Origin of the sequence: Aeromonas sp. DNP9, from assembly GCF_001728955.1 — a bacterium.
In the GTDB taxonomy this organism is placed as follows: domain Bacteria; phylum Pseudomonadota; class Gammaproteobacteria; order Enterobacterales; family Aeromonadaceae; genus Aeromonas; species Aeromonas veronii.
The window spans coordinates 57,431-110,171 of the sequence record NZ_LYSQ01000022.1 but is presented as its reverse complement, the minus strand read 5'-3'; the positions used below and the strand labels follow the sequence as shown (position 1 = coordinate 110,171).

Sequence of the window (52,741 nt, the reverse complement as noted above, 5' to 3'; positions counted from 1 at the left end):
GTGCCAACACAAAGGGCCCGCCATGATGGCGGGCCCTTTTTATTTCGTTGCCGACAATCGACTCAGCCGTGCTTGACGCGGGTCTCCCCCGCCACCGACACCACAGAGCGCTTGCCCTTGCGGCTGATGACGATAAGCGCCAGCACGATAAGGGCAATGCCGCTCCCCTCCACCGGCCCCGGATTTTCGCCCAGCAGCCACCAGGAGAGCAGCACGCCGCTCACCGGCACCGCCAGGGTGCTGAGGCTGGCGATCCCGGCAGGCAGCTTTTTCAGTACGAACAACCAGAGGCTCCAGGCCAGCGCCGTGGCGAAGATGGCGCTATAGGCGAGCGCACCAAACACATAAGGCTGCCAGTCGATGGGTCGCTCCGGCACCAGCGCCGCCACCACGGCCATCACCATGGTGGCGTAGATCATCTGCCAGGTGGTGAGGGACATCAGATCCACTGAAGGATGGCGGGCATACATCCGCTTGGCGATGATGGCGCTGATCCCCCAGCAGATGCCGGAAGCAATCCCCAGCAGCGCACTCTTCATCGAATCGAGGTGCAGCTGCCAGGGCTCGATCACCAGCAGCAGCCCGCAGGCGGCCACCCCGACCGCCAGATAGTGGAGCTTGCGCATCCGCTCGCCGAGAAAGAGCGCTGCGAAGATCACCACCCAGAACGGCATGGTGTAGCTCAGAATAGCCACCTTGCCCGCCCCGCCGCTGATCAGCGCCCACTGAGCCAACCCCACCATGCCGCAGGTCTGGAACAGGGCGATGGCGAGGGTATAGCGAAACGGGGTGGGTTTAAGATAACGGCGCCCGCGCAGGGCCAATACCAGCAGCAGAACCAGAGATCCGCACAGGCAGCGCAGGGCGGTGAACTCGAAGGCCCCCGCGTAAAGCATCACCTGCTTCATCACGATCCAGCTGTAACTCCAGATGGCGGTGAGCAGGAGCAATCCCACCAGCGCCGCCATATTGATCTTTCCGCTCATTTGTTTGCTACTCACCTCTTGTCACTCATTGCGCCTGGTCTGCTCTCGGCGTCTTGCCCGCGCTTGAAGGCGGCCATCTTACGCCGCTCATCGTCCGCTGACCATGACTGCCCCAAAATGAACAAGGGGGCCGACGGCCCCCGCAATCACACTCAACCCGAGCTGGAACGCCTAGCGGCTGATAAGGGTTCCCGTCTTGCCGGCAATGCCGTCGGCGGCCTTCTCCAGCAAGGTGATCAGGGATTTGCGCCCCGGCATGGAGGTAGCGAACGAGAGCGCCGCCTCCACCTTGGGCAGCATGGAACCCTTGGCAAACTGCCCCTGTGCAATAAAGCTGTTGGCATCGGCGACGCTCAGCTGATCGAGCCACTGCACATCGGGCTTGCCGAAGTTGATGGCGACTTTCTCTACTGCGGTAAGGATGATCAGCATGTCGGCGTCAATGAGCTCCGCCAGCTTGGCACTGGCCCAATCCTTGTCGATCACCGCGCTGGCTCCGCGCAGGTGATTGCCCTCGCGCAGCACCGGGATGCCGCCGCCACCGACGGTGATCACCACCTGACCGGCGGCCAGCATCGCTGAGACGGTCTCTTTCTCGATGATATCGACGGGTTTGGGAGATGCCACCACCCGGCGATAGCCACGGCCGGCATCCTCTTTAAGCCGCTCGCCCCTGGCCATCAATGCTTCGGCCTCCTCCTTGCTGAAGAAACCGCCGATGGGTTTGCTTGGGTCGAGGAAGGCGGGATCGTTTTTATCCACCTCAACCTGGGTCACCAGGGTAGCGACCGGCTTGTGAATACCACGCGCCAGCAAGGCCTCGCGCAGAGCGTTTTGCAGGTCATAACCGATATAACCCTGACTCAGGGCCACGCAGACCGACATGGGCAGATGGGGCGCTTTAGGGTCGTGGCGGGCCGCCACCTCGAACGCCTGCTGGATCATCCCTACCTGCGGGCCGTTGCCGTGGGTCACCACCACTTCATGCCCCTGAGCGATCAGGTCGGCAATGGTGCCTGCCGTGCTCTGCACCGCCTTCATCTGCTCGGGCAGGTTGTTGCCCAGCGCGTTGCCACCAAGGGCCAGTACGATTCTCTGTTTCATCTTGTTATCTCCAGTGATGGGACAAGCCGGCGCGATACCGGCCCACCTTTCGTTGTTCACATAAGCTTGCTGCTCTGCGTGTTTCGAACGGATTGTCAGCCTGCAGCCGCGGGGCAAGGCGAGTGCAGCTCCGGCGCCAAGGCCGGATCAAAGGGCGCTCTGGCCAAAAACCGGCCATGACCACGCCGCCCCAGAAACTCGCCGTCGCGGGCGACTATCTCGCCGCGGCTCAGGGTCATTCTGATCTGGCCAGGGCAGCGCATTCCCTCGTAGGGGCTGTAGTCGCCGTTGTCATGCAGCAGTGGGTGAGAAATCAGGGTGTCACCACGGGGATCCATCAGCACCAGATCAGCGTCAGACCCCGCTTGCAGGTTGCCCTTGCGCGGCCAGAGGCCAAACAGGCGCGCCGGGTTGGCGCTGGTGAGTGCCACGAAGCGCGACGGCGAGATGCGCCCGCCCAATACCCCGTGGGCAAACAGCAGCAGCATCCGGTTTTCGACCCCGGGCAAGCCGTTGGGGCAGCGGCTGAAATCGCCGCCCGAGAGGGTCATGCGCTGGGCGTGGGAGAAGTTGCAGTGATCAGTCGCGACGGTGTCGATATCGCCAGCTGCGATGCCGACCCACAGCTTGTCCTGCTCGCGGCGCGAGCGCAGCGGCGGACTCAGCAGGTAGTCGACCCCGTTCTCCTTGTAATAACACTGTTCATCGAGCAGCAGATATTGCGGGCAGGTCTCCACCCAGACCGGTTGGCCCTGACGGCGCGCCAATTTCAGATACTCCAGCCCCAGTCCGTTTGAAAGGTGGACGATATAGAGTGGTGCATTGCCAGCGAGCCCCGCCAGATTGATCATCCGGGCCACCGCCTCGGCTTCGCACTCCAGTGGGCGGCTTTGCGGGTGATACCAGGGCTCGTGATGGCCTGCGGCCAATAGGGCAGCCCGGCGCGCCGCGATGGCGGCATCGTTCTCGGGATGGACGGTGGCGAGCGCCCCCACCTCCTTGAGGCGGGCCAGCGCGCGCAACACATCGTGATCTCCGAGCTTGTACTGGTAGGTGAGATAGAGCTTGAAGCTGCTGATCCCCTCCTCCTGCACCATGGCGGCCATCTCGTGGAGGATGGCGTCATCCACATGCTGGACAACGCCGTGAAAGCTGTAGTCGATCACCGCCTGATCGGCGGCATAGTCGTGATAGCGGGCCAGCTGGTGATGCAGGTTACACCCAGCCGGGCCAAATCCCATGTGATCGACGATGGTGGTGGTGCCACCACAGGCGGCAGCACGGGTACCACTGAAAAAGTCATCGCAACTGCGGGCAATGCCGACATCGATGTTGAAGTGGGTATGGACGTCGATGCCACCCGGCATCACATAACAGCCGCTGGCATCGATCACCTCGGTCTCGCCATCGGGCTGGATAGCGGCGGCGCGCGCGCGGATCACCCCGTTCTCGATCAGCAGATCCTGACGATATTCCCCCTGCGCATCGACCAGCACACCGTTTTTGATCAGCCGTTTCATTTCCACCACCTCGAACATCACTTCAAACAGCAAAGCCCCGCCTCAATGGAGACGGGGCACTTGCAACAGCCGGGCGATGATGAGAGTCACCGCCCGGCAGCCCCCTTACTTGTCCAGCTCGGCCAGATAGAGCATGGGGATCACGGCGTACATGGCGGCGCACTTGACCAGATGCTCTTTCCAGGTCTTCTCGTTCGGTGCGTGGGCCTCCGGCTCTTTACCCGGGCCAAAACCGATGACCGGAATACCGTGGCGACCCATGATGGAGACCCCGTTGGTAGAGAAGGTCCATTTGTCTACCACCGGCTCCTTGTTGAACAGCTCGCGATAAGCCTTGGAGAGGGTTTTGACGGTGATGTGATCCTCCTCCACCTTCCAGGTCGGGAAGTAGCACTCGGTCGGATAAACCAGACCGGTGTAGGCCGGACGATCGTACTGGTACATGGAGACCTCGGCACCGGCAGCTTGCACCGCAGGCAGCGCGCGGATCTCGTCGAGCGCCCCTTGCCAGGTTTCACCCCAGGTGAGGCGGCGGTCGATGGAGACGGCGCAGCTGTCTGCCACGGCGCAGCGGCTTGGCGAAGTGAAGAAGATCTCGGAGACGGTCAGGGTACCCTTGCCGAGGAAGTCGTCGTTGCCGAGGTTATGGCTCAGCTCCTGCAATTCGCCTAGGATCGGGCCCATCTTGAAGATGGCGTTGTCACCGCGCTCCGGTGCGGAGCCGTGGCAACTGACCCCCTGCACATCGATGCGGATCTCCATGCGGCCACGCTGGCCACGGTAGATCTGGCAGTCGGTGGGTTCGGTACTGACCACAAACTCGGGGCGGATCTTGCTCTGCTCGATGATGTACTGCCAGCAGAGGCCATCGCAGTCCTCCTCCTGTACGGTACCGGTCACCAGCAGGGTGTACTGATCTTCCAGTCCCAGATCCTTGATGATCTTGCCCGCATAGACCATGGAGGCCATGCCCCCTTCTTGGTCAGATGCGCCGCGGCCACCGATGATCTCGTGATCTTCCATCCCCTCATAGGGGTCGAACTTCCAGTTGGCCATGTTGCCGACGCCCACGGTATCGATGTGGGCATCCATGGCGATCAGGTGCGGGCCGTGGCCGATATAGCCCAGCACGTTACCCATGGGGTCAATCTCAACCTTGTCAAAGCCAACCTTCTCCATCTCCTGCTTGATGCGCAGCACAACGCGCTCTTCATCGCAGCTCTCGCTCGGGATGGCGATCATGTCGCGCAGGAACTGACTCATCTCGGCCTTGTACTGGTAGGCCTTCTCCGACACCATTTCAAACGGAATTTGCTTGCTCATTGTGATTCTCCATAACAACTGAGAGTGCGCGACCTGTTCATCGGCAGCGCCCTGTGCCCGTTACCGCGCCCCGTTGGCGAGGCGCGATCAGTTCTTCAATTCATCTCTCTGCTCTCGCAGGGAGTTACTCGCAGCCGGGGTTAATCGCAGGCAGGATGTTTGCCTTCCCACACCACTTCCCGGTAGTGGGTCACATCGGTGTCCCCTTCGGTGTTGATGATGAGCACGACCGAGTTGCTATCCAGCCCCAGACGTTCCATCAGTGCCGCGCGATCCGGGTGGTGACGCACCGCCGCCAGCACGCCGGTACCGACCGAGCCGGACTCACCGGAGATGATGCGGGGATCATTGCCAAGAGGGTTGCCGAGCACCCGCATACCCAGTGCCGACACCTTGTCATGGCAGGAGATGAACTGGGTGGTGCAACTTCTGAGCAGCGGCCAGCCGAGCGGATTGGGTTCGCCACAGGCGAGACCGGCCATGATGGTGCGCATGTCGCCCCCCACGTTGACCATCTCCCCCGCCACGCCGGAGCGGTAGATGCAGTCGGCCTGATCTGGCTCGACGACTATGCTGTGCAGGTTTTTCGCCCCGAAGCAGTCCACCAGATAGCCGAGCACCCCGCCCGCCAGCGCCCCTACCCCGGCCTGCAGCAGCACGTGGGTCGGCTGCTTGATGCCCATATCCTGCATCTGCTCGACCGCTTCGTCGGCCAGGGTGGAGTAACCCTGCATGATCCAGGTCGGGATCTTGGTGTACCCCTCCCAGGCTGTGTCCTGCACTATGTGCCAACCGCGCTCTTCGGCCATCTTCATGGTCAGGCGCACGGTGTCGTCGTAGTTCATGTCGGTGACGATGCACTCGGCACCGAGGTTGAGGATGTGGTCAACCCGCTCCTGAGCCGAGCCCTTGGGCATGTAGACCACCGCATGCTGGCCCACCTGCTTGGCGGCCCAGGCAACGCCGCGACCGTGATTGCCATCTGTGGTGGTGGCGAAAGTCATCGGCTCCTTGATGGTGCGTTTGATGAGATCGAAGGAGAAATCCTCGATGGCCACCCCATATTTTTCACAGAGCAGGTTGGCGATGGCATAAACGCCACCCAGCATCTTGAAGGCATTGAGGCCAAAGCGCTTTGACTCGTCCTTGACCAATATATTTTTCACCCCGATATAGGCGGCCAGAGCTTTCAGGTCGCACAATGGGGTCGGTTCATAACCGGCCAGTTTTTTATGAAAAGCGCGAGCCTTTTGTGCTTCGGCGCGAGAAAACAGCGGAGATGGCTCGGCGGTAAAAAAGCGGTTATCGGCAATATCCATCATCAAAGAAAATTGGGACATGCTTACCTCACTAGGCGTTACCTGACAAAGAGCTGCCTCGCCGGGAGATCCGTTATTCAGATACCACGGAGAGAAAACTCAAAATAATGGGTTCGACAGTGTGGGCAGGATGAATATTCACCCTGCCCTGCCGTTATTTATTTCACCCGCTTTTGCGCCTCTTTAATCAGATTTTCCAGGGTTTCTGCCGGGGCGGAGAATTTACGGGCCATGATCATGGCGGCGATAATATAGGGCTTCCAGCTCGCCTCTTTGTAAGTGGCGATACGGTATTTCTCGAATACCCCTTCGGTTACTTCCCCTTCCTTGCAGGAGACACCGGAAATATCGGCGGGCAGGCAGTGCATATAGAGCGCTTCGCCCCCCTTGGTCAGCTTCATCATCTCCTCAGTGCAGTGCCAATCCTTGTGCTTGGCGTTCTGCTCAAGGCAATGTTTCTCCAGATCTTTCAGGCCGGCGTGGTCATTGGCACGCAGCAACTCGGTGCGCTGCTCCATCACCTTGTAGGGGGCCCAGGACTTGGGATAGACGATATCCGCATCCTTGAACGCTTCTTCCATGGAGGTGACCTGACGGAAGCTGCCGCCGGAGGCCTTGGCATTCTCCTTGGCCACTTCGATCACGTCAGGGATCAGGTCATAGCCTTCCGGGTGGGCCAGGGTCACGTCCATACCGAAACGGGTCATCAGGCCGATGATGCCCTGCGGCACGGAGAGCGGCTTGCCGTAGCTCGGGGAGTAAGCCCAGGTCATCGCAATCTTCTTGCCCTTGAGGCTCTCCAGACTGCCGAAGTGCTCCTGCAACCAAGCCAGATCAGCCATGGACTGGGTCGGGTGATCAATGTCGCACTGCAGGTTGACCAGCGCCGGACGCTGGGGCAGCACCCCCTTCTCGAACCCTTCATCCAGTGCGGCGCCCACTTCGCGCATATAGGCGTTACCAGCGCCCAGATACATGTCATCGCGGATACCGATAGCATCGGCACAGAAGGAGATCATGTTGGCGGTTTCACGGACGGTTTCACCGTGAGCGATCTGTGATTTGCCCTCATCCAGATCCTGCTGGGCCAGACCGAGCAGGTTCAGCGCAGAGGCATAAGAGAAGCGGGTTCGGGTGGAGTTATCGCGGAAAACCGAGATACCGAGCCCGCTGTTAAACAGTTTGGTAGCAATATTTTCGGCACGCAGGGTCTTGAGGGATTCGGCCAGTTTCAATACCAGCTCCAGCTCCTGAGGCGTTTGCTCCCAGGTCAGCAGAAAATCTTTTTCATGCAGGTTGGATTTGAGTGCTCTGATCTCTTTGATTAATTCGTTAACTGCTTTCATCGTTCGCCCCAATCATTGGATGAGATATGGATAGCTCCCCTTTCACTCACGATGTCACCAGCATCCCGGTTGTGGGTGAGCTCATCGGTTAGCGTCGATATGAGGCAATCAATAAGCGTGCCAAACTACAAAAATGTAGGAAGATATTAATAAATGGCGAAAGTGTGTGATGCAGAGCACAAAAGCGGCGGCTATTTCAGCGATTTATTCCATAAAAAGGTGAGCGGATCAGCCAAGCCATAAAATAGCCGAGTGATAATAATCAGAGGCAATATCCCTGCGTTGGTGAGAATTATCATCAAAGGTCAGTTTCAGGGGCTTAAATGATATAACCGGTCTGGCGGTTATCATTATGATAATGCCCCTTTTGCGTTCAACTGTCCGCGATGGCCAACGGCCAGCACTGCCAGTGCGCAGCCAGGATCAACACCTCCTGTTCCAGCCAAGCTCCATTCGTTACCAGTTCATCGAGCCAGGGAACGCCTGCTGGCGTGCCATGACCATCGGCCTGATCAGCCTGCTGCATCACACGCCAGGGCACCTTGCCACTGTCCGTTGCAAAGGTGCGAACAGGGCGGGCATAGTGTTCCAGATAAGGTTTCAACTCACAGGGAAGCCAGAGCATGGCCGGTCGATTTAGTTCACGCGCCAGCTCGATGGCAATATCGATACCCCGTTGATCGAGATCGCCAAAATGGGCCCACTGCACGCCCGCAGGCAACAGCGGGATCAGCCGTTTGGCCAGGGAGGTATTGCGACCGGGGGCAAAGAGCAGCAGCTGCCCGGGTTGCAGCGGGTAGTCGACAAAGGCCCCCTTGTTCTCCACCGTAATAACGCGATCCCCTTGCCAGCCGATGGCCGCCAGCGTTGCCAATGCCCGCTCCGGCAACGCCAACTCCCCCAGCAGCGCCATCATTACCGTCATATCGTGCTGCTGACCCTGCCGATCGACCAGCGAGAGCGGTTCGAGGGTGCGTATGCGGATCACCTCATCTTGCGTGAGCGACAAGTTCGCAAGCTTTGGCGCTGCAAGGGATGCTGATCGCGGATGCTTGCTGTCTCCATGCCAGAGTGCATGAAAGCAGGCCTGATTTAGCCGTGCAGGTAAACTCACGCCCAGACGTTGCAGCAGCTCACCCTTGTCCGGTTCGGGGGGGACTACCTGCGCCAGCTGTCCAGCCAGATAAGTCCGCCCAGCCTCGGTCAATATATGACGGGCACTGCGCCCAACTGACTCGACTCCGCCCACCGCCTGCAACAGCTCCTTCAACTCGCGACCATGCCTGCTCTCAAGGGAGCAGCCCTTTCCGGTCTGGCTATCGAGCAACCGTGCACACAAATCCTGTACCCGCACCTCATCAAACAGCGACATTCTCACCTCTCCATGTGGCTTCATATGACGAAGTAGAGATGATTTTCCCTGCCATTACCGTGACCGGCTTCGCAAGCAGTTCTTATCAGCCCCGCCATGCATGGCTCGTTACTGGTAAACCCGCCACAAAGGGCGCAAGCTGGTTTGATATAGAGATACGCTGCGCTCTTCGCGGCACGACAACGCGACACCGGCTTTCACAAGGGCTTGCCATGACCGACGCCACCGACCCCTCGCCATCCTCTTCCTGGCATCTTTCGGATATCCGCGAGCTGGCGCACCTGCTGACCCTGGCGCTTCCCGCCGCGGTAGAGATCACCGAAGCAGTGCATCAGGCGGTACTGAGCGGTATGGGGCTCAAGGGACGGGATGAGGGAAAAACAGCCGGGATCACCGGGCTGGTCTACAAGGGGGTACATGGCACCGCCAACAACCTAAGCAGCGGCATTAACCATCTGCTCAGCCGCCTGCCAGCCACACCGCCACCCCACCAGATCCCCGAAACCCCGAAACGCGCGGCCCTGATCGCCACGCTCAACGGCGTGTTGGGGGACAAGCTGGTCGAACACCATAATGCTCTCGCTACCCCCATGACCCTGCGCTATCAGGGCAAGCCCCTCGATTGGCAAGCGATGCCAAAGGATCTACCCCGCGAGGGACGGGTACTGTTGATGGTCCATGGTCTCTGCATGAACGATCTGCAGTGGCAGACCGAGCATCAAGGCAAACCGGTCAATCACGGGGAGCAGCTTGCCGCCGCGCTTGGCTATCAGCCTCTTTACCTGCGCTACAACTCGGGCTTACCCATTGCACAAAACGGACAGACGCTGGCCCTGCTGCTGGAGCAACTGCTCGCCCACTGGCCGGGAGAGCTCAAAGAGATAACGATAATGGGCTACAGCATGGGGGGGCTGGTTGCCCGTAGCGCCTGCCACCATGCCGGCGTGGCCGGGCTCACCTGGCCTGTGCACCTTGCCAGTATGATCTTTATTGGCACGCCACACCACGGCGCGCCGCTCGAACACGCCGGACACTGGCTGGAGCAGTTGCTGCCCGCCACAGCCTACAGCGAACCCTTCGTCAGGCTAGCACGGCTGCGCAGTGCAGGAATCAGGGATCTACGCCACGGCAAGGTGGTCAATGAAGTGGCCCAACCCGACCCCGCCGCGCCCTTGCGCGATCCCCGCGTCCCACTCCCCTTGCCCAGTGGCGTCAACTGCTATGCCATCGCCGCGACCACTGCCGCCAAGCGCAGCCTGCTGGCTGATCGGCTGATTGGCGATGGACTGGTGCCGCTACGCAGCGCCCTCGGTCAGCACAACGAAGCGCGCCATCAGCTGGCCTTTATTCCCGCCCATACCCTGATTGTCTATCGCACCAGCCATATGGCCCTGCTCGCCAGCCCGCAGGTTGGCCAGCAACTACTGCGCTGGCTCAGCCCCTTGCTGCCATAGCGAGCTGGCTATTAAAGCGACGGAGTGCTGGTTTACAGGGTGGCCATGTGGCACTCTGGGACGTCGAAGGAAGAGACCCACACTGACACCTCGTGTGTCACCACTGCAAAGGAGCGCCAACGATGGCTAAAGCAAGCAAGAAAGAGATCAAGAAGAAGATCGCCGCACGCCTTGAGAAGATTGCCAAGCATGAAGGCAAGATCAAGAAGCTGAAGAAGGCCCTGAAGTAGGCACCATCGCATAAGAGAAACCGCCAACTGGCGGTTTTTTCATCCCCCTTTCGCCCCTTTACCATCGTTTTGATACCAATGGCCTTGATGTAAACGCCTCAAGCGCACCTCAGCAGAACAACTCGGCTGAAACCACGCACGTTCTCATCGCTGATATTTGGTCTAACAGCGCCAATCGGGCGCCGCATGCGGTGCTCGTAACAACTAGCCTTGGAGGCAGTGTTTGATATGAGCCAGCAGTGGAGCGCCATATGTACTCTTACACCCTCACCTTCAAGGAAGATGTCGATCGCCTGACCGCCCCCGAGCAGGCGATCACCTTGCAGAGCCCCGCTCAGGCGGGGGATTTTATTATCCTCTCCGACGGCAGCCGCCATCAGGTGATGTTGGTCACCCACCGCGCCCACTACAGCAGCCTCTATCTCGATAAAGGGGTCAGGGTGCCGCAAAGCTAGCGCAGCTCATCTCTCTATTTTCGAAAGCAAAAGAGCGGTACCTGGCCGCTCTTAGATCTCTCTTTATGTGGATTTGCTGTCACAGCACCTTGATCACCGGTTGGTGCACTATCTCGACGTCGTCTTTATAGACCACCAGCTCACCCGGTGGCACGCCTCGCTCACCCAATACGGTGACAACGCACTCGTAGCGATAGGGGCCGCTCGTGAAGAGATAAGTATGATTGCCCCCCGTCCCCTCCACCCTGACAGTGCCATTTTTCAGCACCAGATCCGGCTTGTCGGCGAGCGTCTTGCCCCTGGCCCAGGAGGCGTAGCGATAGTGGCCATCGTCCAACTCGTCGATGCGGATGGTAAATTTCTCGGTCTGCCACATCAGCTCGGGGCTCTTGTACTCCCGCACACTGGGATGCAGATCTCTCTTCTGCCTGGCGATAAGCTCGGCTTTCAATTTGGCGGCCTGCGCCGTCTGATGATTGATACCGATCACCTTACCATCAAAATCCATCCAGACCTCGCCACTGCCCAGCATGATGCCGCGCCAGCCCATGGTCTGCCAATCCTGCCCGACCTGGGAGGTAGCGATGCTTTTTAATATGGCGTCATCAAACACCTCGTCAAAACGGGTCAGCATCTCCGCCGGGGTTTTGATGGCGGGAATGGGATACTCCTGCTTGAAGGGGTACTTCATCTGGTTGGCAAGGGCCTGATGATCCCGGGCTTCTGCCGCATCGACCAACAGCTGCACAAAGGGGCGATATTCGGCCGGCAGCGGCTCTTCGTCGGCTGATACGGGGAGTGCGACCCACAATGTTCCCAGCAACAGCAGAACCTTCAGCCCATAACATCCCCGCACCTCATTGCTATTGCGGCTAAACAGTGCCCTGACATTCCATCTTGCCACTTTCATTCTGCCTGCTCTCCACATAACTAAAACGGCCAGCCACTATCCGCAGACATTAGCTGGCGGACTTCAGAGATTTTTTAACGCGTTTGAGTGCCATCTGCCGCTTGAGCGGTGACAGGTAATCAATGAACAAGTTGCCATCCAGATGATCAATTTCATGCTGCATGACAATGGCCAAAAAATCGCTACTCTCGATGGTGATCGGATTACCTTTTCGATCCAGTGCAGATACCACCACCGAGCTGTAACGCTCGACATCCGCGTAGTAATCCGGCACGGAGAGACAGCCCTCTTGTCCACGCACCTTGTCAGTACCGCTTATCAGTTGTGGATTAATCAAAACCAGCGGCTGATCCCTGCTCTCGGACAAATCGATAATAACGATCGCCTCTTTGCGCCCGACTTGAGTCGCGGCTAAACCAATCCCGTTTTCCGTCGCATACAGGGTCTCCAACATGTCATCAATCAAACTCTGCACGGCATTAATATCATCAACTTGAACTGATTTAATTTTCAATCTGATATCAGGGGCCGTCAAAATATCCAGAATGGCCATCCGCTCCTCCATTAAACATCGTGTTCATACCAATGAACGGGACAACGAGATAAAATCCTGATCCCCCTCCACCACCTTGTAACCAAGGTGCTTATAAAACTGCACCGCCCTCTGGTTACCTGTAAAGCTGGATAAAGTCACCCGGCATTTTGTGATTCATAGAGATCATTTCCCCATAACTGGCGATGAACTATTTAAATATGACGATTACTCTGCTGTCGCCCCCTTGTGGCAAGCCAGAGCCACAATAGCTAAGGAGAGGATGGTCAGTATCAACAAGTGCTTGGCCAGCCATTCGTCGCTTGGCCTATAACGCAGTAGGCCTTTGTACGTATTTTCATAACTTATCAAGACCTGCTCACCTTCCTGCACCTGCCACGCCTGTTCGAAATAAAAGGGCCACCAAAATCTGTAATAAGGCTGACTCCAGACCGTGACCCGTTTTCCTTTTGCGGCAAGCAACGCTGCTTTGTTATAGATACTACCTCGATAGGCTATTTCCTCTCCCGAGTCCGTCAGGATCCTGATCGCGGAGTCATGTGCAGTACGGAGGGGCTTATAAACCTGCACAAGCACTCCCTCATTTTTCGTCAACTGTTCCAGCGGCAGGATGGGGTTAAGCAATTCAACGTAAAAAAACACGCTCCAGAAGCCCGCCATGATGGCTACCGCCACCAGAAACTTGGTCCATCCCTTTTGCATGGCACGGACGCCGAACACACGCCAGAACCAGGTGGCTTGAATGCACGCCTTCGTCATGCGCCATTGTTTGCGAAACGCGAAAATGTCCATAGCCATGCTTTATTCATCCCTGTGTATGTTTCCAGCCGCTATCTGCTGCAAGGACATTACGATCTGCAGAGCCCACCATATTCCACCAGACTCTGCGACATCGTAAGTGGTCACAACACCTCAACCTTTACCTTGATAACACCTTCGCGAATATTGGCGATGGAGCCGAAGGCGGATTTGGAAAGGTCGATAATACGCCCGCTTTTAAAGGCGCCACGATCATTGACCTTGACCACTACGCTCTTGCCGTTGGCGAGGTTGGTCACCCGCACCATGGAACCAAAGGGCAATTCCATATGGGCGGCGCTATTGAGATTGTTGCGATAGAGCTCGCCGCTGGCGGTCTTTTTACCGTGATAGCGGTCGGCATAATAGCTGGCATAACCGGTCTCGCTATAGCCTCGCCAGCTGCCGCCGTGGCTCTCGTCATAACGGCTGCTACAGGCCGCCAGCAGCAGGCAAAGAGATAACAGCAGCCCTTTCTGGATATATTGCACCTTGCCCCTCTCCTCTCTTCTTCTTTTCGCTATGCGCAATTTTTCTTCTTCGATGCGGCCGGTGACGCTGGCGACACACTTTCAGGCGGGAGCTCTCACATTGCCATAGCGCCAAGGCACTCACCATGTTACTCGCCTTGTTGTCAGGCAGCAGCGACGGTGCGGCTACTTTGCCATATCTTCCATGTAAAAAGGGAGGCAAATGCCTCCCTTTTACCTATTTACCGGTCATCCCGTGTCGGGATGGGCCAGAGACTTCTCAGGCAATCAGCTTGTCGTCGGCAAAGCCGAAGCCGCGCAGACCCACCACATGCACGTGCTCGTGCTTGCCCTGCACCTTGCGGATGAGCTTGTAAGTGGTGCCCTTCTCGGGGCTGATATTCTCGGGCGCGGCGATAAGCAGCTGCATATCCTGCCGCTCGCACAGCTCGAACAGGGTGGCAATGGATTTGCCATCCAGACGGGCCGCTTCGTCGAGGAACAACAGGCGGCAGGGGGCGATATCCTTGCCGCGCAGACGGCGGGACTCCTCCTCCCAGCTGATCAGCACCATCAGCAGGATGGCCTGACCGGTACCGATCGCCTCACCGGTGGAGAGCGCGCCGCTCTCGGCCCGCAGCCAGCCATCGGCCCCGCGCTGCACCTCGATCTCCAGCTCCAGATAGTTGCGATAGTCGAGCAGCACGTCGCCCATCACCTGATAGCTGCGATCCCCCTGCTCGATCTGCGGGTTCAGGCGCTGGAACAGCTTGGCCATCGCCTCGGAGAAGCTGAGCTCCTTGTCGGCGAACAGATCGTTGTGCATGGCGGTTTGATCGGCCAGCGCCGTCAGCAGACGGGTGTGGGCCTCGCGGATATTGACGTTGAGGCGCACCCCGCGCACCAGACCAAAGGCGATGTTCTGCAAGCCCTGGTTGAGCACGCGGATGCGGTTCTGCTCGCGGCGGATGATGTTGGTGATCTTGGCCGCCACCTCGTGAGAGGAGAGCGACAGGTGGGTTTCCCGCTGCTTGAGCTCGTCAGCCAGACGGGCCAGCTCGATCTCCATCTCCTCGATCGCTTCCACCGGATCATCGGAGCGGATGATGTCGTTGCGAATGCGATCTTTAAGGTAGCGGTAGACCTGCACGTAGAAGGCGACCTTCTGCTCGGTGCTGCGGTTGCCCTCGGATAGTCGCAGCGCATCGCGCAGAGCTTCGTCGTGGGCCACCGCCACCCGCAGGGCGCCGAGGGCCTTGTCCGACATGGAGCGCAGCTCGTCGCTGTCAAGGTACGCCAGCTCGCGCTTGTTGAGGCGCTTCTCGACGTCGGTCTCCCGCGCCAGTCGCACCACCCGCGACCAGCTCGCCTTGTGACCCACCAGAGATTTACGGGCGCTGTAATAATCCTTGCCTTCCAGCTTGAGACGGCCACCGAGGGATTCAATCTCGCGCTTGGTGACCTGCAACTGGGCCTCGGCGCTGGTGCGACGGGAACGGGTGCGGATCAGCAGCTCTTCGATCTCTTTCTTGTGGGCACGCGCCTTCTCTTCCATATCGTCAGAGAGGGTCAGGCCCATGGCCGCCAGCTCCTGCTCGAACTCGGTCAGGGTCTGGCGCTTGGCCTCGACGCTGGAGTTAAGCGCGGTGCGCAGCTGCAACGCCTCGGTATGGCGCTGGGCAATCTGCTTGTGCTGCTCGCCAGCGGTGCGGGCCGCCAGCTCGGCCGCTTTCAGCTTCTCTTTGAGTCGCTCGCTCATCTCGGAGGCTTTGCCCAGCAGATCTTGCGCATCCTGATAGGCAAAGTGCGGCAGACGGGCCACCAGCTGATCGAGGGCGTAGCAACGGCGCTTCTGCTCGGCCAGCAGGTCGCTCACCTCATCGTAAGCTGCCTGCAGCGCCGCAAGATCCTGCGGATCCTGACGCAGCACCTGCACCATGGTTTCCAGTTTTTCCAGCGACTTGCCGTGTTTGGCGATAAAGGCTTCGGCCTGTTTCAGCGCTTCCACATCGGCGTGAGCCGCCTCGAGGCGAGCCGCCAAATCGGCTTCGGCAAACAGGTGGGCAAACGGCAGCATCCCCTGCACCAGCTGGATATGGCGGGTCAACTGGGCGGCGGCCGCTTTGGCTTCAGCCAGCTGCTTGTCGCACTCGCCGATGGCCCCTTGCAGCGCGCGCAGTTCGGTCTGTTTGGCCTGCACTTCGGCTTCGGGGTCGGGACGGAAGGCAATATCCAGATGCTGGCCGATAAAATCACGGAAGTGACCGTAGAGACGGTGGTACTTCTGCTGCTCGAAGGCGGCCTTGGCGTAACCCTCGATGAGCCCTTCGCGCTCAAGGTCGAGCTGCTCGATCCGTTTTTCCCGGGCGGCGCGACCAAACAGCGGCAGCTCGGGGTAGCGGGAGAAGCGCACCTGACGCTTGCTGGTGCGCACCAGCACGGCGTCTCCCAGCTCGTCCGCTTCCACCAGATCCTCATCAAAGGAGTCGGGGTTGCCCTGAATCAGGTAGATATCTTCCGGGCAATCTTCCAGCTTTTTCAGTCGCTCGATGGCACCCTCAAGGTCAAGCACCACCAAAGCGCTGCGAGCCGGGCCGTAGAGCGCCGAGTAGTAAGGGGCATCGTCGATGGAGATGTCGTCATAGACATCGGAGAGCAGCACGCCCCCCACCTGCTCGGCAATGCGGGCAAGACGGGGATCCGCCTCGCCAGCCCCCAGCTGCAGGTTGCGAATTTGCAGCTCCAGCGCCTGTTTCTGCGCCGCGATGCGGTTGCTCTCCTGCTCGAACTCGCGCTCCTTGTCGAGCACGGTTTGCATGCCGGCCGAAAGCTCTTCGGCGGTAGTCAGCGGCAGACCGCTCTGTTCACGCAGCTGCTCGAGCTTTTCGAAGGATTTGAGCCAGCGCGGCGCCAGCTTGGTGAGATCGCTGATATCGCGACCGAGCTGGGTGCCCTGATGCTCGAGGCTGGCGCGGCGTTGGTTAACCTCCGCCTGCTGCTCGGCGAGCTCCTCCTGACGGGTGCGCTGGGCTTCGAGGAAGATCTCCAGCTCATCGCTGCTGGCGATCAGCTGGCCAGAGGCCTGCTGCAGCTCGTCACGCAGCTTGAAGAGACTCTTCTGGCTTTCGCTCTCTTTCTCGAGGCGAGCCAGCGCGGCGCGCAGCCCCTGCCCCTGGGCAATACGGGCCTTGTCTTCGATGTGACGCTTGAGCAGCGCCTGCGCGGTGGGCCAGGCTGCCTCGCGCACTGTCTCCGGAGCAATGCTGAGCAGCAGCGCCAGCGCCGCTTCGTGCTCAGCCACCGCCGCCTTGGCCAGCGCCAATTGCTGTTCGGCCCCCAGCACTCGGCTGGTGAGGCTCTGCTCGGCTGCGCGGAACTGATGCAGGGTGTCGCTCGCCTGTTCGGCGGTCAGCCCCGGCAGCTCGCACTGCTCGCGGGCAGCATCGAGGGCCTGCACCGCCTGACGGTACTGGATGGCGCGGGTCTGCTGGATATCGAGCGCCTGCTGATAGTCGGCCAGCTGGGTCTTGAGGCTGTCTACTTCTGCCTGTGCCAGCTCCTTGCGCTCTTCCACTTCCAGCAACTGGCCGTGGATCTCCTCCACCACCGCCTGCTGCTGTTCGAGTTTGTCAGAGAGATCCGCCAGATCGGCGCGGTACATCTCGATCTTCTTCTGCAAGCTGACAGCCGCGATCACCTTGGCCAGATGCTCGGAGGCAGACTCCAGCTCGTCGGTCAGCAGTTTTTCGCGGTTGGTGAGCTGCTCCACCTCGTCGGCCAGATAGATGGCGCGCTGCTTCTCTTCGGCCAGAATGCGGCGCTTGTCGGCCAGCTCCTGGCGCGCCTTGAGGGCCAGCTCGGAGAGGCGGCTCTTCTCGGCGGCGTTGCGCACATAGTCGGCGGCCACATAGTGGGTGGTCTCGGTGATCAGGTTCTTGAACAGATCCCGCTGACCCTGGGTCTCCTTGATGGCCTCCAGGGTGCGGCGGTTTTCATAGATGGCCGCCTCCATGTCTGCAAACGCCTTGCGCACCCCGGAGTTCTCCGGCAGCAGGTACTCGCGCAGGGAACGGCTGATGGACGAGGAGATGCCGCCGTAGAGGGAGGCTTCGATCAGGCGATAGAACTTGCCGCGATCCTTCTGGTCACGCAGCTTCTTCGGGGTGATGCCGAACTCGAACATAAAGTTGTGATAGTCGGTCACCGTATTGAACTTGGCGACTTTCAGCGCCCCCAGCTCGGCGGCCGCCCCTTTCAGATCGGTAAAGGCGCGTACCCGCCCCTTGCCGCCATCGAGCTTCTCCAGCAGCAGATCGGTCGGTGCCAAATTCTCCGGCACATCCACCAGCGCGAACGGAGTGATGTTGACCTTGTTGTCACGGTTGGCCACCTGCTCGAGGTGCACGCCGATCCAGATCCGCTGTTCGCGGCTGTTCATCACTTCCAGCAGGGAATAGCAGTGGCCGCGCTGCAGCTTGCCGTAGAGCCCCTTGTCACGGGAGGCGCTGCTCGATCCCGCTTCCGTGGTATTGCGGAAATGGAGTAGTGACTGGTCGGGGATGAGCGCCGCGATAAAGGCCGCCATGGTGGTGGACTTGCCCGCGCCGTTGCCGCCGGAAAGGGTGGTGACCAGCTGGTCGAGATCGAAGGTCCGGGCAAAGAAGCCGTTCCAGTTGACCATGGTCAGGGATTTGAACTTGCCTCGCACCGGTTATACCTCCAGATCCAGTTGTTCTTCATCGAGATCCGCCTCGATGTCATCAAAGAGCGAGTCGCTGCTCGGCATTTCGTCGTCGTGGAAGATGGCTTCACCCTCCTGGATCATCCGCAGCTGAACGGCACGCGGATCTTCATCGGAGCGCACGTCGGCGGCGAAACGGAATACCGATTCGTTGACCCGGAATTTATCCCCGTTGCCAAGGGCGGTGATCATGCCAAGGCGGCGCAGGCGACGCATGGAGGTACGGATCTTTTCGAGCAGCTTCTTCTTGTCGAGATCGGTACCGCCGGAGCGGCTGTTGACCATCCGCAGCAGCTGCTTCTCGTCGGCGAGGCTCAGCACCTCCTCCTGCAGCTCGGCCATGGCAAATACCCCTTCCGAAGCCAGACGATCCGGGCTCAGGTAGAGGTAGCAGAGCACCTTGCCCACCAGCATATCGAGCTCGGAGAGCACAGTGGTGCCGATGTCGGAGCTCGGGCGCGGGCGCAGGTAAAAGAAGCCTTCCGGCGCCTTGATCAGCTCCACCTGATAACGGCCGTAGAAGATCTCCAGCTCGCTGTGATATTCGACCAGCGCCGAGTGCTGCTCGAACTCGTCGGCACTGATGTGACGACCGGAGCGCAAGGCGGTGTCGATGCGCGGAAACAAGGGGTTGGCAATCGCCTCTGCGAGGCGCAGCGGCAAGGGAAACTCAGAATTGATCAATGACATAGGCCTGAACCTTGGATCCAGCTTGGTTAATGGGTTTCCATGCGGGTTGGCGATGCAGTTCGCGCTCGCCGCTGGCATGGCCCAGGCGCACGGCCTGGTCGATCAGAAGACGCGCCACATCGAAGTGGGCATGAGCCGGGTAGTCCAGCAGATATTCCCGCAGCACATCGGCCAGATCCAGCTGCTGGCCCTGCTCGGGGTAGCGGGCCAGATAGCGCTCTATGCGCTCGGCCAGCTCCTGGTTGATATCCACCATCTCGACGTACTCCATCTCGAGGGGCACCTCACCGGTCACCTCCTCGTCGTGGATGGCGATGGTTTCGTCGCGCAGCTCCAGCAGACGGGGCTCTTCGGCCACCCGCAGCTGCCAGTTGTGCTGCTCGAAATTGCGAATGGACTCGCGCAGCCGCTGGCTGAAGGCGCGGTTCTTGTCCATGTCGATGGCGTTGCGGATAAATTTGTGGACGTGCCTGTCGTAGCGGGACCAGAGCTCGATGCACTGCTGACCCCAGCTGGTGATGACGTCAAGACGCCCCTGCAAGGCGTGAGTCAACTCCTCGACGTGGAACAGATCGTCGCGCCCCTGCGCCGCTTCCTGAATGTTGAGCAGCCCCGCCTGCAAGCGGTGGCCGGCAGCGTCCAGGGTATCCTGCAGCTCGCGCAGGGTCTGGCCAGTCTCGTGCAGCAGCTTTTCGCAGCTGTGAATGGCATCGACCCAGTTCTGGGTCAGCAGGGCCGCGATTTCGCTTTTGACCTGATTCTGCTGCTCATCCATGGCGCGCTGGGTGAGATCGATGCGCCCCAGCGTCTCTTCCAGCGAGAAGGTGAGGCGCGGCAGTACCTCGGCATCCCACTGCTCGCGGGTGTTGGTCTCGAGCGCCGCCTTGCGGGCGGTGTCGAGCTCGGCAGCCAGGTGTTCGAGCAGAATGGAGAGCTTGATGGAGTCAACCTGACGCTGATCCATAAAGAAGTCGACGATGCTCACACCCAGGCGTGACAGGCGGTAGAGGCTCTCCCCCGCCACCATGTCGGTGTTGAAGCGCGACAGCAGCTGCTGGCGAATGAGATCGTTGATGGCGTTGTTGGCGCGACCTGTGAGGGTCTCGTCCATTTGGCCGAAGGCGCTGCTGACATAGCCAAAAGCGTCGTGCAGCGCCGCTTCCGACAGGTCCGACTCATCTTCGGACAGGGTCTTGATTGCAATCAGAAAGGCCAGCCGGTCGGTCGGCAGGCTCAACGCCAACCCCTCCTGCCTGACCCACCCTACTAGCTCCGGCAAAGAACGCTCTGGCAGGGTACGGGATGTACTCATCATGATGTTGTCATCTCGTTGTTGTATTGGGCGCAAAATCGTGCGCGCGGCTACATCCGGTAGCATCGAAAACATGGTTCACATCGACGTGAACCGCGAGCAATCAGCTGGCCGGCTTCTGGGCCATCACATGGATATAGCGACCGAGGGCGACAAAAGGCTCCTGACGGCAATATTGCTGCTCCATGGCCAGCAGATCGTCGAACTTCTCCACCTGATCCTGCTTGTGACGCATATAGTCGTGGATGACCCGCACTCCGGTCTTGCCGATGATGCGCAGCCCCCCGCGACCAATCCAGTCATAGACCTGCTCCGGCAGCTGGGGATTGGTGGGCGTAAGCGCAGTCTGACGCTTCTTGCGAAGACCAAGGCGCACATAGTCAAAATTGCCCACCACCAGGCTCTGGAACAGCAAACCATGACGGTTGTAGAAAAGCAGCGACAGTATGCCCCCGGCATTGACGAAAGGGAACAGACCCAGCAAGGTCTGGCGCGGCTCGGCGAGCCACTCCAGCACCGCATGGCAGAGCACCAGATCAAAGGTCCCGGTCACGTGTTGCTTCAGATCCTGAATGGGGCAATGGATGAGACGGATTTTGTCTTCCAGCCCCTTCTCGGCGATCTGGCTGCGTGCCAGTTCCAGCATTTCTGCTGACAGATCACACAGCTCCACCTGATGCCCCATGGCCGCCAGCTTCTGGGCGAAATAGCCAAACCCGCCCCCCGCATCGAGGATGCGCAGCGGTCGGTTGCCAAGGCGGGCCAGGCAGGCTTCGATGTCGCTCCAGACAATGGTGGTGCGGATGCGCCCCTTGGTGGAGTCGTAAATGTTGCGAGCGAACTTGTCTGCGCGCCCGTCAAAACTCTGATCGTGCTTCAAGGAGAAACTCAACATTAGCGCCACAGGGTTGTGGCCATCCCAAAAAAGAGAGGTATTCTGTCACATCCCGAATTTGCTGAAAACTCAAGGAAGTGTCTGCCGTGTTTGTGCTCAAAAAGTGGCTGGGTCAGCTGTTGATGCCGCTCCCCTTCTCCCTCTCCCTGCTGCTGGTCGCCCTGCTGCTGCTCTGGTTCACCCGATTTCAGAAAACCGGCAAGCTGCTGGCCACCCTCTCGCTGCTCATTGTGGCCCTGATGGGGATGCGGCCGGTGAGCTATGAACTGGCCCGCGGGCTGGAGCAGACCTACCCGCCGTTCGAGGTGAGTCAGCATCCCAACATCGACGCCATCGTGGTGCTCGGCAATGGTCATGTCAGCGACCCGGCGGTGCCGATGCGCAGTTGGCAGAACAATATAGCCCTGGCCCGCACTCTCGAAGGGGTTCGCCTTGCCCAGGCCTATCCCGACGCCGAACTTGTTTTCTCCGGCTATGTGTCGGGGGATACCCTCTCCAATGCCGAGGTCAATGCCCGGATGGCAGAGAGCCTCGGCATTCCCCGTTCGCGGATGACGTTGTTTGAAAACAACAAAGACACTCATGATGAGGCGGTCAGTATCAGCCGCCATCTGAAAGGAAAAGAGGTGGCGCTGGTCAGTTCTGCCACCCACCTGCCACGCGCCATGGCCCTCTATCAGGGTCAGGGACTCAATGCCGTGCCGGCCCCCACCGATTACACCGCCAAGCAGAGCCAGGTACCCCAGCCGCTCTACAGTTATTTACCCAAAGGGCGTTATCTGATGTATTCCGAAGCTGCCATCCACGAATGGATTGGAGTATGGTGGGCTCGCTTGCGGGGGCAGGTTAACGAATGAGCGATCAAGCGTTTCATTCCTGATTTGGATCAGGAAAGCGAAAAAAAATTACGTCATTTGCCGCCGGGTCAGCTATCTTGGGCTCGGTTCAATTCATATAATGTCGCGCAATCAAATGCCTAGGAGATATACAAGATGAGACAGCACCTGGTAATGGGTAACTGGAAACTGAACGGCACCAAAGCTTCTGTAGAAGCTCTGATCAAAGGACTGACCCCGGCTGCTGCCGCTCATCCTTCTGTGCAAGTCGCCGTCTGCCCGCCGGTTATCTTTTTGGGTCTGGTTGAGCAACTGACCGCTGGCAGCAAGATTGCCTACGGTGCCCAGAACGCTGACGTTCACGAGTCTGGTGCCTTCACCGGCGAAAACGCCCCCTCCATGCTGAAAGCCTTTGGTTGCACCTACTCTCTGGTCGGCCACAGCGAGCGTCGTACCCTGCACGCAGAGACCGACGACGTGGTTGCAGCCAAGTACGAAGCGATCCAGAAAGGCGGCCTGGTGCCGGTTCTGTGCATCGGTGAAACTCTGGAGCAGTTCGAAGCCGGCGTGACCAAGAACGTGGTTGAGACCCAGCTGAAAGCTGTTATCGACCGTTGCGGCATCGCCTCCTTCAACAACGCCGTTATCGCTTACGAGCCGGTATGGGCCATCGGTACTGGCAAGACTGCCACTCCGGAGATCGCTCAGTCCGTTCACGCTCACATCCGTCAGTACCTGGCCGGTTTTGATGCCGCCGTTGCTGCCAAAGTACAGATCCTGTACGGCGGTTCCGTCACTGGCGCCACTGCAGCCGACCTGTTCGGTCAGCCGGACATCGACGGTGGCCTGGTCGGTGGTGCGTCCCTGAAAGTGGACGACTTCTCCCAGATCATCGCTGGCGCAGCCAAGTAATCGCTGATTACGGCAAAGAGAGGGGCTTGTCCCCTCTCTTGTATCGCTTTTCCTATGGTGGCCCCCGCATCCCATATGAAAGCCGATATAGTAAAAGTGGCTTGTCTATTTAAACATTCGTATTTGACAACTCAGATCCAGAGGCACTCATGACCAAACAAATCAAACGTATTGGTGTTTTGACCAGTGGTGGCGACGCACCCGGTATGAACGCAGCCATTCGCGCCGTGGTTCGCGCCGGTTTGCATCATGGCCTGGAAGTTTACGGTATTTATGATGGCTACCTTGGTCTGCACCAGGATCGTATCGTCAAGCTGGAGCGTCACAGCGTCTCCGACGTGGTGAACCGTGGTGGTACTTTCCTCGGCTCCGCCCGTTTCCCTGCCTTCAAAGACCCCGCAGTGCGCGCCGAAGCGATCGAAAACCTGAAAAAGCACGGTATCGATGCGCTAGTCGTCATCGGTGGTGACGGCTCCTACATGGGTGCCAAGAAGCTGACCGAAGAGGGTTTCCCCTGCATCGGCCTGCCGGGCACCATCGACAACGACATCGCCGGTACCGACTTCACCATCGGTTTTGATACAGCTCTGAACGTGGTGGTTGACGCCATCGACCGTCTGCGCGACACCTGCAGCTCCCACCACCGTATCTCCGTGGTCGAGATCATGGGCCGCCACTGTGGCGATCTGGCCATGTCCGCCGCCGTTGCCGGTGGTGCCGAATATGTGATCGTACCGGAAGTGGCTTTCGACAAAGAGAAGCTGCTCAAGCAGATCAAGGAAGGCGAAGCCAAAGGCAAGAAGCACGCCATCATCACCATCTGCGAGCACGTTACCGACGTGAACGCCCTGGCCAAGGACATCGAAGCCCTGACCGGTCGTGAAACCCGCGCCACCATCCTGGGCCACATCCAGCGTGGCGGTGCCCCGACTGCCCGTGACCGCATCATGTCCAGCCGTATGGGGGCTTACGCCGTTGAGCAGCTGCTGGCTGGTCACGGTGGTCGCTGCGTCGGTATCCAGCGCAACGAGCTGGTACACCACGACATCATCGACTGCATCGAGAACATGAAGCGTCCGTTCGATCAGGAGCTTTACAACCTCTCCACCACCCTGTTCTAAGCCTCGCGGCTTTTAACCGGCTGTTGATGACAAAAACCCTCCATCGGAGGGTTTTTTTATATCTCAAGCAAACTGGTGCATCGGCACGCTGTTTGCTCCTCACCATACGGGTTGCCTGATTCCAACCCTTGCGCCATCTGACTGATCACTAGCCTTCCTCTCCTCACAGCAACCGGATTCAGCCTACGAACAGAGTTCCGGTATTGTCGTGGATGTTTTATCACTGCGAACCGGATTGCGTTGACCTGTGCTCTGTCAACCCTGAAACGAGCTTGTTCAGCCTCCTCGTCATACGCCGCTTTTTATATCTCAATCTTGCAGAAGGGATTCAGATATCTTCCCCAACCATGCTCCGGCGCAGTTCTCGTATTGCACTCACATGACTCACGCAGATGCACCGGCCACGCGGATCGCTACTTGCGCCCAGCCCAGCCCAGCCCAGCCCAGCCAGAGAATACGCCTCTGGCCTATTGCCCACCTCACTCTTGCTGCGGCCATGTCGACTCCGAGGCCGACGGGGAAATTGGCGATGATAAAACAGCCAGCTGCCACTCTGTATCCCCCCGATGCACGACTCTCCTCCCTATGCCCCCAGTGTTTTGCTGTAAAAATGCGGAGACTCTGGACTGATAAAGTGATGGTGCGACAAGGGCTGGCAACCAGATTGTCTCCATTGACTTCTTTTGGATGGGCTATCTCCGTCAGGAATCGTCAAATCATGGTATTGCACACTTTTTATGGCTTTAAGGACACTATTACGAGGGTGAAAACTTATAAAACGCCACTTGAGACCCATACAAACCCCCTCGCCAAACCAGCCAACAGCTAACTAACTAATTGAATTTAAATGAAATAATCATAAAAACAGAATCTTGAATGCCTGGCATACCAGAGCAGGTGATAAAATCAGCTCAATATGACAAAAATAGCCATCTCAACCAACCTAACAAACAAAGAAGCTGTTTTATCAATTTACACCTTGTTTTACCCCCTTGTTATGGTATCTTGACTACATCAACCAACAACTTAGGGAGAGAAAAATGAAAGAGTTTGTCGTTACTGCCGTTTTCACGGTGTTTTTCACCCTGGTTGCTGTCTCTCTGCCCTCACTGTCACAGTTCTGAGCCGGATAGAGAGGCATCAATCCGGACTGACCCTCTTTGCCATGTCTGTTTAATCGCCACCAACTGGCGCTTTTCAGTAATAATGCCGAGATGGTCAACATAGATATGATTTCATCACGTTGACGCTGTTTCTTTCGCCACAAGGGTGTAACCAGGATGGTTTAACCATATGGCCTGATGGAGTAGAACCAGCAGCAAATCATATCCGAGGGGAGCGAGGCTCCCCTTTTTGTTACCAGTCTTTGACAACCCCATTGCCCCGGCGGCCACACAGGCAGCCATCCGTCACAAGGCCCATGCCCACAACTGATGTTTTCCCCTCCTGTACTCTCCATTCAACACAGCTAAATCTGTCAGCAATCTCTTGTGCACACCTTTGCTCTGATACTTGTCCGGCAGATATAAAAAAGCCCCCGCCATCATGGCAGGGGCTCGCGTTACACAGTGTCAGCTTAGGGCTGTTATATCTCAGTCCAGCTCAAAGCAGTTATGCCTTGTTCCAGCGCTGTGGGTCATATTCCGGGCTGAAGCGGTCAACAATGACAGCACAGGCCGCATCGCCGGTGATATTGAGGGAGGTGCGGATCATGTCGAACAGACGATCCAGCGCGAACAGCAGCGGCAACCCTTCAATGGGGATCCCGGCCGCCAGCAGCACGGCAACCACCAGGAAGCTTGGGCCCGGCACACCGGCCTGACCGATCGCCCCCAGAGTGGAGGTCACAATGATGGCGGCCCAGGAACCGACGCTCAGATCGATGTTGTAAACCTGCGCGAAGAAGATGGCGACCAGACCGTAATAGATGGCGTTGCCACTCATGTTGATGGTGGCGCCCAGCGGCAACACGAAGGAGGCGGTCGCGTTGGTCACTTTCAGATCATGCTCGCAGGTCTCCATATTGACCGGCAGGGTCGCCATGGAAGAGGCGGTGGAGAAGGCCACGATCTGCGGCTTCTTCATGGCAGAGAGGTACTTCATCACCGGCGTGTTGGAGAACATCATCACCAGCAGCGGATAGACCACAAAGCCGAAGATAAGGATGGCAGCCACATAGACCACGAACAGCTTGAGTACCAAGGTCAGCACATCGAAGCCATAGGTACCGATGGCTTCCGCCATCAGACCGAACACCCCGAGTGGTGCGATGATCATCACCTTGTTGATCATCCAGACGAAGGCATCCACCAGAGTATTGAGCCCATCGACCAGCGGCTTGGCCCGCTCGCGCGGTTGTTTGGCCAGCGCAATGCCGAGGAACATGCAGAACACCAGGATCTGCAGGATGTTAGCCTCGTTGAGGGAGTTGAAGACGTTGGTGGGGATCATGCCAAGCAAGGTGGCGACTGCATCCGGCAACGCCCCTTTATCGGCGTAGTCACCACCAAACATGGAGGCGACGGAAGCGAAATCGACCCCGACACCCGGTTTGAAGATCTGCCCCATCACCAGTGCCAGCAACACGGCCAACGCTGAGGTCACGAGGAAGAAGGCCAGCGTAGCCGCACCGATCTTGCCCGCAGCGGGGCTGGCGCCCAGATTGGCGGCGCCGGAGAGGATGGCTACCGCCACCAGCGGGATCACCAGCATCTTGATCAGCTGGATAAACAGGGTACCGAGCGGTGCAAACACGGTGGCTTGTTCACCCATGAACGCGCCGACCACTGCGCCCAGTACCATGGCGACCACAACCTGGAAGCCGATGTTTTTAATGAGTCCTTTAGTTAACACAATATGTTCCTTTATGTAGCAAAATTCACACTTTTCCCAGTGCAATTAACCAAACAGGGGAATGAGCGGCTGCCCATTCCCCTGGTTGCGCGTGTTATCTCACATTTAATTGCTGTTTTAAATCAGCAAATCATTAACCTTGGCTATTAATAAGTTTGCGAAAAAGTGAAGATTCAAAGCGGTCTCGGCGATTTTTACCTCATCCCCCATGACAACTGGCAAAAGTTTGTGCTAGTTTGGCTGCACAAACGTACACACAGGGATGTAAAGATGCTGAAAGTTAACGAGTATTTCGACGGAAATGTAAAATCCATCGGTTTCGAACAAAAAGGCGAGAAATCAACCATCGGGGTGATGAACGCCGGTGACTACCTGTTCAACACCGCCGCCCCCGAGCGGATGACGGTGATCAAGGGCGCCCTCACCATCCAGCTGGCTGATGAAGATGAGTGGCACACCTACAGCCAGGGTGAATCCTTCCTGGTGGCCGGTCACTCCTCCTTCAAACTGGAAGTGAAAACTTCCACTGCCTATCTGTGCGAATTTCTCGACTGATCAGGCCGGTTGAAGGGGATCAGCCCCTTCAACTTTCTTGGTTCCCCCCAGCCCTATTATCTGTGTCCATGTCACAGCACCGCACATCCCCGCTTTCCATCCACGTCAAAAATCCTAGAATAAACAGACATAAACCATCACCGGATTGATGTCATGATCAGCGTGTTTGACCTGTTTTCCATCGGAATTGGCCCCTCCTCTTCCCATACCGTCGGCCCCATGCGTGCCTCTTACGCCTTCGTCCAGCAGCTCAAGCTGCAAGGCCATCTGCCACAGGTCACGCGGGTCGAAGTGGAGTGTTACGGCTCGCTGGGCCAGACCGGCAAAGGGCACGGTACCGGCAAGGCGATCATTCTGGGGTTATCGGGCTTTGAACCGGAATCGGTCGATATCGATGCGATTCCCGCCATTCTGGCTCGAGTGGAAAAGGAGCAGAACCTGCCGCTGGCAGGCGAACAACCAAGCCATTTTCCCCGCACCGGTGCCATCATCTTCAACCGCCGCAAAACCTTGCCGGCCCACACCAACGGCATGACTCTGCGCGCCTTTGATAAAGAGGAAAACCTGCGCTTCAGCCAGACCTACTACTCCATCGGGGGCGGCTTCATCATTGAAGAGAGCCACTTTGCTACCGCCAAAGAAGAGGCCGCCAAGTCTGATGCCGAACATCCTGTCCCCTACCCGTTCGACAGCGGCGCCCAACTGCTGGCCCACTGTCAGGAGAGCGGCCTCTCCATCTCGGGGCTTATCCTCGCCAATGAGCGGGTATTTCGCAGCGATGAGCAGATAAAAGCGGGGCTGCGCAAGATCTGGCAGGCGATGCAGGGCTGCGTCGAGCGAGGCTGCAAAAGCGAAGGGGTGCTGCCGGGCGGCCTCAAGGTTCGGCGCCGCGCCCCGGGGCTGTTCCGCCAGCTCAGTTGCGAGACCAACTTCAACAAGGATCCGCTGATGGTGATGGAGTGGGTCGATCTCTTTGCGCTGGCCGTCAATGAAGAGAACGCCGCCGGTGGCCGGGTGGTCACCGCCCCCACCAATGGCGCTGCGGGCATCATCCCCGCCGTGCTGCACTACTACGATCGCTTCGTGCACAAGGTGGATGACGAGACGCTGATCCGCTACTTCCTCACCGCGGCTGCCATCGGCATCTTATATAAAAAGAACGCCTCCCTCTCCGGCGCCGAAGTGGGCTGTCAGGGGGAAGTGGGAGTCGCCTGCTCCATGGCGGCTGGCGCCCTGACCGAACTGCTGGGTGGCAGTCCGGCCATGGTGGAGAACGCCGCCGAAATAGGCATGGAGCACAATCTCGGCCTCACCTGCGATCCCATCGGCGGACTGGTGCAGGTGCCCTGCATCGAGCGCAACGCCATGGGGGCGGTCAAGGCGATCAATGCCGCCCGCCTCGCCCTGCGCGGCACCGGCGAGCACAAGGTGTCACTGGACAAGGTGATCAAGACCATGTGGGAGACCGGCAACGACATGAAGACCAAATACAAGGAGACGGCCCGTGGTGGCCTCGCCGTTAACATTACCGAATGTTAAAAAACGGCAAATGACTCCATTTGGTTCCGAAATACCCGGCATCGCCGGGTATTTTTATGGGCAAACGCTTAACAAAATGGATAAGCACAAAAATAAATTTTATACTCGCGCCTCAGATTCAACAAAAATAGATCTATTTCAACTTTTTTTAGGTCTGGAGCCGTTACACTACGGTTATCTGGTTCTGTGACCTGCGCTGACAAGCGCGTTCCATGGATCTCCCAAATTTCTGTGAGTGGGCATGCCGCCCCCTTCTACCCTGAGGTAATAGTGACATGATCAGCGTTTTTGATATCTTCAAAATCGGTGTAGGCCCCTCTTCTTCCCACACTGTTGGTCCGATGAAAGCGGCCAAACAGTTTGTTGACGAGCTGCGCGCGGGCGGCAAGATCCGCGATGTAACCCGGATCAATGTCGATGTTTACGGCTCCCTCTCCTGGACCGGCAAAGGCCACCATACCGACACTGCCATCATCATGGGCCTGGCTGGCAACCTGCCGGAAAATGTCGATATCGATGCCATCCCCGAGTTTATCTCCCGTGTTGAGCAGACCGAGCGCCTGCCGATCGGCCTGCACTGCCACACCGTCAGCTTCCCGCGCGATGCCATGGTATTCCACGACGAAGCCCTGCCGCTGCACGAAAACGGCATGAAGCTGACTGCGCTGATCGAAGATGAAGTGGTCTACAGCAAGACCTACTACTCCATCGGTGGCGGTTTCATCGTTGACGAAGAGAACTTCGGCAAGGCTGACAGCGGCGACATGTCCGTACGTTACCCGTTCAAGAGCGCCGCTGAACTGGTTGCCCACTGCAGCCAGACCGGTCTCTCCATCTCTGCCCTGATGATGGAAAACGAGAAGTGCTTCAATACCCCGGAAGAGATCTACAAGAAGTTCGGCAAGATCTGGAACACCATGCGCGAAGGTATCGAGCGCGGCTGCCGTACCGAAGGCGTTCTCTCCGGCCCGCTGCGCGTACCCCGTCGTGCCGCACCGCTCTACCGTCAGCTCAACACCAACGAGAACCTCTCGAGCGACCCGATGAACATCGTTGACTGGGTCAACATGTTCGCTCTGGCCGTGAGTGAAGAGAACGCTGCCGGTGGCCGCGTGGTTACTGCCCCGACCAACGGCGCTGCCGGTATCATCCCGGCCGTACTGGCCTACTACGACAAGTTCATCCAGCCGGTTGGCCGCGACGAATACACCCGCTTCTATCTGGCTGCCGGTGCCGTCGGCATCCTCTACAAGATGAACGCCTCCATCTCCGGCGCCGAAGTGGGCTGTCAGGGTGAAGTAGGTGTCTCCTGCTCCATGGCCGCTGCCGGTCTGACCGAGCTGATGGGCGGTAGCCCGGAGCACGTCTGCGAAGCTGCCGAGATCGGCATGGAGCACAACCTGGGTCTGACCTGTGATCCGGTTGCCGGTCAGGTACAGGTGCCTTGCATCGAGCGTAACGCCATCGCAGCCATGAAGGCAGTCAACGCCTCCCGTATGGCCCTGCGTCGTACCTCCAAGCCGCGCGTCTCTCTGGACAAGGTGATCGAGACCATGTACATCACCGGCAAGGACATGGACTCCAAGTACCGTGAAACCTCCCGTGGCGGTCTGGCCATCAAGGTGATGCAGGTTGCCTGCGAATAAATAGGGGTTAACCCTCATCTGAACAAAGGCGGGATATCCCGCCTTTTTTATTGCCCGAATGGGATGCCGGGCACTTATACCGGCATACCGACCATTTCACTGTAGGGCGTCGCTGATATACCCCTGCTACGCCACCGCAATGCGGATTGCTTTGTCTGCATACCTCTCTAATTACATACCTTGATTAACTCTTCTCAATGCATTGAAAGGGACATTACGCCCCGACATGAAACCTTTACCCGCTATCTTGCCCCTGTCACGTTTTCACAACTAATCAGTATCGAGAAGGCCCCTCAGCTCAATCCCCTCACCATTGGTCATACCCTTGTTTGGCAAGACGCGGTTACCGCTCACCATTGCGAATTACACGCTGATTGCCATCTGTGTGGCACTTTCGTGATCAGGGCAAAAAATCAAGCAAACAAACAGGGGGTTAGCTCATCATTTTGGCCACAGTGCATCCCTCAAACTGGTTTTAGCACAGTTATCACCGCCCTCTTTACGCCCTATTTGATGTAAAACGTATCGCGCAGTGGAGGCCAAAAAGCGCCCAAGGAAGAGGCTGAAAATAATCGATGAATGGGCCAATAGCCGTTGAAATGGAGGATATGAGTGCGCGCTACTCGCTATTTTTGTGAGCGCCAGCAAAGGTTGAGGATATGGTGTTGGGAGCAGATTGACTTTCTATTTAAACAGCGAAAGGTGAATATCACCAAAGGGAGGGGTTAATTTGGCCAGATCCTGTCACGGGATTATCGCAAGCTACCTCTCCGGAGCCGGAATGCGTCATGCAGAGTCACAAAGAATTAGCCCCGCTGGGCAGATCACACAACGGGGCTGGATATTCAGGATGGTTTTTTCAGGCTGGCCTTGTGCTGCTCCAGCAAATTCTCGGGGGGCGGTGGCACCTGCAGGTAGAAGCCCTGGTTGGTCAGCGCGGCCATCACCTTGACGACATCAGCCAGGCCCAAGGGCTTGACCGGATCCAGCTTGGTCATCAACACCAGCTCGGGACGCCCGAATGCGCTCAGCAGTGGCGCGGGAACGCGGGAGAAATCCTCTCTTTTTTCAACAAAAAGGTAGGTCTCGGCTTTTTTGCGACTTTTATAGACTGCACACAACATGGAAATTGATATAATCCGACGAGTTTATTGCCTCTGATGGGGGCAAACTATAACATCAGGAATTGAATAACAATAACGGATTAGCATCTCTGCCTCGGGGAAGATTCATGGTTGAGCGCGATAACGAATTGAAAGGGACCACCTTCACTATTTCTGTGTTGCATATCAGCGATGGCGAGCCTGAGCGGATACGTCAGTTGTTGGCCGAAAAAGTGGCCCAGGCACCCTACTTTTTTAATTGTGCGCCGCTGGTGATCAATGTTTCCCGACTGGAACATATTCCCGATTTCGAACAGCTCAAGGAGCTGGTGGAGTCCGAAGAGTTTGTGCTGGTCGGCATCACGGGTGCGCGCAGTGAAGAGATGAAGACAGCCGCCAAGGCGGTGGGACTGGCCGTGATGGCCTCGGGCAAGAGTCGCAAGAGCGAACCGGAACCCGAGCCTGCCCCCGCGCCAGCCGTCCCTGAGGTGGTTCCCGAACCCGAACCCGCCCCCTTGATCCCGAGCAAGGTGCATGTGGGACCAGTTCGTTCCGGCCAGCAAATTTACGCCGCCGGCACCTCGCTGGTGGTGCTGGGGTCCGTCAGTCCGGGAGCTGAAGTGCTCGCCGATGACAGCATTCATATTTATGGCACCCTGCGTGGCAGAGCCATTGCCGGTGCCCGGGGCAACACCCAGGCCCGGATCTATTGCCAGCAATTACAGGCCGAGCTGCTCTCCATCGCGGGCACATTCCAGCTGAGCGATGCATTGCCGGCAGGCCTGATCCAGCAACCGGTACACGTCCGGCTGGACAACGAACAACTCCGAATAGACCGTATCAAATAGAGTTACAAGGAAGCGAGAATGGCGCGAATCATAGTCGTTACATCGGGTAAAGGTGGCGTTGGCAAGACCACAACCAGTGCGGCCCTGAGCACCGGCTTAGCCCAGCGTGGTCACAAGACAGTGGTCATTGACTTTGACATCGGTCTGAGAAACCTGGATCTCATCATGGGCTGCGAGCGGCGCGTGGTGTATGACTTCGTCAACGTCATCAATGGGGAAGCAAACCTCAATCAGGCGCTGATCAAGGACAAACGCTCGGAAAATCTGTTTATCCTGCCCGCCTCCCAGACCCGGGACAAAGATGCCCTCACCCGTGAGGGGGTCGAGAAGATCCTGGATCAACTGGCGGAGATGAAGTTTGACTACATCGTCTGCGACTCCCCGGCGGGGATCGAGGCGGGTGCGCTGATGGCGCTCTATTTTGCCGACGAGGCGATCGTCACCACCAACCCGGAAGTCTCTTCCGTGCGTGACTCCGACCGCATCCTTGGCATCCTGGCCTCCAAGTCTCGCCGCGCCGAGCGTGGCGAAGACCCCATCAAGGAGCACCTGCTGCTGACCCGCTACTGCCCGACCCGCGTCAACCGCGGCGACATGCTGAGCGTGCAGGATGTGCAGGAGATCCTGGCCATCCCGCTGCTCGGGGTGATCCCGGAGTCCCAGGCGGTGCTGCGCGCCTCCAACTCCGGCGAACCGGTTATTCTGGACAAGGAGTCCGATGCCGGTCAGGCCTACGAAGATGCGGTGTCCCGCCTGCTGGGCGATGCCAAGGAATTTCGTTTTCTGGAAGAAGAGAAGAAGGGCTTCTTTAGCCGACTGTTCGGGAGTTAAACATGTCATTATTGGATTATTTTCGTTCCAACAAGAAACAGAACACCGCACAACTGGCCAAAGAGCGGTTGCAGATCATTGTTGCTCACGAGCGTTCATCCAGAGGGGGGCCGGATTACCTGCCCCAGCTCAAACAGGACATCCTCGATGTGATCCGCAAATACGTCAACATTGATCCGGAGAAGATAACCGTCCAACTGGATCAGAAGAGTGATGAGCTGTCGGTACTGGAGCTCAACATCACCTTCGCCGATGACAAGAAGGGATGAGCTGACGCCCTATGCGTGACCCCTTCCCCCAATGAAGACCGGATCCTGTCACTGGATCCGGTTTTTTATTGGCACAAAAACAGGCCACAGCGGCTCGCCTCATCTCGCCAAGGGGTCTGCCGACCGCTAGAATAGCGCCGCCCCGCAGGCAGTGATCTGCGCGGCACCTTTTTCTCTTTTCTGGAACAGATCGCTTATGTCTATGAATGACGAAATGCACAGCGTCGAGGAACTGCTCGATACCGCCCTCGAACTCTTTATGGAGCTGGCCTCTGACAACCTGCCGGAGCAGGAGATCGCCCGCTTCAATCAGGAGTTCAACGACCGCGGCCTGCTGGCCGAAACCGATCCGGCCGATGACTGGGAAGCGGACGTGGGATTTGCGGTGAGCGATACCGACTATGCCGAGATCTGGGTCGGCCTTGGCAATGAAGAACAAGAGTATGAGCACCTGTTTGCCCGCATGCTGCTCTCCCGCCGTGTTGACGAGAAGTTCTGCCACATCGAATGGCTGCCCCAATAATTCCGGATCCCGATGATCCCAGCCACTATCAGTGGGAGTCTGGCCCTGACGCCGTGGCCCCCGTGCGCCCATCTGCATCCCTTGGGCGCCGGGTGTTGATGTGGACAGGCAAGATCGCGCTGGCCGGGCTGCTCTGCTCGGTCGGCTCGGTCGCCTTGCTGCGTTTTATCGATCCGCCGATGTGGAGCTGGCGTATCGAGCGGGCTCTGTTTCCGCCCGCCAAAATCACTCAGGTGCGCCATGAATGGGTAGATCTGGAGTCCATCTCCAAAGAGCTGCAACTGGCGGTGATCGCCGCCGAGGATCAGCGCTTTGCCGAGCACAACGGCTTTGACATGGATGCCATCAACGCCGCACTCAAGCACAACCAGCACAGCGAACGGGTGCGCGGCGCCAGCACCCTCAGCCAGCAGACCGCCAAGAACCTCTTTATGTGGAGTGATCGCAGTTTCCTGCGCAAGGGGCTGGAGGCCTGGTTTACCCTGCTGATGGAGCTGGGTTGGGACAAGGCCCGCATTCTCGAGGTCTATCTCAATATCGTGGAGTTCGGCCCCGGCATCTATGGCGCCGAAGCCGCCGCCCGCACCTATTTTGGCAAACCGGCCAGCCGCTTGACCCGCTACGAGTCATCCCTGCTGGCCGCTGCCCTGCCCAATCCGTGGCGTTATCGGGTCAAGCCCCCTTCACCCTATGTGCAGAAGCGCTCGGTCTGGATCCGCCGCCAGATGGGGCAACTGGGCCAAATCACCCTCAATCGGGTGCATCAGGCCGACTGATCCTCAGGGCTCATCGGGTTTCTCCGGTGGGCCCAGATGGCCACCTACCGTCTCGCGATGGAGCGGCAGATAGTGCCACCACCAGGCCTCGCGCCGTCGCTTGATCTGTTGCCGCCGTCCCCGCTGCTTCATCCCCTTACTCCCTGCCAGCTGATCCGCGCCTTAACCATACTCCCCCAGCGGCAACTTGGACAGGCCAGCCACGCCCGGCGTACTGGTCTGGCCGCCACAGCCAATAATTGTTACAGTAGCGAACCTCGATGTATCTGGAGTGATTTCATGGAACAGCGTACCCCGGATCAGCTGGTCGAATGGGCCTATGATCAGTTTCTTGAGCAGGCCGCCGATATGCTGGCCCCCGAACAAATTGTCGACATCACCCTAGAGTTTGAGCAGCGTGGCGCCGTGGAGGCGACTCTGCCCAATGCCGACTGGTCGACCGAGCTGGGTGAGCCGGTCGATATGGAGCGCTGGGTCGAAGTGTGGGTCGGTTTGCTGGATCATCAGGATGAGTTTGAGGTGATCTTCGCCACCTTCCTGCTGCCCCGTCTGCTGACGGAAGATCAAGTGCATGTGCGCTGGCATCGTCAGCAGCAGGCATAAAAAAGGCGCCATCGGCGCCTTTCTTGTTTCTATTTTCACTTAATTCAGTTCTCTGCTAATCCTGCGCCGCGATGGCCTTGGCCAGACAGCGGCGGCACCAGCAAGCGCTGGCCTCCTGCATCGGCATTGCCGGCAACTGGCTGCACCAGCACTGCGCAATGGTCTGACCGGCAGAGACGGCGCAATAGGCCGGTTCGCCACAACCCGGGCAGCGGTGGGTGCTTTTCGAGCCATTCAGCTCGGCCATCACCGCCAGCTGGGCCTTGCTATCCATAGCCGACCAGTGGCCGATCTCGGTCAGGGTGCGGCCACAACCAAGGCAAAGCCCATCTTTCGACTTGCAGAGGCCAACACAGGGGCTCGGCATCTTATTCGCTATCCACTGCCGAGTCGGTCTCTGTGGCCACCAGAGTGATGGCGTTATCTTCGATGACGATCTTGCCCTGCTTGTAGAGGCCGCCGATCGCCTTCTTGAAGGTGCCCTTGCTCATGCTGAACAGCTTGTAGATGAGCTCGGGTTCGCTCTTGTCACCCACCGCCAGACTCCCGCCCTGCTTTTTCATCCGGCTCAGAATGCGTTCACCGGCGTCATCAACCCGCGCCAGACCCGGTTTTTGCAGGGTCAGATCGAGCTTGCCATCTTCGCGCACCTGCTTGACCCAGGCGGTTTGCGGCCGACCGGTCATCACCCGACCAAACACCTCGTTCTTGAACAGCATGCCGGGATACTGACCGTTGACGATCACTTTGATGCCAAGGGGCGAGTGCTCTCCCGGCAGTGCGGTCACTTCGTCACCGACCTTGAAGTTGCTGCCGGCCGGGGTCAGGAAACGCTCGATGCGGCTGGTGCCGACCATGCGCCCTTCGTTATCCAGTTGCAGACGCACCAGATAAACGTGGCCCACCTGCATCGGCTTGTTCTGCTCGCGGCTGGGCACAAACAGATCCTTTTTCATGCCCCAGTCGAGGAAAGCACCAATCTTGTTGGCATTGACCACTTTCAGACCGGCAAATTCGTCCACCATGGCAAATGGCTTGTCGGTGGTGATCACCGGCTCGCAATCGGCATCCAGATAGAGGAAGACCTGCACGCTATCCCCCTCTTTCACCCCTTCCGGCAGTTGACGCTTGGGCAGCAGCAGTTCACCGTACTCATCGGCCGCAAGCCAGGCGCCGCGATCTTCGAGTTCAACAACGGTGAGGGTGTTCATCTTGCCAATCTGTATCATGGTGCTCTCTTTTTTCATTACCCGGATGGGCCAATTGATCATGGCCCCTATGGGCGCGCATGTTACCTCAAGAGCGGTGATCCGGCCTAGTCCCCAAGCCACCACGAGCCGCCCTTTCGCCCCTATCTTATCCGCCAATGGTGATTAAATCGCCAAACAGGCGGCCATTTGCTGCAAATAACCCCACTTTTAGGTAGACTTCGCGGCTGTTCAAATCCAGAGGAACTGTCGATGAACCCATCCACTCGTACCCGCCATCTTAATCAATGGATCCAGAGCCACAGCGATCAGGACATGACCTACCCGGCCCTGCACGGTTTTCTCTGTGCTCGTCTGGTGGGGCCGGAAAGCCCTGACTGGCAACGCCCGCTGGCTGGTCTGCTGGAACAGGATGCCGAGTTGGATGAAAAAAGCGCAGAAGCCCTCAACCACCTGATCGCCGAGCTGGAATCCCAAGCCGACGACGCCCAGCTGGCCCTGCCGAGTCAATGCCGCCTGCCCAGCGATAACCCCGAGCAGGTGTTCGAACAGAGCCACCCCCTCGGTCAATGGTGTTATGGCTTCAGCATGGGTTTTGCCACCTGGCCCAAGCCGAAGGATTTGAACGACCCGACCACCCAGTACCGCTTCAGTCTGGCCGCCGAGCTGAGCCTGTTTCGCGACAAGCAGATGGCCCAGATGCTCTATAGCGCAGCCGCCAGTGAACTCCCCTTTGTCGAGTTCTGCAAACGCCAGCGCCAGAACATGAAAACAGCCCTCAACCAGCTGCTCAACCTCGACCAGTATCAGGCCGCCCCCAGCCCTGATGTCGCCCTCAATGGCGAGCAGGCCCAACAGTGGCAGACCTGGTTCGAGCTGGCCGACAGCTGCCGCGATCATCAGGCCCGCCTCGGCTGGTTCGAGAAGATCATCGCCGATGCCACTCCGCTCTTTGATGAAGCCTTCTGGCAGCAAATCGCCGGCCACGGCTGGAGTGCTCCCGAGCTGCGCCCTCTGCTGGCCGCCAGAGCCGGCCGCGCCGACAGCCTGCTGCGCCTTGGCAAGCTGGGCGAGGCCAAAGCGGAGTATCTGGCGCTGCTGACAATCTGCGTGGCCGATGATCTGGGTTGCCGCTACAACCTCTCCACCCTCTATGCACTGCAAGGGGATTGGCAGGCGTTGGCCGCCCTGCTGGTGCGCTTCGATGAAGCCTCCAGCTGGTTGCTCTACAACAAGGCGCTGATGGTCTTTGCTACCGAGGGTGCCGAGGCAGCCAAGCCCCATCTGCTGGTCGCCATCGAGGCCAACCCGCACATTCCGGCCTGCCTGCTGGGTCAGCGCAAGCTGCCCAAACAGGAGCCGCAAAGCTGGCAAGCGGGCAGCCGTGACGAAGCCGCGCTCTACGCCATCCACACTCGCGAGGCCTGGCTCAAGCAGAGCGCCCTCATCTGGTTGCGTAAAGGCTGAACAGCGTTGGCTTAAAATCCCGTCGGTCAGACCCGGTTTTTCCTTGAGGGCGTGCGCCACTGCACATTTCATCGCAACCGGGTCAGACAAATCAGCTTGAGTTTCGTATCATCAATGTCAAAGTATCAAAAGAAACTGCATCTGATGCAGCCGTCACAGCAGGGTGTAATATGTCAAAAATCATAGCGTTACTCGCTCACTACCCGCCCTATCAGTTGGTACATGCCGCCGAGATGCTACGGGATACCTTCGAACAGTTTTATGAACAGCGTTACCAGCTGACCGTGCCGCAATGGCGCCTGATGATGGTGCTCGGCCCCAACTACCCCATCAGCCAGAAAGAGCTGGTCGAGGCGAGCGGCATGGACAAGGTGCGCATCTCCCGCGAGATCCGCCGTCTGGTTGAAAAAGGGATCATCTTTACCGAGAGCAGCGAGCAGGACAAACGCATCAGCCTGGTCTCCCTCACCAATGCCGGGCTCGCCCTCTTCCTGCAGCTCAAGAGTGAAGCTGGCAGCTGGCAACACACCCTGACCGACTATCTGCCGAGCGAATCCCGCGAGGCGATCCGCCAGCATCTGCACAGCGTCAGCGCCGCCATTGAGCAGCTGCAATCACTGGATCGGGAGAAATAATCATGGATTTGAAAAAGTTCGCCACCATGGACATCAACATGCTGCTGAGCGTCGTCAATATGCAGCTGCGTGATCGCTATGACGACCTGGATGATCTCTGCAAGGCGCAGGAGATCGATCAGGCGGCACTGGAAGCGCGGCTCGCCAGCGGCGATTTTCACTACCAGCCAGCGCAGAAACAGTTCAGATAAAGAGAGCTAGCGGGATCGGGATCACAGCGCCAGTGATGGCGCTGGCTCTGCGTTAAAAACCTGATATGGTCTGAAGAGCCCCAACAGGGTGATGCACGGATACATCACCCTGTCACAAGAGGGCATTAAAATCGTTTCAGGTGAGCAAACCAAGGATGACCCCATGATATTGATGACCCGACAGAGCCTGTTGATCACGCTCTGCACCCTGTTGATGATCAGCCTCTTCACGCCCTACTTGCCGCAAAGTACCGAACAGTGGCTGACCACCCTGATGCTTGGCCTGCTGGTCGCAGTGGCATTGCTGCTGGTGCGCGGTTGTCGCCGTTTTATGATGGAGTAATGACTCCGCCAATCTCTTTTAGACGGTCTCGCTTGCCGCGATACTCTTTGTAGCAATACATCGAACCAAAAAACAAACGCAGCCTGATGGCTGCGTTGTGGTATCTGGCGGGGCAACCTCTTGAAGAGAAAGCTCTTTCCTTGTTAGAGAGCCCTTAGATAGCCAGGGTTTCCAGCTGCGCTTTGGCCGCTTCCATCCCCTTGCTCTGGGCATCCGGGCCCATACCCATCCCCTCGGCGTAGATGAAATCCACCTCTTTGATACCGATGAAACCGAGCACGGTACGCATGTAGGGGGTCACCAGATCGGTGGCGCTGCCAACGTGCATGCCGCCGCGGGGGCTGATCACCAGCGCACGGGTATTTTCAACCATGCCGACCGGGCCGGTCTCGGTATAGCGGAAGGTGATGCCAGCGCGAGCCACCAGATCGATCCAGTTTTTCAGCTGGGTCGGGATGTTGAAGTTGTACATGGGAGCCGCAATCACCACCAGATCGCTCGCTTTGAGTTCGGCGATCAGCTCATCGGACTGGGCAATGACAGCCAACTGACGTTCGCTCAGGTTATCACCACCGCGCAGACCGGAGGCCAGCTCGCCATCCAGCACCGGCAGGTTGAGGGCTGCCAGATCACGCACGGTGACGGCATCATCCTGATGGTCAGCCAGGAAGCCGTCGATCAGGGCGTTGGATTGGGAATATTGACCCAGGATGCTGGATTTGAGTACGAGGATATTGGCCATGGTGAAACTCCATTTGGTTGCCGGTTGAACAGCGTTGCTGTCGATGGAGGTCACTCTAAACATTGTGCTTATTTGCTGATAGCGAAAATAGATGCTCAACTTGTTCAAAATTTTTGATACAAGGCCACTTCCTCGCCAGCCAGCCCTGCGACCGAGCTTCAACCCTTGGCAGAACAAACGATTGCCGTTATGATCCGCCGCACTTTTTTCCAGCGACCCGGATCCCATGATACCCTCACGCAGGCACTCTCCTTTGGCCGGTGCAGTCTGGATGATGGTGGCAGGACTCTGCTTCGCCGCCGTCAACAGCCTGAGCCAGTATGTTAGCTTCAAACTCGGCCTTGCCTCTACTCAGGTCGCCTTTCATCAATACCTGATCGCCCTGATCTGCCTGCTGCCCTGGCTGGTTCGTCATGGCTTGCGCCAATCCCTGATGACCAATCAGTTCCGGTTGCACCTGTTGCGGGTATTGCTGGCGGTGATCGGCATCCAGCTCTGGCTCTGGGCACTGGCATACCCCGTCCCCATCTGGCAGGGGATCGCCCTGCTGATGACCTCACCGCTGTTTGCCACCCTGGGCTCCGCCCTGCTGCTCAAGGAGCAGGTGAGCCGCGCCCGCATTCTGGCCACTCTGGCGGGCTTTGCCGGCGCCATGCTGATCCTCGCCCCCTGGACTGACGAATTCAACTGGGCCTCCCTGCTGCCAGTGGCGGCGGCGCTGTTCTGGGCGGGCTACTCCCTGATGGTGCGCTATCAGGCGGCCAACGAATCATCCCACACCATTGTGGTCTACCTGCTTATCTTCAGTACCCCGTTCAACATCATGCTGGCCCTACCGGAGTGGCAGTGGCCGAGCGAGAGCCAATGGCTGCTGGTAGCCGCCTCCGGCGTACTGACGGCACTGGCCCAGATGTCCATCGCTCGCGCTTACAGCGTGGCGGAGGCTTCCTTCGTGCAGCCTTTCGATTTTGCCAAGCTGCCGATGAACGTGCTGGCGGGCTGGCTGGTATTTGGCTGGGCGCCCCCCGGCCGTCTGTGGCTTGGCGCCGCCATCATTATTGGCGCCATTACCTTGCTAACCCATCTGGAGCAGCGCGCTCACAAACCCGTTTCCTGAGGTACGCCATGCGTGCCTCTTTTTTTGTCCGCTATTTGTGTAATAGCGATCATCAACAATGACCATCGACATCAGGAGAGATCGTATGTTTGGAACCGCAACCCGCCCCGGCGCCACCCGTGCCCTGCTGCTGGGCTCCGGCGAACTTGGCAAGGAGGTCGCCATCGAGTTGCAACGGTTCGGGATCGAAGTGATCGCCGCCGACCGCTACCCCAATGCCCCCGCCATGCAGGTGGCGCACAAAGCCCATGTGCTGGACATGCTCGATGGCAACGCCCTGCGCGAGCTGGTCGCCGAGGTCAAACCCGACCTCATCATCCCTGAGATTGAAGCGATTGCCACCGATACCCTGGCTGCCCTTGAGCAAGAGGGAGTCAAGGTAGTGCCCAACGCCCGCGCCACCCAGCTCACCATGAACCGGGAAGGGATCCGCCGCCTCGCCGCCGAGACTCTGGGTCTGCCCACCTCCCCCTACCGCTTTGCCCAGAGCAAGGAGGAGTTTGTCGCCGCCGTCGAGGCCATCGGCCTGCCCTGCGTGGTGAAACCGGTGATGAGCTCGTCCGGCAAGGGGCAGAGCGTGCTGCGCGATCTCGCCAAGCTGGATGAGAGCTGGACCTACGCCCAGGAGGGTGGCCGCGCCGGTCGTGGCAAGGTGATCGTCGAAGGCTTCGTCCCTTTCGAATACGAAATCACCCTGCTCACGGTACGCGCCGTTGATGGCATTCACTTCTGCGAACCGATCGGCCACCGTCAGGAAGATGGCGACTATCGCGAATCCTGGCAGCCACAGGTGATGAGTGAACTGGCGCTGGCCCGCTCCAAAGAGGTGGCGGCCAAGGTGGTCGAGGCCCTCGGTGGTTACGGCCTGTTCGGAGTCGAGCTCTTTATCAGGGGCGATGAGGTGTGGTTCAGCGAAGTCTCCCCCCGCCCCCACGATACCGGCATGGTGACCCTGATCTCGCAGGATCTCTCCGAGTTCGCCCTGCACGTACGCGCCATTCTGGGGCTGCCGGTCGGTACCATCACCCAGTACGGGCCGAGCGCCTCCGCCGTGGTACTGCGCGAAGGGCACAGCCAGAATATCCGCTATCAGGGAATTGGTGAGGCATTGGCGCTGGTGCCGGGCGCCCAGCTGCGGCTGTTTGGCAAACCGGAGATCGCCGGTCGCCGCCGTCTTGGCGTGGCGCTGGCCCGCGCAGCGGATTGCCAGGATGCGGTAGAAAAAGCCAAAGCCGTGGCCGCCAAGGTCGAAGTGCTGTTCTAAGGACTTTTTTGCCATAGCAAAACAAACGTTTGCCGATGTGATCGGGCGCAAGGGGCATGGCAATGCCCCTTTTGCATTTCCCCGTCAGGCTTATAATCCCCTCTTCAAATTTGTCAGGAGTACAAGATGTTAGCTGCCGTGATCTTTGATATGGATGGTGTTCTGATCGACTCGGAACCCTTTTGGCAACGGGCCCAGATCGCCGTTTTCTCCGAACTGGGTCACCCCCACACCGTCGAGGATTGTGAGTCGACCATCGGCGTGCGCATCGATCAGCTGGTTGCCCACTGGTATCGCCTGCGCCCGTGGAGCGGCCCAACTCAGGAAGAGGTGGTACAGCGCATTCTGGATCGGGTCAACGCCCTGATCCTCTCCGAAGGTCAGGCCAAAGCCGGTGTGCTGGAGGCGCTCGACCTTATCGAAGCCCGCGGCCTGAAAGTGGGTCTGGCCACCTCTTCCCCCTTTGCGATGGTAGAAGCGGTGCTCGGCAAACTCGGCATTCGCGATCGCTTTATGGCGGTCCACTCCGCAGAGGTGGAGCGTTTCGGCAAACCGCACCCGGATGTCTATATCCACGCCGCCGAGAAACTGGGGGTAGAGCCAGTTCATTGTCTGGCCATCGAAGACAGTTTTACCGGCCTGCTGGCGGCCAAGGCGGCCTCCATGACTGCGCTAATCGTGCCGGATCCCGCTTTAGTGGGTGATCCACGCTTGGCCATCGCCAACTACCAGCTCGGCTCACTGGCCGAGCTGAATGCCGACATGTTGGCCAGCTGGGTCAAGTAGCGCCTGTCGGCGTCTTGCTGTGCTCGCGTTCTCATATCCGCAGGGGGCTCCAGCCCCCTGTTATTGCCAAACAACTATTGGCAATCCCCTCCTTTTCACTCGTCATTCACAACCAGATTGTTCTTCTCGCACACGACCACTCCAGCCGGTTGCACCTTGCCACCGCTCAGGCTTGATCTCTGTCATAAACGTGCGTTTGCTCGCGGTTAACCCCCTGCAGCCCGACTAGAATCAGGGTAGATAGGCGGCCCCAGGGCCCGAGGAGGTTATCATGATCGAGTACACCAGCAAGCGCATCGTCTGCCCTCACTGTGGCCACCATACCCGGGTCGAGCTGGATGCCAGTCAGGGTGATCAGGAGTTTTACGAAGATTGCATGGCCTGTTGCAATCCGATCCACCTGCGGCTTCACCGCGACGAAGCCCGCGACTGCTTGCAGCTGTTTGTGGATGCGGATGACGAGCAACTGTTTTGATTGCGAGTCACAAAAGGCCGAGCAGCTGCTGTGCCTGCAAGTCGCAAAGAGCTGAGCAGATATTGTGACTGCGAGTCATGGAAAGTTGAGTGGATATTTTCACCATATAAATAACAAGGGCCTGCACACTGCAGGCCCTTGCTTATGAGGCGATTGACACCGAGCCGTTTCCTTTCAGTTACCCCCGCGTGCCGCCAGCACCCGCTCCACGGTATCGACGATGGCCTGAGTCTGGGGATCGATCTCGATATTGGTCTGCCAGCCAGCCTTGACCCAACCCAGGTTGGTGCGAGCCAGGGTCTCGGGGATCAGGTGAACGCAGAACTCCCGCTCGCGCACCTCGCCGATGGTCAGGCTGATGCCGTCGATGCCGATATACCCCTTGGTCAGCACATATTTCATCAGCTCGGGAGCAAGGCGATACCACACCTGACGGTTATTGGGTGTGTCGATCACCGAGGTAACCTCCGCCATGCCGATGATGTGGCCGGACATGGCATGACCGCCGATCTCGTCGCCAAAGCGGGCGGCCCGCTCCACGTTGACCTTGTCCCCCACCTGCAGCTTGCCGAGGTTGGTCAGGCGCAGGGTCTCCTGCATCAGATCGAAGCTGACCAGATCCCCTGCAATCCGGGTCACGGTGAGACAGCAGCCGTTGTGAGCCACCGAGGCACCAAGAGACAATCCCTCGCCCCACTCCCGGCTGGGCATGCGGATCACATGGGTACGGAAGTTGGGTTGCTCCTCGATGGCCACCAGTTCGGCGGTCCCCTGCACTATGCCAGTGAACATCTCTCGTCTCCTGTTACGGCAAAAAGGGCAGGTTAACCTCGGGCAGAGGGTGAGACAAGGGTACAGGCTGACAAGCTTGCGCCCGATCGCTATAGTGACGCCGTTCACATCCGGGTAAACAAGGAAAAAAGAAATGCAGGTATATCAATGTTGTGAAGCGATCCGCATCGCCTATAACCAGATTGGCTCCGGCGAGCAGGGCTATGTGCCAAACGCCATCGCCGCCACCATCCGCGCCCTCAACGCGGTCGCCGCCGATGAGCGAGTACCCGCCGAACTGCGCGAACAGGCTGCCTATGCCGCTGCCAACCTGCTGATCAGCGATCACGAAGACGCCTGATCCTGCCCCTCGGGGCGGCAACTATTTCGTCCTGGCTGAATTTCAGGCTAGAATGCCTCCCCCACCCTTTGCACTTTCGTCCGAAAGTGCAAAGGCTCTTCCCGATTTCCGCTCTTTCTCTATCTATCTGATCCACTCGGAGGTGTCAGTGCAACGTTATTGGTCCGAGGCGAAGCAGCTCGTCCGTCTAGCCAGCCCCATTCTGGTCGCCCAGGTGGCCCAGGTCGCCATGAACTTCGTCGATACCGTGATGGCGGGTCAGGTGAGTGCAGTCGATCTGGCCGCCGTGTCGGTGGCGTCCAGCTTCTGGCTACCGGTGATCCTGCTGGTGCAGGGGATCATCATGGCGCTCACCCCCATCGTCTCCCAGCTCAATGGCGCCCGTAAACGGGAGGCAATTCGCCCGGCCGTTCATCAGGGTTTCTGGCTGGCACTGATCGTCACCCCGCTGGCGATGATCGCCCTCTATTACAGCCCGCTGGCGTTGCAGTTCATGGATGTGGAACCGGTGATGGCGGCCAAGACCACTGGCTATCTGCACGCCATCCTGTGGGGTCTGCCCGCCTTCGTGCTGTTCCAGGTGCTGCGCAACTTCAGTGAAGGGCTCTCCCACACCATGCCTACCATGGTGATCGGTTTTGTCGGGCTGGCGGTCAATATCCCCGCCAACTACATCTTCATCCACGGTCACTTCGGCATGCCGAAACTGGGCGGGGTCGGCTGTGGCGTCGCTACCGCCATCGTGCTGTGGGCCATGCTGCTGGCGATGATCCTCTATGTGAAGATCTCCCGTCACTTCACCGAGATCCGTCTCTTCTCCCAGCTGGCTCGCCCCAACGGCAGCCGGATCTGGCGGCTGTTTCGCTTGGGCTTCCCCATCGCCATGGCGATCTTCTGCGAGGTGACCCTGTTTGCCGTAGTGGCCCTGATGCTGGCCCCCTTCGGTGCCGAGACGGTGGCGAGCCACCAGATTGCGCTGAACTTCTCCAGCCTGGTGTTTATGCTGCCCCTCTCCATCGGGGTGGGTGTCACCATCCGGGTCGGTCACAGCATCGGCGAAGGTCAGCCGCATCACGCCCGGGTGGCAGCCCGCACTGGCCTGCTGCTGGGGGTGAGTGTCGCGGCACTTACCGCGGCATTTACTGTGCTGCTACGGGAGCAGATCTCCTCCATCTATACCGATGATCTGCAGGTGATCGCCCTTGCGTCCACCTTGCTGTTCTTCGCTGCCATCTATCAACTCTCCGACTCGGTGCAGGTGGTCGCGGCCGCTGCGCTGCGCGGTTACAAGGATACCCAGGCGATCTTCTACGTCACCATCGTCGCCTACTGGGGACTGGGGCTACCCACCGGCATGATCCTGGGTCTGACCGACTGGCTGGTGCCGCGGATGGGGCCGCAGGGCTTCTGGATCGGCTTTATCGTCGGCCTCACCAGTGCGGCCCTGATGCTGGGGGCGAGATTGCGCCATATCTATGGCCGTTTTGCCACTCCGGAGGCCTGCACTACCCTGTCGCGAGCCCAGTAACAGGGCTTGGCAAGCGACAACTCGCCTGCAAAATCAACAGGCTGCGCAAGAACTGGGCAAACAGTCTCCTTTGTGCATATGGCCTGTTGACAGCCTTGGGGGGCATGGGTAGTATGCCGACCACGTCAGCAGCGCTGGCGTAGTGAAGTAAGAGAAAGTGGGTTTATAGCTCAGTTGGTTAGAGCACTACCTTGACATGGTAGGGGTCGTTGGTTCGAATCCAATTAAACCCACCACTTTTTCTGTGATGCGTCCTTAGCTCAGCTGGTTAGAGCACCACCTTGACATGGTGGGGGTCGGTGGTTCGAATCCACTAGGACGCACCATCACAAAATACTGATTATGCGTCCTTAGCTCAGCTGGTTAGAGCATCACCTTGACATGGTGGGGGTCGGTGGTTCGAATCCACTAGGACGCACCATTCAGTTTGTAAGAAATGCAGATATTCCAGATGTGGGTTTATAGCTCAGTTGGTTAGAGCACTACCTTGACATGGTAGGGGTCGTTGGTTCGAATCCAATTAAACCCACCACTTTCCTGCATATAAAGAAGTCAAAAGTCGCATTGCGCACCCTGCGTCCTTAGCTCAGCTGGTTAGAGCATCACCTTGACATGGTGGGGGTCGGTGGTTCGAATCCACTAGGACGCACCAGATTAAAAAAGCCCGCTCATCGAGCGGGCTTTTTGCATTCGGCCATGCAGCCACTCCCCTGCCCCGCCAATCCGTTCAGCACAATTCGACAATGGCGCAGAGCCTTGTTCCCATAAAAAACCCGTGTCATTCGATAAACGACACGGGCCGTATAGACGCCGCCAGATCTTCAGCTCTGCACGGCAATCTCGTACTTCTTTATCTTGCGATAGAGGGTGGCAATCCCGATCCCCAATGCCTGCGCCGCCAGCTTCTTGTTGCCAAGCCGCTGCAGAGTCTCCTCGATCATCTGTTTCTCCATGCTCTCAAGACCGCTCTCTCCCGGGGCAGGATCCTGCAGCTTCTCCGGCATCACCGCCATTGGGCCTTGCGCTGCCACCGGTTCGCCCGGGATGGCGCTCAGGGGCACGATGGGGATGGTCTGGGTGACCACCGGATGGGGCTCCTGATTACGGATGATGTTGGGCGGCAGCAGGCTGCTGTCGATCACCTCACCCGCCTGACTGACGTTGACCAGATATTCGATGAGGTTGCTCAGTTCGCGCACGTTGCCCGGCCAGCGATACCCCTTGAGCAGCGCCATCACCTCCGGCGTCAGGCCAGGGTAGACGGTGCCGATCCGGCTGGTGTGCTGGTTGAGGAAGTAGTGGGTCAGCAGCTCCACATCCCCTTCCCGCTCGCGCAGCGGCGGCAGGTTGAGAGGGATGACGTTGATGCGATAGAAGAGATCCTCGCGAAACTTCCCTTCGGCGATGTACTGGTCGAGATGCTGATGGGTGGCAGCGATGATGCGAATATCCACCGGCACCGGCCGACTGGCGCCGATGGGGGTCACCTCCCGCAGCTCCAGCACCCGCAGCAGCTTGGCCTGCATGGTGAGTGGCATGTCGCCAATCTCGTCAAGGAACAGAGTGCCCTGATGGGCCGCCTGAATCAGGCCCTGCTTGCCACCGCTGGAGGCACCGGTAAAGGAGCCCTTCACATAGCCAAACAGCTCGCTCTCCAGCAGTTGTTCGGGAATGGCGGCACAGTTGATGGCGATAAAGGGTTTGTCCTGACGCGGGCTCAGGCGATGGACGGCGCGGGCCACTACCTCTTTACCGGTGCCGCTCTCGCCACAAATCAGCACGCTGGAGGGACTCTGGGCGATGCGGTGCAGTAGCCGCTTGAGGGTGCGCATCGGCTTGCTCTCGCCGATCAGCTGATCGATCCGCACATCCGGATCCGGCTCCTGAACCTGACCGGAGTGGGACTGGTGAAACGCCATCAGAAAGAGCTGCTGCCCCTGCACATGATGTAGCTGGCCGATGATCAGCTCCTGACGACCTTCAAAGGTGATGATGTGCTGAAGATGACCACTCAGCCCCTGTTGGGAGAAAGTGAGCGGGCGGATCCCCACTTCGCGCCCCAGCAGCTGTTCCTGCTGGCAACCCAGATGATGGAGCGCCGCCTCGTTGGCGTAGAGCAGTTGACTCTTCTCATCGAGCAGCAGGCAACCCTGATCCATGTTGGTCATCAGATTGAGGAACACCTTGTTGACCCCGTCCGACAGCCCGCGCGAATCGAGCAACTTGGCCACAAAGATGGTGGAGATATGGCGCACATAGTCACACACATCCTGCAGATTGTTGTTGAGGCGCGCCTGCTGCTCGTCGCTGAAGGCCACCAGACTGATCACCCCGATACAGCGCTCGTCCACCATGATGGGCACCCCGAGGAAGGCGCGCTCACGGCAGCTCTCCTTGCAGGTACAGCCGTCACACACGGGATCATCGCTGGTGTGGGTAACGATCTTCTCCCTTTGGTTATCAATCACATAACGCAGCAGGCGGGAGTCACCCTCCAGCTGGCGGCCGAAGAACTTGCCATAGGGCCCGGTGCCAGCCACCCGAACCATATCGGCATCCACAATTTCGACCTCAAGCTGCAGCACACTCGCCAGCATCTTGGCAAAGCGCAAGATGGTCGGCTGGATCTGCATCAACAGACACTGGTTGCTCACGGATCTCATCCATCATTCCTTTTTATTCTTGTTATCCTCCCCCTAAAGGGAGTCATGCTGGCCAGATACTAAGGGATATCAGGGGGAACTACTTCGGGGGGGATCACGAAAAGGGAAAAAGATCCGCATCCTCCGCGACTTCAGAGGCACAGATAAAATTCAATAAAAACATAAAGATGAAAACACATGCAGCGAGATAAACCACTCGTGTCAGCCAAGCCAACCCTGCTGAACTGCGGACTCCATCGACAGATCATGCTGGCTGTGGGGCAAACAACCACTGAACTGGCATTTGGCTCACGCGCCACGTACCTGTTTCAAGACTTGGCACTCATGGTCGAAATCCGCATTATCTTGCGGCTGAATGTAGTTTTGCCAGCGGGCAAACAGCTCGGCCGTCGGATATCGATGCAGACGAATACCGGTGCGATAGAGTTTGGGAAAAAGTGGGTCTGGCTGGGATCTCACGACCAGACCGCGCAGCTTCTCGTCAGAGGGAATGGCAATCACCAGCTCATCCCCCTCCTTCAACCGTATGGCCCCCAGAATGCCGATGCCGCCGATGGCTATGTCGCGCACCACCACATAGGGCACGGGGTTGAGCAACTCCAGAAACCAGTTGCGACGGCGACATTCCGCCTTGTAACCACCACCACTGAGGATAAAACGGCGGTGTCTGCGCCAGTCATAACCGGTAGGCAATGCCGGGTCATAGCGCGATTTTGCCTGCCCCACAGGCTCAGATTGCTCACTTGTGCTCATCCGGTTTCCCTCACTGGCATTGGTTAAACAGTGTCAGTCAGCTCTTTTTCAACTATAGCTGTCGCCGTTAGGCCCGGGGCTCAGGGTTGGATAGGGGGAAGACAGATATATCACGGAGGCAATGATGTGGTACGAACCGTTTCCACGAGAAGAGCCGCACCGATGCAATCTGGCTTAGCCGGGCAGATGAAGTGCCAGCCAGACCGCCAGTGGGATCACCAGCACAGAGAGGGCATTGCCGCCGAGCACGATACTGGCCACCTTGTCCGGCTGGCAATGATACTGCTCGCAGAGCATGTAATTCAACACCGCAGGGGGCAAGGAAACCGACAACATCAACAGCGGGATCCACTCCGTCTTAAGGGGCAACAGCCAGATCGCCAGCAGCAGCGACAATCCCCCCGCCAGCAGATAGAGCAGGTTGCACTTGAGCGCGAGGCCCAGGTGATCGAGCTCTCCCTCCATCAGGCGAATACCCAGCGCAAAGAGCATCAGGGGCACCGAAATCTGGCCGAGTAGCGAGGCCGTGGTCACCACATATTCCGGCAGCGCAATGTGCAGGTTGGCCACCAGCAAACCGGCCAGCGCGGCCCACAGTACCGGGCTGCGCAGCCACAGCCAGCGGGAGGTATTGGCCGAGAGGATAAACATGCCGACCGAAAAGTGCAGCAGATTGGAGAGCACAAAGAGGATCACGATGGCCCCCAGTTGCTGCTCGCCAAACGCCAGCACCATCAAGGGGATACCGAGATTGCCGGTATTTCGGAACATGGCTGGCAAGATCAGGGCTGCCCGCTCAATCCCTTTGAGTTTGAGCAGCGCGAGCAGCAGACCGGGTAACAGAATAACCAGCGCCCCCGCCGCAATCAGCGGCAGATGCTCCGCCAGCGCCAGCGGATACTTGACCAGCGCTGAGAAGACCAGCGCCGGGGTAAACAGCTCGATATTGGCCCGATTGACGTAACCGAGGGCGGCCCCCGATCGCAATCGCCCGTAGAGTGCGCCGAGCCCGACCACACCGAACACCGGAATGACGATATTGAGCAAGGCGCTGAACATGGGCGGCGTCCGTTACAGTTCGCGGGCCGGCTTGCCCATCAGCACCACCGGATCCAGCGTCACTTCCAGTGCGCCGTTACTGACCCAGAGCTGACCATCGGAGATAGTGCAGGTGAGCTGCATGGTGCGCTCGACCATGGCGGTGAGCGGCAGAGTCTGGCTGTCGGAGAGTTCGATGATGCTGAGGTTGTCATGCTGGCTCAGCTTGCCCTGGTTCTGCTTCCACCAGACGGCTGTACCACGACCGCCGTAGAGATAGAGCACCACCTGACGGGCGCGGTTACAGGCTTTTTTGAGCCGTTTTTCATCGGGCTGGCCCAGCTCGATCCAGAGTTCTATTTCGTCCGAGTAGTTCTTGCACCAGAGCTCGGGTTCGTCATCGGCGCTCAATCCCTTGGTGAACTCCAGTCGCTCGGCAGCGTGCCAGGCAAAGGCCGCCAGCCGGATCATCATCCGCTCATCGGTTTCGGAGGGGTGGCGCGCCAGGGTGAGGGAGAAGTCCTGATACAGATTGCGATCCATATCAGACAAACTGATCTGGGCCTTGAATACGGTTGCCTTGAGAGCCATAGAAAACCTTGAACACCTGATAAGAGAAGGGTGAGTGGGAAATACGGGCGCCAGTGTAATCAAAATCGGCGACAGGTTCGACCATACTGACCAAAGATTTCCCCTTCCCTGCCGGGATAAGTGCTTTAAAAGACACAAAAAACAAATGCCAGTCCGAAGACTGGCATTTGGCGGCATGAGAAGCGACTCACTTCTCGGCGGACTGTACCCCGAACGCGTTCAGCAGCATGCAACAGGTCACTGCCACCGCCACGAATCCGCTCAGAAAGATAAAGGGCATGGCCCCGTATCCCAGTACTGTCCAGATGGTGTGTTCAAGAAGACTCATTGTTGTGTCCTTCATCCGGTGAAAGGTGTGTTCCTTCTGGCGGATATTGGCTCCGCTCTTGATGCCTCCATTTGACCTCAATCAGCGGTTGGGTCCTATGCCACCAAAGTGATAAATGCAGGGTTCATTTGCGCTGGATCAAGCTTTTTGGCCAAATATCCATGCAGTTCAATCAATTACCACCGCCAATCAAGGATAGACACAAACACGGCAGAATAAAAAAACGCGCCGGATAGCGCGTTTCTTGGACAGCACAGGCAAGGGATCAGTTATCGCACAGATCGCTTGGCATGTCCTGACGCAGGCGAGTCCACAGCTTGCCGGACTCGATACCGTACTGACGCACCGTCATGAACACGGCTTCGTGGTTCTTGGTCTCCGCCAGATTGAGCAGGGTCTTGTAGTAGGCATCTGCGGTCTCGCGAGCCTGCTTGTCGGAGAAGTAGTAGCTGCCGACCCGGCTGTACAACCCTTTGAAACCGTTCAGGATCAAGGCGTAGATCGGATTGCCGGAAGCAAACGCCAGCTGGTGGTGCAGGCGATAATCGAACTCGGCATAAGCCTGGGCGTTGTTCTCGACCCCATCG

General features: G+C 58.4%; 52 protein-coding genes and 5 tRNA genes (1 of these 57 only partly in view). 29 read left to right on the top strand and 28 right to left on the bottom strand.

What is annotated here, in order from left to right; all coding sequences use genetic code 11:
- Positions 1-62 precede the first annotated feature (62 nt).
- From A9G06_RS15965 to A9G06_RS15935, 7 genes are all read right to left on the bottom strand, one after another.
- A complete protein-coding gene (locus A9G06_RS15965) occupies positions 63-986 on the bottom strand; it encodes a DMT family transporter (RefSeq protein ID WP_069555833.1) in 924 nt (307 codons plus the stop codon).
- A 171-nt stretch (positions 987-1,157) separates the two neighbouring features.
- Positions 1,158-2,090, bottom strand: coding sequence for a carbamate kinase (arcC, locus tag A9G06_RS15960; RefSeq protein WP_069555832.1), 933 nt, complete (start codon positions 2,088-2,090; stop codon positions 1,158-1,160).
- 95 nt (positions 2,091-2,185) lie between these two features.
- Entirely contained in the window at positions 2,186-3,610 is a 1,425-nt protein-coding gene (gene hydA, locus A9G06_RS15955) for a dihydropyrimidinase (RefSeq protein WP_069555836.1), read from the bottom strand.
- Between the two features lie 105 nt (positions 3,611-3,715).
- Positions 3,716-4,933, bottom strand: coding sequence for a YgeY family selenium metabolism-linked hydrolase (locus A9G06_RS15950; RefSeq protein ID WP_069555831.1), 1,218 nt, complete (start codon positions 4,931-4,933; stop codon positions 3,716-3,718).
- Positions 4,934-5,073: 140 nt separating this feature from the next.
- Positions 5,074-6,273, bottom strand: coding sequence for a diaminopropionate ammonia-lyase (gene dpaL, locus A9G06_RS15945; RefSeq protein WP_069555830.1), 1,200 nt, complete (start codon positions 6,271-6,273; stop codon positions 5,074-5,076).
- Between the two features lie 137 nt (positions 6,274-6,410).
- On the bottom strand, positions 6,411-7,598 hold the full coding sequence (gene ygeW, locus A9G06_RS15940; protein ID WP_069555829.1) for a knotted carbamoyltransferase YgeW: 1,188 nt from the start codon (positions 7,596-7,598) through the stop codon (positions 6,411-6,413).
- 373 nt (positions 7,599-7,971) lie between these two features.
- Positions 7,972-8,970: a Wadjet anti-phage system protein JetD domain-containing protein gene (locus A9G06_RS15935; RefSeq protein WP_069555828.1), complete on the bottom strand. Its 999-nt coding sequence runs from the start codon at positions 8,968-8,970 to the stop codon at positions 7,972-7,974.
- A 212-nt stretch (positions 8,971-9,182) separates the two neighbouring features.
- On the opposite strand from A9G06_RS15935, the gene A9G06_RS15930 reads away from it, so the two are divergent.
- Positions 9,183-10,424 (top strand): triacylglycerol lipase, encoded by a 1,242-nt coding sequence (locus A9G06_RS15930; RefSeq protein ID WP_069555827.1) that lies wholly within the window; start codon positions 9,183-9,185, stop codon positions 10,422-10,424.
- 481 nt (positions 10,425-10,905) lie between these two features.
- Positions 10,906-11,109, top strand: coding sequence for a hypothetical protein (locus A9G06_RS15925; protein WP_069555826.1), 204 nt, complete (start codon positions 10,906-10,908; stop codon positions 11,107-11,109).
- 79 nt (positions 11,110-11,188) lie between these two features.
- On the opposite strand, the gene A9G06_RS15920 is transcribed toward A9G06_RS15925, so the two are convergent.
- From A9G06_RS15920 to cmoM, 8 genes are all read right to left on the bottom strand, one after another.
- Positions 11,189-12,019 carry a hypothetical protein gene (locus A9G06_RS15920; protein WP_083243810.1) on the bottom strand — a complete coding sequence of 277 codons (831 nt, stop codon included), beginning with the start codon at positions 12,017-12,019 and terminating at the stop codon, positions 11,189-11,191.
- A 49-nt stretch (positions 12,020-12,068) separates the two neighbouring features.
- Positions 12,069-12,572, bottom strand: coding sequence for a peptide deformylase (gene def / locus A9G06_RS15915; protein ID WP_069555824.1), 504 nt, complete (start codon positions 12,570-12,572; stop codon positions 12,069-12,071).
- A gap of 207 nt (positions 12,573-12,779) precedes the next feature.
- Positions 12,780-13,370 (bottom strand): hypothetical protein, encoded by a 591-nt coding sequence (locus A9G06_RS15910; protein ID WP_069555823.1) that lies wholly within the window; start codon positions 13,368-13,370, stop codon positions 12,780-12,782.
- A gap of 104 nt (positions 13,371-13,474) precedes the next feature.
- The gene (locus A9G06_RS15905; RefSeq protein WP_069555822.1) at positions 13,475-13,861 is read right to left on the bottom strand and encodes a septal ring lytic transglycosylase RlpA family protein; all 387 of its coding nucleotides are present in this window, start codon (positions 13,859-13,861) and stop codon (positions 13,475-13,477) included.
- 259 nt (positions 13,862-14,120) lie between these two features.
- Complete coding sequence (gene mukB / locus A9G06_RS15900) at positions 14,121-18,548, bottom strand: chromosome partition protein MukB (protein WP_069555821.1); 4,428 nt, start codon at positions 18,546-18,548, stop codon at positions 14,121-14,123.
- Positions 18,549-18,551: 3 nt separating this feature from the next.
- Complete coding sequence (gene mukE / locus A9G06_RS15895) at positions 18,552-19,271, bottom strand: chromosome partition protein MukE (RefSeq protein WP_005336835.1); 720 nt, start codon at positions 19,269-19,271, stop codon at positions 18,552-18,554.
- Complete coding sequence (gene mukF, locus A9G06_RS15890) at positions 19,252-20,586, bottom strand: chromosome partition protein MukF (protein ID WP_026034988.1); 1,335 nt, start codon at positions 20,584-20,586, stop codon at positions 19,252-19,254. The genes mukE and mukF overlap by 20 nt, the downstream gene beginning before the upstream one ends.
- A gap of 100 nt (positions 20,587-20,686) precedes the next feature.
- Positions 20,687-21,463, bottom strand: a complete 777-nt coding sequence (cmoM, locus tag A9G06_RS15885; RefSeq protein WP_031227571.1) for a tRNA uridine 5-oxyacetic acid(34) methyltransferase CmoM — start codon at positions 21,461-21,463, stop codon at positions 20,687-20,689.
- 101 nt (positions 21,464-21,564) lie between these two features.
- On the opposite strand from cmoM, the gene elyC reads away from it, so the two are divergent.
- The 3 genes from elyC to pfkA all read left to right on the top strand — a co-directional run bounded on the left by elyC (position 21,565) and on the right by pfkA (position 24,347).
- Positions 21,565-22,335 carry an envelope biogenesis factor ElyC gene (elyC, locus tag A9G06_RS15880; RefSeq protein WP_069555820.1) on the top strand — a complete coding sequence of 257 codons (771 nt, stop codon included), beginning with the start codon at positions 21,565-21,567 and terminating at the stop codon, positions 22,333-22,335.
- 135 nt (positions 22,336-22,470) lie between these two features.
- Positions 22,471-23,226 (top strand): triose-phosphate isomerase, encoded by a 756-nt coding sequence (gene tpiA / locus A9G06_RS15875; RefSeq protein WP_005336839.1) that lies wholly within the window; start codon positions 22,471-22,473, stop codon positions 23,224-23,226.
- 149 nt (positions 23,227-23,375) lie between these two features.
- Positions 23,376-24,347, top strand: a complete 972-nt coding sequence (gene pfkA / locus A9G06_RS15870; RefSeq protein WP_005336840.1) for a 6-phosphofructokinase — start codon at positions 23,376-23,378, stop codon at positions 24,345-24,347.
- A 1,611-nt stretch (positions 24,348-25,958) separates the two neighbouring features.
- On the opposite strand, the gene A9G06_RS15865 is transcribed toward pfkA, so the two are convergent.
- On the bottom strand, positions 25,959-27,200 hold the full coding sequence (locus A9G06_RS15865) for a dicarboxylate/amino acid:cation symporter (protein ID WP_083243809.1): 1,242 nt from the start codon (positions 27,198-27,200) through the stop codon (positions 25,959-25,961).
- Positions 27,201-27,470: 270 nt separating this feature from the next.
- Here A9G06_RS15865 and A9G06_RS15860 point away from each other — a divergent pair, with 270 nt between their 5' ends.
- From A9G06_RS15860 to A9G06_RS15850, 3 genes are all read left to right on the top strand, one after another.
- Complete coding sequence (locus tag A9G06_RS15860; RefSeq protein WP_069555819.1) at positions 27,471-27,755, top strand: pyrimidine/purine nucleoside phosphorylase; 285 nt, start codon at positions 27,471-27,473, stop codon at positions 27,753-27,755.
- Between the two features lie 153 nt (positions 27,756-27,908).
- A complete protein-coding gene (locus A9G06_RS15855; protein WP_005336843.1) occupies positions 27,909-29,294 on the top strand; it encodes an L-serine ammonia-lyase in 1,386 nt (461 codons plus the stop codon).
- A gap of 275 nt (positions 29,295-29,569) precedes the next feature.
- Positions 29,570-30,940 carry an L-serine ammonia-lyase gene (locus A9G06_RS15850; protein ID WP_005336844.1) on the top strand — a complete coding sequence of 457 codons (1,371 nt, stop codon included), beginning with the start codon at positions 29,570-29,572 and terminating at the stop codon, positions 30,938-30,940.
- 845 nt (positions 30,941-31,785) lie between these two features.
- Here A9G06_RS15850 and A9G06_RS15845 read toward each other — a convergent pair.
- Positions 31,786-32,064 carry a YcgL domain-containing protein gene (locus tag A9G06_RS15845; RefSeq protein WP_069555818.1) on the bottom strand — a complete coding sequence of 93 codons (279 nt, stop codon included), beginning with the start codon at positions 32,062-32,064 and terminating at the stop codon, positions 31,786-31,788.
- Between the two features lie 107 nt (positions 32,065-32,171).
- Between A9G06_RS15845 and minC the strand changes: the two genes are divergently transcribed.
- From minC to mtgA, 5 genes are all read left to right on the top strand, one after another.
- Entirely contained in the window at positions 32,172-32,891 is a 720-nt protein-coding gene (gene minC / locus A9G06_RS15840; RefSeq protein ID WP_069528166.1) for a septum site-determining protein MinC, read from the top strand.
- A gap of 18 nt (positions 32,892-32,909) precedes the next feature.
- Positions 32,910-33,722 carry a septum site-determining protein MinD gene (minD, locus tag A9G06_RS15835; protein ID WP_005336847.1) on the top strand — a complete coding sequence of 271 codons (813 nt, stop codon included), beginning with the start codon at positions 32,910-32,912 and terminating at the stop codon, positions 33,720-33,722.
- Between the two features lie 2 nt (positions 33,723-33,724).
- The gene (gene minE, locus A9G06_RS15830; RefSeq protein ID WP_005336848.1) at positions 33,725-33,991 is read left to right on the top strand and encodes a cell division topological specificity factor MinE; all 267 of its coding nucleotides are present in this window, start codon (positions 33,725-33,727) and stop codon (positions 33,989-33,991) included.
- 196 nt (positions 33,992-34,187) lie between these two features.
- Positions 34,188-34,514, top strand: a complete 327-nt coding sequence (locus A9G06_RS15825) for an HI1450 family dsDNA-mimic protein (protein WP_005352317.1) — start codon at positions 34,188-34,190, stop codon at positions 34,512-34,514.
- Positions 34,515-34,576: 62 nt separating this feature from the next.
- Complete coding sequence (gene mtgA / locus A9G06_RS15820; RefSeq protein ID WP_139126262.1) at positions 34,577-35,290, top strand: monofunctional biosynthetic peptidoglycan transglycosylase; 714 nt, start codon at positions 34,577-34,579, stop codon at positions 35,288-35,290.
- A gap of 3 nt (positions 35,291-35,293) precedes the next feature.
- Here the strand turns inward: mtgA and A9G06_RS22490 are convergent, their stop codons facing one another.
- Complete coding sequence (locus tag A9G06_RS22490; protein WP_019445852.1) at positions 35,294-35,422, bottom strand: hypothetical protein; 129 nt, start codon at positions 35,420-35,422, stop codon at positions 35,294-35,296.
- 147 nt (positions 35,423-35,569) lie between these two features.
- On the opposite strand from A9G06_RS22490, the gene A9G06_RS15815 reads away from it, so the two are divergent.
- Positions 35,570-35,893 carry an HI1450 family dsDNA-mimic protein gene (locus tag A9G06_RS15815; protein WP_005336851.1) on the top strand — a complete coding sequence of 108 codons (324 nt, stop codon included), beginning with the start codon at positions 35,570-35,572 and terminating at the stop codon, positions 35,891-35,893.
- A 55-nt stretch (positions 35,894-35,948) separates the two neighbouring features.
- Here A9G06_RS15815 and A9G06_RS15810 read toward each other — a convergent pair whose 3' ends face one another.
- Together A9G06_RS15810 and A9G06_RS15805 are read right to left on the bottom strand one after the other, a co-directional pair.
- Positions 35,949-36,260: a DUF1289 domain-containing protein gene (locus A9G06_RS15810; RefSeq protein WP_069555816.1), complete on the bottom strand. Its 312-nt coding sequence runs from the start codon at positions 36,258-36,260 to the stop codon at positions 35,949-35,951.
- 1 nt (position 36,261) lies between these two features.
- Entirely contained in the window at positions 36,262-37,122 is an 861-nt protein-coding gene (locus tag A9G06_RS15805) for a S1-like domain-containing RNA-binding protein (RefSeq protein ID WP_005336853.1), read from the bottom strand.
- Between the two features lie 231 nt (positions 37,123-37,353).
- On the opposite strand from A9G06_RS15805, the gene A9G06_RS15800 reads away from it, so the two are divergent.
- The 4 genes from A9G06_RS15800 (at position 37,354) to A9G06_RS15785 (ending at position 39,737) form a co-directional block, all read left to right on the top strand.
- A complete protein-coding gene (locus A9G06_RS15800) occupies positions 37,354-38,568 on the top strand; it encodes a UPF0149 family protein (RefSeq protein ID WP_069555815.1) in 1,215 nt (404 codons plus the stop codon).
- 170 nt (positions 38,569-38,738) lie between these two features.
- Positions 38,739-39,203 (top strand): MarR family winged helix-turn-helix transcriptional regulator, encoded by a 465-nt coding sequence (locus A9G06_RS15795; RefSeq protein WP_005336856.1) that lies wholly within the window; start codon positions 38,739-38,741, stop codon positions 39,201-39,203.
- A gap of 2 nt (positions 39,204-39,205) precedes the next feature.
- Positions 39,206-39,394 carry a DUF4250 domain-containing protein gene (locus tag A9G06_RS15790; protein WP_019445848.1) on the top strand — a complete coding sequence of 63 codons (189 nt, stop codon included), beginning with the start codon at positions 39,206-39,208 and terminating at the stop codon, positions 39,392-39,394.
- A 163-nt stretch (positions 39,395-39,557) separates the two neighbouring features.
- Positions 39,558-39,737 carry a hypothetical protein gene (locus A9G06_RS15785; RefSeq protein WP_069555814.1) on the top strand — a complete coding sequence of 60 codons (180 nt, stop codon included), beginning with the start codon at positions 39,558-39,560 and terminating at the stop codon, positions 39,735-39,737.
- A 154-nt stretch (positions 39,738-39,891) separates the two neighbouring features.
- Here A9G06_RS15785 and A9G06_RS15780 read toward each other — a convergent pair whose 3' ends face one another.
- Positions 39,892-40,479, bottom strand: a complete 588-nt coding sequence (locus tag A9G06_RS15780; protein WP_069555813.1) for an FMN-dependent NADH-azoreductase — start codon at positions 40,477-40,479, stop codon at positions 39,892-39,894.
- Between the two features lie 226 nt (positions 40,480-40,705).
- On the opposite strand from A9G06_RS15780, the gene A9G06_RS15775 reads away from it, so the two are divergent.
- The 4 genes from A9G06_RS15775 (at position 40,706) to A9G06_RS15760 (ending at position 44,121) form a co-directional block, all read left to right on the top strand.
- The gene (locus tag A9G06_RS15775; RefSeq protein ID WP_069555812.1) at positions 40,706-41,596 is read left to right on the top strand and encodes a DMT family transporter; all 891 of its coding nucleotides are present in this window, start codon (positions 40,706-40,708) and stop codon (positions 41,594-41,596) included.
- An 85-nt stretch (positions 41,597-41,681) separates the two neighbouring features.
- Positions 41,682-42,860 (top strand): formate-dependent phosphoribosylglycinamide formyltransferase, encoded by a 1,179-nt coding sequence (gene purT, locus A9G06_RS15770; RefSeq protein WP_069555811.1) that lies wholly within the window; start codon positions 41,682-41,684, stop codon positions 42,858-42,860.
- A 126-nt stretch (positions 42,861-42,986) separates the two neighbouring features.
- On the top strand, positions 42,987-43,646 hold the full coding sequence (gene hxpB / locus A9G06_RS15765) for a hexitol phosphatase HxpB (protein WP_005360961.1): 660 nt from the start codon (positions 42,987-42,989) through the stop codon (positions 43,644-43,646).
- Between the two features lie 271 nt (positions 43,647-43,917).
- Positions 43,918-44,121 (top strand): CPXCG motif-containing cysteine-rich protein, encoded by a 204-nt coding sequence (locus tag A9G06_RS15760; protein WP_005336871.1) that lies wholly within the window; start codon positions 43,918-43,920, stop codon positions 44,119-44,121.
- Between the two features lie 174 nt (positions 44,122-44,295).
- Here A9G06_RS15760 and A9G06_RS15755 read toward each other — a convergent pair whose 3' ends face one another.
- Positions 44,296-44,913, bottom strand: coding sequence for a riboflavin synthase (locus tag A9G06_RS15755; RefSeq protein ID WP_069555810.1), 618 nt, complete (start codon positions 44,911-44,913; stop codon positions 44,296-44,298).
- Positions 44,914-45,046: 133 nt separating this feature from the next.
- Here A9G06_RS15755 and A9G06_RS15750 point away from each other — a divergent pair, with 133 nt between their 5' ends.
- The 7 genes from A9G06_RS15750 to A9G06_RS15720 all read left to right on the top strand — a co-directional run bounded on the left by A9G06_RS15750 (position 45,047) and on the right by A9G06_RS15720 (position 47,433).
- Positions 45,047-45,253, top strand: coding sequence for a YaeP family protein (locus tag A9G06_RS15750; RefSeq protein WP_005345813.1), 207 nt, complete (start codon positions 45,047-45,049; stop codon positions 45,251-45,253).
- A 148-nt stretch (positions 45,254-45,401) separates the two neighbouring features.
- Positions 45,402-46,781, top strand: coding sequence for an MATE family efflux transporter (locus tag A9G06_RS15745; RefSeq protein WP_069555809.1), 1,380 nt, complete (start codon positions 45,402-45,404; stop codon positions 46,779-46,781).
- Positions 46,782-46,940: 159 nt separating this feature from the next.
- A tRNA-Val gene (locus A9G06_RS15740) sits at positions 46,941-47,017 on the top strand.
- Positions 47,018-47,030: 13 nt separating this feature from the next.
- A tRNA-Val gene (locus A9G06_RS15735) sits at positions 47,031-47,107 on the top strand.
- A gap of 18 nt (positions 47,108-47,125) precedes the next feature.
- Positions 47,126-47,202, top strand: a tRNA-Val gene (locus A9G06_RS15730).
- A gap of 34 nt (positions 47,203-47,236) precedes the next feature.
- Positions 47,237-47,313: transfer RNA gene (locus A9G06_RS15725), tRNA-Val, on the top strand.
- A 43-nt stretch (positions 47,314-47,356) separates the two neighbouring features.
- Positions 47,357-47,433: transfer RNA gene (locus A9G06_RS15720), tRNA-Val, on the top strand.
- A gap of 169 nt (positions 47,434-47,602) precedes the next feature.
- Here A9G06_RS15720 and A9G06_RS15715 read toward each other — a convergent pair.
- The 6 genes from A9G06_RS15715 to fadR form a co-directional block, all read right to left on the bottom strand.
- Positions 47,603-49,444, bottom strand: a complete 1,842-nt coding sequence (locus A9G06_RS15715) for a sigma 54-interacting transcriptional regulator (protein WP_069555808.1) — start codon at positions 49,442-49,444, stop codon at positions 47,603-47,605.
- 288 nt (positions 49,445-49,732) lie between these two features.
- Complete coding sequence (locus A9G06_RS15710) at positions 49,733-50,197, bottom strand: hypothetical protein (protein ID WP_069555807.1); 465 nt, start codon at positions 50,195-50,197, stop codon at positions 49,733-49,735.
- 174 nt (positions 50,198-50,371) lie between these two features.
- Positions 50,372-51,256, bottom strand: coding sequence for an AEC family transporter (locus tag A9G06_RS15705; protein ID WP_069555806.1), 885 nt, complete (start codon positions 51,254-51,256; stop codon positions 50,372-50,374).
- Positions 51,257-51,268: 12 nt separating this feature from the next.
- Entirely contained in the window at positions 51,269-51,826 is a 558-nt protein-coding gene (locus A9G06_RS15700) for a YaeQ family protein (protein ID WP_005352343.1), read from the bottom strand.
- A 187-nt stretch (positions 51,827-52,013) separates the two neighbouring features.
- Positions 52,014-52,154, bottom strand: coding sequence for a TIGR02808 family protein (locus A9G06_RS15695; protein WP_005345965.1), 141 nt, complete (start codon positions 52,152-52,154; stop codon positions 52,014-52,016).
- Positions 52,155-52,419: 265 nt separating this feature from the next.
- Positions 52,420-52,741 carry the 3' portion of a fatty acid metabolism transcriptional regulator FadR gene (fadR, locus tag A9G06_RS15690; RefSeq protein WP_026034983.1) on the bottom strand. Its footprint extends 392 nt past the window's final position, so only the last 322 of its 714 coding nucleotides appear in the window; the start codon falls outside the window, past its right edge — the gene reads right to left on this strand; it ends in the stop codon at positions 52,420-52,422.

Bases quoted from the DNA above. Each gene is read 5' to 3' on its own strand.
- A9G06_RS15965 (WP_069555833.1), bottom strand. From the start codon at position 986: ATGAGCGGAAAGATCAATATGGCGGCGCTGGTGGGATTGCTCCTGCTC.
- arcC (WP_069555832.1), bottom strand. From the start codon at position 2,090: ATGAAACAGAGAATCGTACTGGCCCTTGGTGGCAACGCGCTGGGCAAC.
- hydA (WP_069555836.1), bottom strand. From the start codon at position 3,610: ATGAAACGGCTGATCAAAAACGGTGTGCTGGTCGATGCGCAGGGGGAA.
- A9G06_RS15950 (WP_069555831.1), bottom strand. From the start codon at position 4,933: ATGAGCAAGCAAATTCCGTTTGAAATGGTGTCGGAGAAGGCCTACCAG.
- dpaL (WP_069555830.1), bottom strand. From the start codon at position 6,273: ATGTCCCAATTTTCTTTGATGATGGATATTGCCGATAACCGCTTTTTT.
- ygeW (WP_069555829.1), bottom strand. From the start codon at position 7,598: ATGAAAGCAGTTAACGAATTAATCAAAGAGATCAGAGCACTCAAATCC.
- A9G06_RS15935 (WP_069555828.1), bottom strand. From the start codon at position 8,970: ATGTCGCTGTTTGATGAGGTGCGGGTACAGGATTTGTGTGCACGGTTG.
- A9G06_RS15930 (WP_069555827.1), top strand. From the start codon at position 9,183: ATGACCGACGCCACCGACCCCTCGCCATCCTCTTCCTGGCATCTTTCG.
- A9G06_RS15925 (WP_069555826.1), top strand. From the start codon at position 10,906: ATGTACTCTTACACCCTCACCTTCAAGGAAGATGTCGATCGCCTGACC.
- A9G06_RS15920 (WP_083243810.1), bottom strand. From the start codon at position 12,019: ATGAAAGTGGCAAGATGGAATGTCAGGGCACTGTTTAGCCGCAATAGC.
- def (WP_069555824.1), bottom strand. From the start codon at position 12,572: ATGGCCATTCTGGATATTTTGACGGCCCCTGATATCAGATTGAAAATT.
- A9G06_RS15910 (WP_069555823.1), bottom strand. From the start codon at position 13,370: ATGGCTATGGACATTTTCGCGTTTCGCAAACAATGGCGCATGACGAAG.
- mukE (WP_005336835.1), bottom strand. From the start codon at position 19,271: ATGTCATTGATCAATTCTGAGTTTCCCTTGCCGCTGCGCCTCGCAGAG.
- mukF (WP_026034988.1), bottom strand. From the start codon at position 20,586: ATGATGAGTACATCCCGTACCCTGCCAGAGCGTTCTTTGCCGGAGCTA.
- tpiA (WP_005336839.1), top strand. From the start codon at position 22,471: ATGAGACAGCACCTGGTAATGGGTAACTGGAAACTGAACGGCACCAAA.
- pfkA (WP_005336840.1), top strand. From the start codon at position 23,376: ATGACCAAACAAATCAAACGTATTGGTGTTTTGACCAGTGGTGGCGAC.
- A9G06_RS15860 (WP_069555819.1), top strand. From the start codon at position 27,471: ATGCTGAAAGTTAACGAGTATTTCGACGGAAATGTAAAATCCATCGGT.
- A9G06_RS15855 (WP_005336843.1), top strand. From the start codon at position 27,909: ATGATCAGCGTGTTTGACCTGTTTTCCATCGGAATTGGCCCCTCCTCT.
- A9G06_RS15850 (WP_005336844.1), top strand. From the start codon at position 29,570: ATGATCAGCGTTTTTGATATCTTCAAAATCGGTGTAGGCCCCTCTTCT.
- A9G06_RS15845 (WP_069555818.1), bottom strand. From the start codon at position 32,064: ATGTTGTGTGCAGTCTATAAAAGTCGCAAAAAAGCCGAGACCTACCTT.
- minC (WP_069528166.1), top strand. From the start codon at position 32,172: ATGGTTGAGCGCGATAACGAATTGAAAGGGACCACCTTCACTATTTCT.
- minD (WP_005336847.1), top strand. From the start codon at position 32,910: ATGGCGCGAATCATAGTCGTTACATCGGGTAAAGGTGGCGTTGGCAAG.
- minE (WP_005336848.1), top strand. From the start codon at position 33,725: ATGTCATTATTGGATTATTTTCGTTCCAACAAGAAACAGAACACCGCA.
- A9G06_RS15825 (WP_005352317.1), top strand. From the start codon at position 34,188: ATGTCTATGAATGACGAAATGCACAGCGTCGAGGAACTGCTCGATACC.
- A9G06_RS22490 (WP_019445852.1), bottom strand. From the start codon at position 35,422: ATGAAGCAGCGGGGACGGCGGCAACAGATCAAGCGACGGCGCGAGGCC.
- A9G06_RS15815 (WP_005336851.1), top strand. From the start codon at position 35,570: ATGGAACAGCGTACCCCGGATCAGCTGGTCGAATGGGCCTATGATCAG.
- A9G06_RS15810 (WP_069555816.1), bottom strand. From the start codon at position 36,260: ATGCCGAGCCCCTGTGTTGGCCTCTGCAAGTCGAAAGATGGGCTTTGC.
- A9G06_RS15805 (WP_005336853.1), bottom strand. From the start codon at position 37,122: ATGATACAGATTGGCAAGATGAACACCCTCACCGTTGTTGAACTCGAA.
- A9G06_RS15800 (WP_069555815.1), top strand. From the start codon at position 37,354: ATGAACCCATCCACTCGTACCCGCCATCTTAATCAATGGATCCAGAGC.
- A9G06_RS15795 (WP_005336856.1), top strand. From the start codon at position 38,739: ATGTCAAAAATCATAGCGTTACTCGCTCACTACCCGCCCTATCAGTTG.
- A9G06_RS15790 (WP_019445848.1), top strand. From the start codon at position 39,206: ATGGATTTGAAAAAGTTCGCCACCATGGACATCAACATGCTGCTGAGC.
- A9G06_RS15785 (WP_069555814.1), top strand. From the start codon at position 39,558: ATGATATTGATGACCCGACAGAGCCTGTTGATCACGCTCTGCACCCTG.
- A9G06_RS15780 (WP_069555813.1), bottom strand. From the start codon at position 40,479: ATGGCCAATATCCTCGTACTCAAATCCAGCATCCTGGGTCAATATTCC.
- A9G06_RS15775 (WP_069555812.1), top strand. From the start codon at position 40,706: ATGATACCCTCACGCAGGCACTCTCCTTTGGCCGGTGCAGTCTGGATG.
- purT (WP_069555811.1), top strand. From the start codon at position 41,682: ATGTTTGGAACCGCAACCCGCCCCGGCGCCACCCGTGCCCTGCTGCTG.
- hxpB (WP_005360961.1), top strand. From the start codon at position 42,987: ATGTTAGCTGCCGTGATCTTTGATATGGATGGTGTTCTGATCGACTCG.
- A9G06_RS15760 (WP_005336871.1), top strand. From the start codon at position 43,918: ATGATCGAGTACACCAGCAAGCGCATCGTCTGCCCTCACTGTGGCCAC.
- A9G06_RS15755 (WP_069555810.1), bottom strand. From the start codon at position 44,913: ATGTTCACTGGCATAGTGCAGGGGACCGCCGAACTGGTGGCCATCGAG.
- A9G06_RS15750 (WP_005345813.1), top strand. From the start codon at position 45,047: ATGCAGGTATATCAATGTTGTGAAGCGATCCGCATCGCCTATAACCAG.
- A9G06_RS15715 (WP_069555808.1), bottom strand. From the start codon at position 49,444: ATGAGATCCGTGAGCAACCAGTGTCTGTTGATGCAGATCCAGCCGACC.
- A9G06_RS15710 (WP_069555807.1), bottom strand. From the start codon at position 50,197: ATGAGCACAAGTGAGCAATCTGAGCCTGTGGGGCAGGCAAAATCGCGC.
- A9G06_RS15705 (WP_069555806.1), bottom strand. From the start codon at position 51,256: ATGTTCAGCGCCTTGCTCAATATCGTCATTCCGGTGTTCGGTGTGGTC.
- A9G06_RS15700 (WP_005352343.1), bottom strand. From the start codon at position 51,826: ATGGCTCTCAAGGCAACCGTATTCAAGGCCCAGATCAGTTTGTCTGAT.
- A9G06_RS15695 (WP_005345965.1), bottom strand. From the start codon at position 52,154: ATGAGTCTTCTTGAACACACCATCTGGACAGTACTGGGATACGGGGCC.